This window comes from Saccharopolyspora thermophila, assembly GCF_014646075.1.
GTDB lineage: Bacteria > Actinomycetota > Actinomycetes > Mycobacteriales > Pseudonocardiaceae > Saccharopolyspora > Saccharopolyspora thermophila.
On the sequence record NZ_BMMT01000004.1, the window covers coordinates 1 to 57,049 of the forward strand.

53 protein-coding genes and 2 tRNA genes (1 of these 55 cut by a window edge) are annotated in these 57,049 nt (G+C 70.9%); 36 read left to right on the forward strand and 19 right to left on the reverse strand.

Annotation, left to right across the window (positions count from 1 at the left end; all coding sequences use genetic code 11):
- The 3 genes from IEY17_RS07730 to IEY17_RS07740 form a co-directional block, all read right to left on the reverse strand.
- Positions 1–232: type VII secretion target (locus IEY17_RS07730; RefSeq protein WP_188986630.1), on the reverse strand; the 232-nt coding region annotated here is incomplete at its 3' end.
- A 19-nt stretch (positions 233–251) separates the two neighbouring features.
- Entirely contained in the window at positions 252–830 is a 579-nt protein-coding gene (locus tag IEY17_RS07735) for a YbaB/EbfC family nucleoid-associated protein (RefSeq protein ID WP_188986631.1), read from the reverse strand.
- Between the two features lie 121 nt (positions 831–951).
- Positions 952–1,737 carry an MBL fold metallo-hydrolase gene (locus IEY17_RS07740; protein WP_188986632.1) on the reverse strand — a complete coding sequence of 262 codons (786 nt, stop codon included), beginning with the start codon at positions 1,735–1,737 and terminating at the stop codon, positions 952–954.
- Between the two features lie 132 nt (positions 1,738–1,869).
- Between IEY17_RS07740 and IEY17_RS07745 the strand changes: the two genes are divergently transcribed.
- The 3 genes from IEY17_RS07745 to IEY17_RS07755 all read left to right on the forward strand — a co-directional run bounded on the left by IEY17_RS07745 (position 1,870) and on the right by IEY17_RS07755 (position 3,569).
- The gene (locus IEY17_RS07745; protein WP_188986633.1) at positions 1,870–2,340 is read left to right on the forward strand and encodes a ribose-5-phosphate isomerase; all 471 of its coding nucleotides are present in this window, start codon (positions 1,870–1,872) and stop codon (positions 2,338–2,340) included.
- A gap of 3 nt (positions 2,341–2,343) precedes the next feature.
- On the forward strand, positions 2,344–2,667 hold the full coding sequence (locus IEY17_RS07750) for a hypothetical protein (RefSeq protein ID WP_188986634.1): 324 nt from the start codon (positions 2,344–2,346) through the stop codon (positions 2,665–2,667).
- 89 nt (positions 2,668–2,756) lie between these two features.
- The gene (locus tag IEY17_RS07755) at positions 2,757–3,569 is read left to right on the forward strand and encodes an Fpg/Nei family DNA glycosylase (protein WP_188986635.1); all 813 of its coding nucleotides are present in this window, start codon (positions 2,757–2,759) and stop codon (positions 3,567–3,569) included.
- A gap of 7 nt (positions 3,570–3,576) precedes the next feature.
- Here IEY17_RS07755 and IEY17_RS07760 read toward each other — a convergent pair whose 3' ends face one another.
- The 5 genes from IEY17_RS07760 to IEY17_RS07780 all read right to left on the reverse strand — a co-directional run bounded on the left by IEY17_RS07760 (position 3,577) and on the right by IEY17_RS07780 (position 7,225).
- Entirely contained in the window at positions 3,577–3,759 is a 183-nt protein-coding gene (locus IEY17_RS07760; RefSeq protein WP_188986636.1) for a DUF7455 domain-containing protein, read from the reverse strand.
- Between the two features lie 103 nt (positions 3,760–3,862).
- Positions 3,863–4,582, reverse strand: coding sequence for a hypothetical protein (locus IEY17_RS07765; RefSeq protein ID WP_188986637.1), 720 nt, complete (start codon positions 4,580–4,582; stop codon positions 3,863–3,865).
- A gap of 79 nt (positions 4,583–4,661) precedes the next feature.
- Positions 4,662–5,288 carry a 2'-5' RNA ligase family protein gene (locus IEY17_RS07770; RefSeq protein WP_188986638.1) on the reverse strand — a complete coding sequence of 209 codons (627 nt, stop codon included), beginning with the start codon at positions 5,286–5,288 and terminating at the stop codon, positions 4,662–4,664.
- Between the two features lie 55 nt (positions 5,289–5,343).
- Entirely contained in the window at positions 5,344–6,765 is a 1,422-nt protein-coding gene (locus IEY17_RS07775) for a DHA2 family efflux MFS transporter permease subunit (RefSeq protein ID WP_229679932.1), read from the reverse strand.
- Positions 6,766–7,154: 389 nt separating this feature from the next.
- A tRNA-Gly gene (locus IEY17_RS07780) sits at positions 7,155–7,225 on the reverse strand.
- A 140-nt stretch (positions 7,226–7,365) separates the two neighbouring features.
- Between IEY17_RS07780 and IEY17_RS07785 the strand changes: the two genes are divergently transcribed.
- Positions 7,366–7,439: transfer RNA gene (locus IEY17_RS07785), tRNA-Pro, on the forward strand.
- Between the two features lie 305 nt (positions 7,440–7,744).
- On the opposite strand, the gene IEY17_RS07790 is transcribed toward IEY17_RS07785, so the two are convergent.
- Positions 7,745–8,686: a ferredoxin family protein gene (locus IEY17_RS07790; RefSeq protein WP_188986640.1), complete on the reverse strand. Its 942-nt coding sequence runs from the start codon at positions 8,684–8,686 to the stop codon at positions 7,745–7,747.
- Positions 8,687–8,903: 217 nt separating this feature from the next.
- Here IEY17_RS07790 and tig point away from each other — a divergent pair, with 217 nt between their 5' ends.
- From tig to IEY17_RS07815, 5 genes are all read left to right on the forward strand, one after another.
- The gene (gene tig / locus IEY17_RS07795) at positions 8,904–10,280 is read left to right on the forward strand and encodes a trigger factor (RefSeq protein ID WP_188986641.1); all 1,377 of its coding nucleotides are present in this window, start codon (positions 8,904–8,906) and stop codon (positions 10,278–10,280) included.
- 278 nt (positions 10,281–10,558) lie between these two features.
- The gene (locus IEY17_RS07800; protein ID WP_188986861.1) at positions 10,559–11,137 is read left to right on the forward strand and encodes an ATP-dependent Clp protease proteolytic subunit; all 579 of its coding nucleotides are present in this window, start codon (positions 10,559–10,561) and stop codon (positions 11,135–11,137) included.
- Between the two features lie 38 nt (positions 11,138–11,175).
- On the forward strand, positions 11,176–11,808 hold the full coding sequence (locus IEY17_RS07805; protein ID WP_188986642.1) for an ATP-dependent Clp protease proteolytic subunit: 633 nt from the start codon (positions 11,176–11,178) through the stop codon (positions 11,806–11,808).
- Positions 11,809–12,069: 261 nt separating this feature from the next.
- Positions 12,070–13,350, forward strand: coding sequence for an ATP-dependent Clp protease ATP-binding subunit ClpX (gene clpX / locus IEY17_RS07810; RefSeq protein WP_188986643.1), 1,281 nt, complete (start codon positions 12,070–12,072; stop codon positions 13,348–13,350).
- A gap of 244 nt (positions 13,351–13,594) precedes the next feature.
- The gene (locus IEY17_RS07815) at positions 13,595–14,236 is read left to right on the forward strand and encodes an RBBP9/YdeN family alpha/beta hydrolase (RefSeq protein WP_188986644.1); all 642 of its coding nucleotides are present in this window, start codon (positions 13,595–13,597) and stop codon (positions 14,234–14,236) included.
- A 13-nt stretch (positions 14,237–14,249) separates the two neighbouring features.
- Here IEY17_RS07815 and IEY17_RS07820 read toward each other — a convergent pair whose 3' ends face one another.
- Positions 14,250–15,131 carry an alpha/beta hydrolase gene (locus IEY17_RS07820; RefSeq protein ID WP_188986645.1) on the reverse strand — a complete coding sequence of 294 codons (882 nt, stop codon included), beginning with the start codon at positions 15,129–15,131 and terminating at the stop codon, positions 14,250–14,252.
- A 74-nt stretch (positions 15,132–15,205) separates the two neighbouring features.
- Positions 15,206–16,042 (reverse strand): formate dehydrogenase accessory sulfurtransferase FdhD, encoded by an 837-nt coding sequence (gene fdhD / locus IEY17_RS07825; protein ID WP_188986646.1) that lies wholly within the window; start codon positions 16,040–16,042, stop codon positions 15,206–15,208.
- Between the two features lie 145 nt (positions 16,043–16,187).
- Here fdhD and IEY17_RS07830 point away from each other — a divergent pair, with 145 nt between their 5' ends.
- On the forward strand, positions 16,188–16,838 hold the full coding sequence (locus tag IEY17_RS07830) for a DNA-processing protein DprA (RefSeq protein WP_229679933.1): 651 nt from the start codon (positions 16,188–16,190) through the stop codon (positions 16,836–16,838).
- A 90-nt stretch (positions 16,839–16,928) separates the two neighbouring features.
- Here the strand turns inward: IEY17_RS07830 and IEY17_RS07835 are convergent, their stop codons facing one another.
- Entirely contained in the window at positions 16,929–19,244 is a 2,316-nt protein-coding gene (locus IEY17_RS07835; protein WP_188986648.1) for an FdhF/YdeP family oxidoreductase, read from the reverse strand.
- 125 nt (positions 19,245–19,369) lie between these two features.
- Between IEY17_RS07835 and IEY17_RS07840 the strand changes: the two genes are divergently transcribed.
- The gene (locus IEY17_RS07840) at positions 19,370–22,003 is read left to right on the forward strand and encodes a valine--tRNA ligase (protein WP_188986649.1); all 2,634 of its coding nucleotides are present in this window, start codon (positions 19,370–19,372) and stop codon (positions 22,001–22,003) included.
- Here the strand turns inward: IEY17_RS07840 and IEY17_RS07845 are convergent, their stop codons facing one another.
- Positions 22,004–22,810: a methyltransferase domain-containing protein gene (locus IEY17_RS07845; RefSeq protein WP_188986650.1), complete on the reverse strand. Its 807-nt coding sequence runs from the start codon at positions 22,808–22,810 to the stop codon at positions 22,004–22,006.
- Positions 22,811–22,850: 40 nt separating this feature from the next.
- Between IEY17_RS07845 and IEY17_RS07850 the strand changes: the two genes are divergently transcribed.
- From IEY17_RS07850 to IEY17_RS07860, 3 genes are read left to right on the forward strand one after another with little or no spacing between them, the layout of a single operon-like run.
- Positions 22,851–23,267 carry a MerR family transcriptional regulator gene (locus IEY17_RS07850; RefSeq protein WP_188986651.1) on the forward strand — a complete coding sequence of 139 codons (417 nt, stop codon included), beginning with the start codon at positions 22,851–22,853 and terminating at the stop codon, positions 23,265–23,267.
- A gap of 58 nt (positions 23,268–23,325) precedes the next feature.
- Complete coding sequence (folC, locus tag IEY17_RS07855; protein WP_188986652.1) at positions 23,326–24,693, forward strand: bifunctional tetrahydrofolate synthase/dihydrofolate synthase; 1,368 nt, start codon at positions 23,326–23,328, stop codon at positions 24,691–24,693.
- Positions 24,690–25,157 carry a DUF4233 domain-containing protein gene (locus IEY17_RS07860; protein WP_188986653.1) on the forward strand — a complete coding sequence of 156 codons (468 nt, stop codon included), beginning with the start codon at positions 24,690–24,692 and terminating at the stop codon, positions 25,155–25,157. Before folC ends, IEY17_RS07860 begins: the two co-directional genes overlap by 4 nt.
- Before the next feature lie 25 nt (positions 25,158–25,182).
- On the opposite strand, the gene IEY17_RS07865 is transcribed toward IEY17_RS07860, so the two are convergent.
- A complete protein-coding gene (locus tag IEY17_RS07865; RefSeq protein WP_188986654.1) occupies positions 25,183–26,283 on the reverse strand; it encodes a zinc-binding dehydrogenase in 1,101 nt (366 codons plus the stop codon).
- 381 nt (positions 26,284–26,664) lie between these two features.
- On the opposite strand from IEY17_RS07865, the gene IEY17_RS07870 reads away from it, so the two are divergent.
- The 6 genes from IEY17_RS07870 (at position 26,665) to IEY17_RS07895 (ending at position 35,569) form a co-directional block, all read left to right on the forward strand.
- Complete coding sequence (locus tag IEY17_RS07870) at positions 26,665–27,828, forward strand: hypothetical protein (protein WP_188986655.1); 1,164 nt, start codon at positions 26,665–26,667, stop codon at positions 27,826–27,828.
- A 327-nt stretch (positions 27,829–28,155) separates the two neighbouring features.
- Complete coding sequence (locus IEY17_RS07875; RefSeq protein ID WP_188986656.1) at positions 28,156–28,653, forward strand: nucleoside-diphosphate kinase; 498 nt, start codon at positions 28,156–28,158, stop codon at positions 28,651–28,653.
- 202 nt (positions 28,654–28,855) lie between these two features.
- On the forward strand, positions 28,856–29,452 hold the full coding sequence (locus IEY17_RS07880) for a GNAT family N-acetyltransferase (protein WP_229679934.1): 597 nt from the start codon (positions 28,856–28,858) through the stop codon (positions 29,450–29,452).
- A 79-nt stretch (positions 29,453–29,531) separates the two neighbouring features.
- Positions 29,532–31,496, forward strand: a complete 1,965-nt coding sequence (locus IEY17_RS07885; protein WP_188986658.1) for a TIGR03960 family B12-binding radical SAM protein — start codon at positions 29,532–29,534, stop codon at positions 31,494–31,496.
- A gap of 256 nt (positions 31,497–31,752) precedes the next feature.
- On the forward strand, positions 31,753–32,547 hold the full coding sequence (locus IEY17_RS07890) for a TIGR03936 family radical SAM-associated protein (protein WP_188986659.1): 795 nt from the start codon (positions 31,753–31,755) through the stop codon (positions 32,545–32,547).
- Between the two features lie 172 nt (positions 32,548–32,719).
- Complete coding sequence (locus IEY17_RS07895; RefSeq protein ID WP_188986660.1) at positions 32,720–35,569, forward strand: translation initiation factor IF-2 N-terminal domain-containing protein; 2,850 nt, start codon at positions 32,720–32,722, stop codon at positions 35,567–35,569.
- 169 nt (positions 35,570–35,738) lie between these two features.
- On the opposite strand, the gene IEY17_RS07900 is transcribed toward IEY17_RS07895, so the two are convergent.
- Positions 35,739–36,710 carry a glycosyltransferase family 2 protein gene (locus tag IEY17_RS07900; RefSeq protein WP_188986661.1) on the reverse strand — a complete coding sequence of 324 codons (972 nt, stop codon included), beginning with the start codon at positions 36,708–36,710 and terminating at the stop codon, positions 35,739–35,741.
- Positions 36,707–38,395 (reverse strand): hypothetical protein, encoded by a 1,689-nt coding sequence (locus IEY17_RS07905; protein WP_188986662.1) that lies wholly within the window; start codon positions 38,393–38,395, stop codon positions 36,707–36,709. The genes IEY17_RS07900 and IEY17_RS07905 overlap by 4 nt, the downstream gene beginning before the upstream one ends.
- A gap of 412 nt (positions 38,396–38,807) precedes the next feature.
- Here IEY17_RS07905 and rplU point away from each other — a divergent pair, with 412 nt between their 5' ends.
- The 4 genes from rplU to proB all read left to right on the forward strand — a co-directional run bounded on the left by rplU (position 38,808) and on the right by proB (position 42,137).
- Positions 38,808–39,116 (forward strand): 50S ribosomal protein L21, encoded by a 309-nt coding sequence (rplU, locus tag IEY17_RS07910; protein ID WP_188986663.1) that lies wholly within the window; start codon positions 38,808–38,810, stop codon positions 39,114–39,116.
- Positions 39,117–39,130: 14 nt separating this feature from the next.
- Positions 39,131–39,388 (forward strand): 50S ribosomal protein L27, encoded by a 258-nt coding sequence (gene rpmA, locus IEY17_RS07915; RefSeq protein WP_188986664.1) that lies wholly within the window; start codon positions 39,131–39,133, stop codon positions 39,386–39,388.
- Between the two features lie 140 nt (positions 39,389–39,528).
- A complete protein-coding gene (gene obgE / locus IEY17_RS07920) occupies positions 39,529–41,019 on the forward strand; it encodes a GTPase ObgE (RefSeq protein WP_188986862.1) in 1,491 nt (496 codons plus the stop codon).
- The gene (gene proB, locus IEY17_RS07925) at positions 41,016–42,137 is read left to right on the forward strand and encodes a glutamate 5-kinase (RefSeq protein WP_188986665.1); all 1,122 of its coding nucleotides are present in this window, start codon (positions 41,016–41,018) and stop codon (positions 42,135–42,137) included. Before obgE ends, proB begins: the two co-directional genes overlap by 4 nt.
- Positions 42,138–42,214: 77 nt before the next feature.
- Here proB and IEY17_RS07930 read toward each other — a convergent pair whose 3' ends face one another.
- Entirely contained in the window at positions 42,215–43,492 is a 1,278-nt protein-coding gene (locus IEY17_RS07930; protein WP_188986666.1) for an MFS transporter, read from the reverse strand.
- A gap of 97 nt (positions 43,493–43,589) precedes the next feature.
- Entirely contained in the window at positions 43,590–43,829 is a 240-nt protein-coding gene (locus IEY17_RS07935; protein ID WP_188986667.1) for an HC3 family zinc finger protein, read from the reverse strand.
- A gap of 274 nt (positions 43,830–44,103) precedes the next feature.
- Between IEY17_RS07935 and IEY17_RS07940 the strand changes: the two genes are divergently transcribed.
- Positions 44,104–44,955, forward strand: a complete 852-nt coding sequence (locus IEY17_RS07940) for a helix-turn-helix domain-containing protein (protein ID WP_188986668.1) — start codon at positions 44,104–44,106, stop codon at positions 44,953–44,955.
- On the forward strand, positions 44,952–45,149 hold the full coding sequence (locus tag IEY17_RS07945) for a DUF397 domain-containing protein (RefSeq protein WP_188986669.1): 198 nt from the start codon (positions 44,952–44,954) through the stop codon (positions 45,147–45,149). Before IEY17_RS07940 ends, IEY17_RS07945 begins: the two co-directional genes overlap by 4 nt.
- Positions 45,150–45,344: 195 nt before the next feature.
- Here IEY17_RS07945 and IEY17_RS07950 read toward each other — a convergent pair whose 3' ends face one another.
- Positions 45,345–47,465, reverse strand: coding sequence for a RecQ family ATP-dependent DNA helicase (locus IEY17_RS07950; RefSeq protein WP_188986670.1), 2,121 nt, complete (start codon positions 47,463–47,465; stop codon positions 45,345–45,347).
- Between the two features lie 126 nt (positions 47,466–47,591).
- Here IEY17_RS07950 and IEY17_RS07955 point away from each other — a divergent pair, with 126 nt between their 5' ends.
- The 10 genes from IEY17_RS07955 to IEY17_RS08000 form a co-directional block, all read left to right on the forward strand.
- On the forward strand, positions 47,592–48,932 hold the full coding sequence (locus IEY17_RS07955) for a glutamate-5-semialdehyde dehydrogenase (RefSeq protein WP_188986671.1): 1,341 nt from the start codon (positions 47,592–47,594) through the stop codon (positions 48,930–48,932).
- 1 nt (position 48,933) lies between these two features.
- A complete protein-coding gene (locus IEY17_RS07960) occupies positions 48,934–49,518 on the forward strand; it encodes a TetR/AcrR family transcriptional regulator (protein WP_188986672.1) in 585 nt (194 codons plus the stop codon).
- 80 nt (positions 49,519–49,598) lie between these two features.
- Positions 49,599–50,804, forward strand: a complete 1,206-nt coding sequence (locus IEY17_RS07965; protein WP_188986673.1) for a cytochrome P450 — start codon at positions 49,599–49,601, stop codon at positions 50,802–50,804.
- A gap of 28 nt (positions 50,805–50,832) precedes the next feature.
- Positions 50,833–51,054, forward strand: a complete 222-nt coding sequence (locus IEY17_RS07970; RefSeq protein WP_188986674.1) for a ferredoxin — start codon at positions 50,833–50,835, stop codon at positions 51,052–51,054.
- Positions 51,055–51,223: 169 nt separating this feature from the next.
- Positions 51,224–51,835 (forward strand): nicotinate-nucleotide adenylyltransferase, encoded by a 612-nt coding sequence (nadD, locus tag IEY17_RS07975; RefSeq protein ID WP_188986675.1) that lies wholly within the window; start codon positions 51,224–51,226, stop codon positions 51,833–51,835.
- 100 nt (positions 51,836–51,935) lie between these two features.
- A complete protein-coding gene (gene rsfS, locus IEY17_RS07980; RefSeq protein ID WP_188986676.1) occupies positions 51,936–52,334 on the forward strand; it encodes a ribosome silencing factor in 399 nt (132 codons plus the stop codon).
- Entirely contained in the window at positions 52,331–52,945 is a 615-nt protein-coding gene (locus tag IEY17_RS07985; RefSeq protein ID WP_188986677.1) for a histidine phosphatase family protein, read from the forward strand. Before rsfS ends, IEY17_RS07985 begins: the two co-directional genes overlap by 4 nt.
- 46 nt (positions 52,946–52,991) lie before the next feature.
- Entirely contained in the window at positions 52,992–53,852 is an 861-nt protein-coding gene (locus IEY17_RS07990) for a DegV family protein (protein WP_188986678.1), read from the forward strand.
- A 132-nt stretch (positions 53,853–53,984) separates the two neighbouring features.
- The gene (locus IEY17_RS07995) at positions 53,985–54,770 is read left to right on the forward strand and encodes a ComEA family DNA-binding protein (RefSeq protein WP_229679935.1); all 786 of its coding nucleotides are present in this window, start codon (positions 53,985–53,987) and stop codon (positions 54,768–54,770) included.
- Positions 54,767–57,049, forward strand: partial view of a ComEC/Rec2 family competence protein gene (locus tag IEY17_RS08000; RefSeq protein WP_188986679.1) — the 5' portion only. It continues 66 nt past the right edge of the window; only the first 2,283 of its 2,349 coding nucleotides appear in the window; it begins with the start codon at positions 54,767–54,769; the stop codon falls past the right edge of the window. The genes IEY17_RS07995 and IEY17_RS08000 overlap by 4 nt, the downstream gene beginning before the upstream one ends.

Sequence of the window (57,049 nt, forward strand, 5' to 3'; positions counted from 1 at the left end):
TGTCGGCGACCTCCCGCATGGCTTGCACGGCCGTGCGCAGGGTTTCGATGCCGTGCTGCTCCACCGGGTCGAGCATCCAGGCAAAGGGGCGGCACAGAATCCCGTACGCGTCGTTGTCCAGCGACACATGCTGGGCGGCATCCACCGCGGTGTTCAACTGGTCCACCACACCGTCCACTTTGGAGGCATGGGAACGCAGGTTCTCGATGACGACGTTCATCTCGCCGGCCATCGCGTGCTCCCCTCGGTGCTCAGCGCAGGAACGAACCGCTGCTGAAGTCCTCGTCGTCGAAGTCGTCCGGTCCGCGGCGGCGCGGCGGCGCCGGGGGTTGCTTCCGCTGCTGCGGCGCGGTGGGGCGAGGTCGCTGCTGCGGTTCCTCGTCGTCGTCGATCCCGAACCGCATCTCCTGCACGCCGGAGCCGGGCCGCCGCGGCTCGTCCTCGTCCTCCGGTGGATCCGGAAACTGCTCGCGGGCCCGGCCCACCACGTGCTGCGCGGCCGGGTCGTCCAGGCCGACGGTGTCGGCCACCGCCTGCTCCATCAGGTCGGGCAGCTTGGCCTGCGCCGCCTGCACCAGCCGCATGATCTCCGCGGAGAGCTTCGCCATCGGACGGTTCCCGGCCTTCTCCGACAGCTGGAGGTTCCGTAGGATGCCGTTCGAGCCGACGGTCACCTGGATGGCGTCGTCGCGGGACGACTCGGTGACCGAGATCTGTTCGATCCGCTGCTGCATGCGGCCGAACTTCTCCGCCTTTTCGGCGGCACGCTCCTGCCACTCACGGACCATCCGCTCGGCAGCACCGATGTCGGTGCCGAAGTCCTCGTGCACGGCGCCTCCTTCGGCGGAACCTTGTTGTTCGCCAAAGAATGACGTGTGCTATAAGGTTTCGGTGCCGCGTTGGCGGACAATGCGGCCGAACGGCAGGTCCTGTTGCGCCGAACGGACCAGGTCAGCGGCGCAGTGCGGCACGCGTGGTCTCGGGCGGGTACGGCGAGCGCGCCAGGGCTTCGGCAGTCGTCAGCCGGCCGGCGGTGACGTCGCGGCAGATCCCCGCGAGCTGGGCGATGTCAGTTCGTTGCGTCCGGACGAAGGCCGGTTCGACCGGATCGCCGTGCCCCGGGACGACGATCGCCGGGTTGAGCGCCAGCAGCGCGTCCAGTGTGGACGGCCAGTGTTGCGGGTGCGCGTCCTCGAAGTCCGGCGGAGCCCCCTGCTCGACCAGGTCGCCCGCGAACACCGCACCGCTGTCGGGCACCACGACGACCACGTCGTGGTCGGTGTGCCCGGGCCCGAGGTGGCGCAGCTGCGCGGTCCGCCCGCCGAGGTCGAGGTCGGCGGCGTCGGAAATCAGGTGGTCCGGCACGGTCGGGCTGGACGCGGCCAGCGCCTCGGCGGTCGCCGCGTCCCCCTGCTCGCGGTAGTGGCGGACCCACTGCTCCCGCTGGTCAGCCGCGGTGCGGGCCAGGTGCGCGGGGCAGCGCTCATGGGCCCACACCGGCGCGGGCAGGAAGGCGGCGGTGCCGAAGCAGTGGTCGAAGTGCCCGTGCGTGATCACGACCTGCCACGGCAGCGGCGTCACCCGGCGCACGGCGGCGGCGAGCTCCGCGCCCTGCGCGCGATCCCCGCGAGTGTCGATCACCAGCGCCGACTCGGCCCCCACCACGAGCCCGACCGACAGGTCCAGCTCGCCGTAGCGGCGCACGAACACGCCGTCCCCGACCTCCCGCCAGCTCATCCGGCCGCCAGCGCCCTGCCACGCTGCACCGGCGTGGTGCGGCTGGTCTTCACTTCGGCGTTCGTCCTGGTCACGGGGGTTAAGCCTAACCAGGGTGTGCGGGGCCGGTGGGCCGTTTGGCAGACTGCCCGCGTGCGCGTCTACATCGGCTCCGACCATGCTGGCTTCGAACTCAAGAACCACCTCGTCAAGTGGCTGACCGACAAGGGTCACGACGTGACCGACATCGGTCCGGCCGTCTACGACGCCCAGGACGACTACCCGCCGTTCTGCATCGAGACGGCTCGCCGCGTCGTCGCCGACGAGGGCAGCCTCGGCCTGGTGCTCGGTGGCTCGGGCAACGGCGAGCAGATCGCCGCGAACAAGGTGCCCGGCGCTCGCGCCGCGCTGACCTGGAGCGTCGAGACGGCGAAGCTCGCCCGCCAGCACAACAACGCGCTGCTGGCCGGGATCGGCGCCCGCATGCACACCGTCGAGGAAGCCGAGCAGATCGTCGAGGCGTTCCTCACCACCGAGTTCGAGGGCGGCCGCCACCAGCGGCGGATCGACCTGCTCAGCGACTTCGAGAAGACCGGCCAGCCGCCGGCCCTGCCGGGGAACTGACGGATGGGACGACCGGCCGCGGCACTCCTGACGCCTCTCGTGGCGCTCGGCGGGACCGCGGTCGGCGTCGTGGCGCTGTTCGCCGCGCAACGCGCGCTGGCGCCGGCACTCGTCGGCGGACCCGGCTCGACGTGCCCCCAGCCCGACTGCACGCTCGGCGTGGGGGTGTGGCTGATCGTCGGCGGTCTCGCGGCGCTGCTCGCGGCCCTGGTCGCCGGGCTGCTGCTGCGGCACCCGGACCGGCCCGTCCGGCGCGGCCTGGTCATCGCGCTGTGCTGCGCGGCGGCCTACCTGGTCGAATCGATCGTCCTGTGGGTCCTCGTCTAGCCAGCCGCTCACCAGAACCGAGTGACGTAGTGAAGGGCGCCTTCGATCGACCGAACGAAGGCGCCCGTCACCTCGTGAAAGGGTGGTAGATGCCTGAGGGGCACACGTTGCACCGGTTGGCCCGGTTGCACGGTGACCTGTTCGCCGGGACCGAGGTGCGGGTGCGCAGTCCGCAGGGGCGCTTCGCGGCGAGCGCCGAGCTGCTCGACGGCTTGGTGTTCGAGCGGGCCGAGGCCCACGGCAAGCACCTGTTCCACCACTACGGGCCGGACCGGATCGTGCACGTGCACCTCGGGTTGTACGGGACGTTCACCGAGGCTGAGCTGCCGTTGGCCGAACCGCGCGGCCAGGTGCGGATGCGGGTGATCGGCCGCACGCACTGGGCCGATCTGCGCGGACCGACGAAGTGCGAGCTGCTCACCGACGCCGAGGTGGCGGCGCTGCGCGGGCGGCTGGGGCCGGACCCGCTGCGCGCCGACGCCGAACCGGACCGCGCCTGGGAGCGGATCTCGCGGTCCCGCACCAGCATCGCCGCGCTGCTGATGGACCAGAAGGTGCTGGCGGGGGTGGGCAACGTCTACCGGGCCGAGGTGCTGTTCCGGCACGGCATCCCGCCCCTCACCCCCGGCCGCGCGCTCGGCCGCGAGCGGTGGGAGCTGATCTGGGCGGACCTGGTGGAGCTGATGGCCGACGGGGTGCGCGTCGGCCGCATCGACACCGTCCGGCCCGAACACCTGCCGGAGGTCACCGGCCGCGCCCCGCGGCGGGATCGGCACGGCGGCGAGGTCTACGTCTACCGGCGCGCCGGGATGCCGTGCCTGCTGTGCGGCACGCCGGTGGCGATGACGGACCTGGTCGGGCGCAAGCTCTACTGGTGCCCGACCTGCCAGGCCGAGGACTGAGCGGGCCCTAACCGACCCGGCGCACGTCGACGTCGAGTTCGCGGAGCCGGTCGACGTGCTCCAGTAGGTGGTCGCTGCAGAACAGCAGCTCGCCACCCGTCGGCAGGACCGCCCGGATGCGGGCGTCGTGCTCGCAGCGGTCGCAGGCGTCCACGGGTGTCCTCCGGGGGAGCTTCGGCTGGGTCAGCATGTCCGTCACCGTCCTTCGTGGCGTGTTGTTACCTCAGACGGTGTCAGCTGCGGCCTGGCCGATCGAGGGTGCGTGCCCGTGTTCTCAAGGTGGGGCGGACCCCTCAGAAGAAGCCGCCCATGTCGAACCCGCCCGCGTCCATGCCGTCGAAGCCACCCGCGTCGCCGTCGAAACCGCCCAGGTCGCCGTCGGCGTAGGCGGCTCCGGCAGGCACTCCGGCCATGCCGCTGAACAGGGCGCTGGTGAGCAGGAACGTGCCCACGCCCCAGGCACCGGCGACCAGCGCGGGCTTCCACCACGGTTCGCTGTACCAGCCCTGCGGTACCGGACGCCCCGCGACGGTGCCGCCGGGGTAGTAGTGCGGGGTGCGTTCGGTCGGCTCCGGGGAGGCGGCCTGCTGCCGCCCGTCGACGTCGACCTCGCGGAACTCGGTGACCCGGCCCGCGCCGCGCTGACCGGGCACCTCGGGCAGCTCCGGCCCGGGGTCCATGTCCATCGCGATGCGCGCCGCGCGCACGTAGTACAGGCCCTCCAGCGCCGACTCGGTGGTCATCCGCGCCTGGGCAGCGGTGGTGGCCCGTTCCAGCTGCGACACCGCCGAGTAGTGCCGTTCCGCGGCGTCGGCCAGGGCCTGCTTGGCGGCCTCGTTGGTGCCGGTCAGGTTGAGCACCTGGCCGCCCAGGCGTTCCACCCAGCGGCGCGCCTCCGCCTTGGCGTCCGCCAGCTGGCTCCGCTGGTGCGCGACTGCCTTCTGCCTGGACCACCAGATCGCGGCGATGATCACCACGAGTGCGACCACGATGATGACGACTGACGTGGACACCGCTGCCTCCCGCGTCCACCCGGGTGGTTGGTTGCTTCCGACGGTACCCGTCCGGCGGGCGAGGCAGGGGATCTCGCCGTCAGGAGCCGAGCGGCACTTCCGCGATGGTCTCCCACTCGGAGCTGGAATGGTCGCGGGTGAGCTTCACCAGCGACAGCGCGGGGATCTTGGCCGTGACCGGTTCGACGGGGGTGGCGCTGAGCGTGGCGATGGCGAAGATCGCGGGCCCGTCGGTGATCGAGTGCGCGAGGCTGACGTGCTTGTCGATGTCCTCGGGTTCGGGCGGCAGCGCCGCCTCGCCCAGCACCTCGGCGGTGGCCTCGCGCACCGCAGCCCGCAGTTCCAGCACCGTCGACCGGGGTTCGGCGGGCAGGGACAGCGACTCCGGCAGCACGACCGCGTGGTGGAAGGCCAGCGTCAGCGGCAGCACGGTGGACAACCGGGTGCGGGCCGCCGCCAGCAGCGGCTTGAGCTGGTCCTCGTCGACCTCGTCGGTGAACCCGATCTCCTGCACCAGGATGTGCATCCACTCGAGCGGAACGAGGTCGAAGCCCGGCAGGTCGCGCAGCGCGTACTGGTAGTCGTTCACCAGCTTGCGCAGCCCGGGCTGGTCGGACAGCGGCAGCAGCCACGCGTAGCCGGTGCGTCCGGCGTGCCAACCGGGGCGCCAGCGGGCGTGGTTGCGGACCTGATCGGCGTGCGGCATGTGGGTCACCCTTCACATAGTGCCCCGGGGCACCGACGAACGGGGTGAGCTTGACCTATCTCACGGTCCCGGAGCTCCGGCTCCCACCCGCCGGGGTCGCGGCGCGGTCCAGGCTGGCCGCCGCGTCGGAGTCGCGGACCCGCAGTCCCAGCAGCAGACCCGCGGTAGCGAACAGCACCGAGACCAGGAAAGCACCGTGGTAGGCGGACAACGGCGCGTGCCCCGGACCAGCGGGCTCCACTGTGGACGCTCCGCTGAGCGCGACCAGGACGGTGGCCACGACGGCGGTGCCGAACGCGGTGGCGACCTGTCGGCTGACGTTGAACATCGAGGTGGCCTGCCCCATGGCCGTGCTGGAGATGCGGGCGAAGGTGGCGGTCTGCACCGGGGTCATCAGCAGCCCCATGGCCACGCCCTGTACCGCCAGCAACGGCACGAGCAACCACAACGAGGTGTCGGTGCCCTGGAACTGCAGGCCCACCCCGATGAGCACCTGCACCGAGAACCCGGCCAGGATGAGCCGCTTCGGCCCGACCCGCCCGTAGACCCGGCTGATCACCTGGGTGGTCAGCAGCATGACCACGGCCTGCGGCATGAGCACCAGCCCGGCGGTGAACGCCGGCACGCCGCGGAGGTTCTGCAGGTAGAGCGGCACCAGGAAGAGAATCCCGAACATCGCTCCGGTCTGGCACAGCAGGAGTAGGTTGCCGGTACCGAACAGCCGGTCGGTGAGCAGCCGCAGGTCCAGCATGGGCGCCCGCGTGGTCAGCTCCCGCCGGATCAGCCCGCTGATGAGCGCGACGGCGGCGACCAGGCTGAGCCACACCTGGGGCTGGGTCCACCCCAGCTGCGCGCCCTGTTCGAGTCCGTAGAGCAGCGTCGCCAACCCGGCCCCGGCGAGCACGAACCCGGGCAGGTCGAACGGGCCGGGGGCGCGTCGCGGCTCCTCGCGCAGGAACAGCACGGCGCACAGCAGCGCGAGCGCACCGACCGGCACGTTGATGAAGAAGATCCAGCGCCAGCTGGCGTATTCGACGAGGAACCCGCCGAGCACCGGCCCGAGCATCGGCGCGATGGTGACCGGGATGGCCAGCACGGCCCCGGCCTTGGCCCGCTCGTGCGGTGGGAAGGCGCGGTACAGCATCGCCTGCCCGACGGGCACGAGCATTCCGCCGCCGACCCCCTGCAGCACCCGGGCCGCGACAAGCATCCACAGTGACCCGGAGACCCCGCACAGCACCGAGGCGAGTGTGAAGATGACCACGGCCAGCTGGAACGTCCGCTTGCTGCCGTACCGGTCGGCGATCCACCCGGACGACGGGATGAAGACGGCGAGACTGATCATGTAACCGGTCAGCACCCACTGCAGCGCGGCGGCGTCGACGCCGAACTCCCGCCCCAGCGTCGCCAACGCGACATTGAGGATCGTCACGTCCAGGATCTGCATGATCAGGGCGAGCACGAACGTGATGCCCACGAGCCACTTGTACTCAAGCCCACGCACGAGACCCCCAAGTCGAAGAGCGGAAGGAGGGCGACCCCCGACGTCTCCAGCTTCACCCATACCCCCGACAAACCCAACCGATTACCGAAACGCCACACCGGAACACCACCGCAGTTCCCACCGAGACCACGAACATCCCGAACCGGCCAAGGGGTGAGGAATCGGGCAACCAGGACGACGAGGAGCAACGAAGCCGCCAGCACGGCGACGACCGGACCGCCCACCACCGAACGCATCGATGACGTGACGTTGCGCGGGGACCCCAGACCCGAACGAGCTCGCAACTTTGGGCAGTACTCGGGCGAAGACGAAGAGTGGAGGCCGGGAGAGCGAACGCTCTCACCGGCCTCCACCCGACCCGGAGCGGGCGACGGGAATCGAACCCGCGTCGCCAGTTTGGAAGACTGGGGCTCTACCATTGAGCTACGCCCGCGTGCCGGTTTCGCCGCGCCCTTCCCGGCTGCCTGTTCCGGCTGCCGGGGCGGGTTTGACGACCTTGCGTGCCATAGCTTAGCGGGTCGCGATAGGCTCTTCGCAACGCACCGGGGGTCTCCGGGTGCGTCGCACGTCAGACGGGGTGTGGCGCAGTTTGGTAGCGCACTCGCTTTGGGTGCGAGGGGCCGTGGGTTCAAATCCCGCCACCCCGACGTTGCGACCGGTCGCCCGCATCGGCGGGCGGCCGGTTCTCTTTCCCGGTTCGCGGCTGGTTTGTCCTGGTGACGTGCGTCGCAGGCGGACGCGGCGGGTGGTAACGGGCGGTCGCGGGGTTCCGATTCCTCGGTCGTGCGTGGTTGGAGTGTGGTCGGGTTTCGCGTGCACCCACCGGCGGTGGCGGTGTGCGCGGTGCTCGGCGCCGTCATGGCCATGCTGGTCGCCGTGTCGTTGTGGGTTCCCGGGCCGCCCGCGCCGTTGATCCCGACTCCCGCGGACGGGATCTCCACGGCGGTGACGCCTACCGAGTTGGGGTCGGCGGCGGGCCCGGTGCGGCTCGAGCGGTGATGCCGACGACCTCGACGGCGGTGGGCCGCACGGCTGCCCTGCCGCAGCTGCTGGGGCGGGGCGGGTTGAGTTCGCGGTGGCGGACAGCCACCTGCCAGCGGCGTCCGTCGTGGTGGGTGATCTCGACTTCGCCGTCCTGCTCGCCGGTGACGCGCAACGCGTCGACGAGGTATTCGCCGATGTGCTCGCGGACGGCGAGTTCGGCGGCCTGCCCGGCGCGGGTCCAGGTGGAGCGGCCGCGGCAGTGCTCGAGCATGACCTTGCCCGCGGCGGCCGCGGAGAGCACCGCGTCGGTGGCGTGCGGCGTGAGCCGCCCGTAGGTGTAGCCGCTGGGCAGCAGCACCGCGGCGGGGGCGAAGCGGTGCCCGCCGGTGTGGCTCGATTCCCAGAGGACGCCGTCGTGCCGTCCGGCGAGCGAGGTGAGCAGGTCGCGGCCAAGGAGCGCGCAGCAGCGGTCGCGGCGCCCGTTGGTGCACACCAGCAGCAGCGGTTCGGCGACGGGTTCGCCCCAGCCGTCGTGGTGGCCGGCGGCGATCCGCGCGAAGTCGAGGTCCAGCAGTTCGGCCGGGTCGGTGAGCACCGCGCTGCGCAGCCAGCCGGTGTCCGGACCGGTGTGCGCGAGGAAGACCCGCCGAGGCTGCGGTGCGGCGGTGTCGGCGTGCCGTCCGGGTGGCCGGATCAGCTGCACCCGCACGCCGTGCTCGTCGCCCCGCGCGGCCAGCGTCCGGCCGATGCCGGGGTCCAGGTGGCTCTGCACGAGCGCGTTGTGGCCCCACGGGCCGCGTTGTTCCAGGCACAGCCAGCTGCCGGCGACGGCGGCGGTGCCGGCCAGCGGCTCGGCGTACGCCTCGGACAGTCCCGCGCAGGCGGCGGCCTCGGCTGCGGTGTGGTGCACGTTTCCACTGAAGCATGGATGGCCCGTTGATGTTAGGTGAGGCTGCCCAACGCGCGTCAGGTGCAACCCCGGGCCGTGGGCCCGCACGGGAAGCAATAGACTCGGAGGTCAGCCCGGCATCTCGGGCGTGGTGGCACTCGGTGGGCGAAGGGCACCGTGACGGGCACCGCGCCGCTGGCAGTGCCGGGAACCAAGCACGTTCGCACTAGGAGACCACGTGAAGAGCACCGTCGAGCACCTGAGCCCGACGCGCGTCCGGATCAACGTCGAGGTGCCGTTCGACGAGCTCAAGCCGAACTTCGACCGGGCGTACAAGACATTGGCCCAGCAGGTCCGCATCCCCGGCTTCCGCCCGGGCAAGGTCCCGGCGCGGGTCCTGGAGGCCCGCATCGGCCGGGGGCCCGTGCTCGACGAGGTCGTCAACGAGGCGATCCCGGCCAAGTACCTGGAGGCGGTCAACAGCAGTGAGGTGCGTACCCTCGGTCGCCCCGACATCGAGGTGACCAAGATCGAGGACGGCGCGGAACTCGCGTTCACCGCCGAGGTCGACGTCCGCCCCGAGATCACCGTGCCCGCGTTCGGCGAGCTGTCGGTCAGCGTGGACGACGTCGAGGTCACCGACGAGGAGGTGACCGAGCAGCTCGACGCGCTGCGCGCCCGCTTCGGCACCCTGACCGGCGTTGACCGGCCCGCGCAGCAGGGCGACTTCGTCAGCATTGACCTGTCGGCCACCGTCGACGGCGAGGAGGTCGAGGACGCCCGGACCAGCGGTCTGTCCTACGAGATCGGCTCCGGCCAGCTCGTGGAGGGCATCGACGACGCGCTGGTCGGCGCCGGTGAGGGCGAGACCAAGACGTTCACCACCAAGTTGGTGGCCGGTGAGCACGCCGGCAAGGACGCCGAGGTCACGGTCAAGCTGAACTCCGTCAAGGAGCGGCAGCTGCCCGAGGCCGACGACGAGTTCGCCCAGCTCGCCAGCGAGTTCGACACCATCGAGGAGCTCACCGCCGACCTGCGGGAGCGGCTGGGCCGGGTCAAGCGGATGCAGCAGGGCATGCAGGCCCGGGACAAGGTCCTGGACGCACTGCTGGAGACCGTCGAGGTGCCGCTGCCGGAGAAGATCGTCGAGGCGGAGATCGAGGCGCGCCAGCACGACGCGGTGCACCCGTTCGACCACGACGAGAAGCGCTTCGAAGAGTGGCTTGAGCAGGAGGGCAGGACCCGCGAGGAGTTCGACGCCGAGACCCGCGCCAACGCGGAGAAGGCGGTCAAGACCCAGCTGTTGCTGGACACGATCGCCGACGCCGAGGACGTCTCGGTCTCCGACGACGAGTTCACCCAGCGGGTCATGTACCAGGCCCAGCGCTTCGGGCTGAGCCCCGACCAGTTCATTCAGCAGGCCCAGCAGGCGGGCCAGCTCGGCGCGCTGTATGCCGACGTCCGGCGGAGCAAGGCGCTGTTCTCGGTGGTCCGGCAGGCCACGGTGAAGGACGCGTCGGGCAACACCCTGGACCTCGACGAGCTGTTCGGGCCGCAGGAGGCCGAGCAGGGCGAGGCGGCGCCGGAGGCGGCCGAGGCCGCGAAGGCGGAGTGATCCGGCTCTCGGTCGACAACTGAACACGCATGCTCTAAGCGAACGTGGGCGGTACTGGGAAGCTGGTGCCGCCCACGTTCGTTAGGGTCGGTTGTAGCGGATCATCCGAGAGGGAAGCAGACGTCATCGGGGTCGCCGACCTCGTCCGAAGCCCGGTCCACTGTGGAGGCGGACCGGGTCGGCGGCCCCGGTGCAGCAAAGGCCCAGTTGTGGGAGAAGGCAGGGGAGACGTGACGCAGCACCTGACTGTTCCGGCGTCCGACGCGCTGTCCCCGTCCATGCGGACGGGCACGAGCGGACTCTCGCTCAACGACTCGGTGTACGAGCGGCTGCTGCGGGAGCGCATCATCGTCCTCGGCTCCCAGGTCGAGGACTCGATCTCGAACCAGATCTGCTCGCAGCTGCTGCTGCTGGCGGCCGAGGACCCGGACCGCGACATTTCGCTCTACATCAATTCGCCGGGTGGTTCGGTGACGGCCGGCATGGCCATCTACGACACCATGCAGCTGATCAAGCCCGACGTGGTCACCGTGGCGATGGGCATGGCTGCCTCGATGGGGCAGTTCCTGCTGTCCGCCGGTGCCAAGGGCAAGCGCTTCGCCCTGCCGCACGCGCGGATCATGATGCACCAGCCTTCGGCGGGGCTCGGTGGCACCGCCGCCGACATCGCGATCCAGGCCAAGATGTTCTCCAGGCACAAGCAGGAGATGGCGGAGCTGATCGCCGGCCAGACCGGCAAGTCGGTGGAGACCATCATGGCCGACTTCGACCGTGACCGGTGGTTCACCGCCAGCGAGGCCCGCGACTACGGGTTCGTGGACCACGTGGCGACTGCGGCGAACCTGCCGAGCAGCTGATCATCCGCCCTGGATCTAGTTACGAGGAGTCACCTGTCGTGAACTCATTCCAGCCCCTCCAGTCCCGCTACGTGTTGCCCTCGTTCGTCGAGCGCACCGCGTACGGGGTCAAGGAGTCGAACCCGTACAACAAGCTGTTCGAGGAACGCATCGTGTTCCTCGGCGTCCAGGTTGACGACGCCTCCGCCAACGACGTGATGGCGCAGCTGCTGTTCCTGGAGTCCGACGACCCGGACCGCGAAATCTCGATCTACATCAACTCGCCCGGTGGCTCCTTCACCGCGTTGATGGCCATCTACGACACGATCCAGTACGTTCGTCCGGACGTTCGCACCATCTGCCTGGGGCAGGCGGCCTCGGCGGCGGCGGTGCTGCTGGCCGCGGGCACCAAGGGCAAGCGGCTGGCGCTGCCGAACTCGCGGATCCTGATCCACCAGCCGTCGGTGGAGGGCATCTACGGCCAGGTCTCCGACCTGGAGATCCAGGCCGCCGAGGTGCAGCGGATGCGGGAGCTGCTGGAGACCACACTGGCCAAGCACACCAGCCGGTCCCAGGAGCAGGTCCGTGAGGACATCGACCGGGACAAGATCCTCACCGCCGAGCAGGCCGTCGAGTACGGCATCATCGATGAGGTGCTGCCGTACCGGAAGCTGTCGGCGCAGAAGTCCTGACCGGCCCGCCGGTGCCCGGGGCCGTCCAGCAGCGGCCCCGGGCGGCGTTCCGGAAGGGCACTGGTGAGGCGACCGGGCGCGGTGCGCCACGCTCGGTCGCCGAAGGCGACACGCCGGACGCGGTGCTGGTGGTCACACCACGCTCGGCTATGGCGGACACTGTGAGTCTCCCCGAACCCGGGGAACGGCAGGTACCGTCGGAGGCACATACGTTCAGGCGCGCTACCGGACGGCGCGCCGGAGGGGACGGGGTCAGCGGTCATGGCACGTATCGGTGACGGCGGCGACCTGCTGAAGTGCTCCTTCTGCGGGAAGAGCCAGAAGCAGGTGAAGAAACTCATCGCCGGCCCCGGCGTGTACATCTGCGATGAGTGCATCGATCTCTGTAACGAGATCATCGAGGAGGAGCTCGCCGAGGCGGGCGACGTCAAGCTCGACGAGCTGCCCAAGCCGGCGGAGATCCACGAGTTCCTCGACCAGTACGTCATCGGACAGGACGCCGCAAAGCGCAACCTCTCGGTCGCGGTCTACAACCACTACAAGCGCATCCAGGCCAGCGAGCGCCGGGAGAGCCGGGGCGAGGAGCCGGTGGAGCTGGCGAAGTCCAACATCCTGATGCTGGGTCCGACGGGGTGCGGGAAGACGTATCTCGCGCAGACCCTGGCCAAGATGTTGAATGTGCCGTTCGCGATCGCGGATGCCACGGCGCTGACCGAGGCGGGGTATGTGGGCGAGGATGTGGAGAACATCCTGCTGAAGCTGATCCAGGCTGCGGACTACGACGTCAAGCGCGCCGAGACCGGGATCATCTACATCGACGAGGTGGACAAGATCGCTCGTAAGAGCGAGAACCCGTCGATCACCCGGGATGTGTCGGGTGAGGGTGTGCAGCAGGCGTTGCTGAAGATCCTGGAAGGCACGACGGCGAGCGTGCCGCCGCAGGGTGGGCGCAAGCATCCGCACCAGGAGTTCATCCAGATCGACACGACGAACGTGCTTTTCATCGTGGCGGGGGCGTTCGCGGGACTGGAGAAGATCGTCGAGGACCGCGTGGGCAAGCACAGCGTCGGTTTCGGTGCCGAGCTGCGGTCGAAGCGGGAGATCGACACGACGGATCACTTCGCGGACGTGATGCCGGAGGATCTGATCAAGTTCGGGTTGATCCCGGAGTTCATCGGTCGGTTGCCGACGGTGGCGAGCGTGACGAACCTGGACAAGCCGTCGTTGGTGCGGATCCTGACCGAGCCGCGGAACGCGCTGGTGAAGCAGTACAAGCGGTTGTTCGAGATGGACAACGTGGAGCTGGAGTTCACCAGGACGGCGCTGGAGGCGATCGCGGATCAGGCGATCCTGCGGGGCACGGGTGCCCGGGGGTTGCGGGCGATCCTGGAGGAGGTGCTGTTGCCGGTGATGTACGACATCCCGAGCCGGTCGGATGTCGCGAAGGTCGTCATCACCGAGCAGACCGTCCGTGAGAACGTCAACCCGACGATCGTCGCCCGCCAGGCCACTCGCCGCGAGCGTCGGGAGAAGTCCGCCTGACCCGCCGCGTCCGCTGTGACGATGGCCTCGACCCCGGTGGCACCCGCGTCACCGGGGTCTGGTGTTTCTGGAGTCCGGTCGATCTGCCGGTTGCCGGGTGCGAGCGCCCGGGCGGGACGGTTGGCCGCGCTCCGGTGCGGTCGAGATGACCGGAACCGGTGGGTACCGGTCGTACGCGCTGCGGACCCCGTCCGGTTGGATGATCATCGGTACGACCCAGACCACCGATTCCGGGAGCGGTGCCATGAGCGAGATGCATGTCCTGCTGGTCCACGGGATGACCGGCTCCGGCCCCTGGCACTGGCAGCAGTGGCTCGCCGGGCAACTCCGCGAGCAGGAGGGCGTCGTGGTGGACCTGCCAGCCCTCCCGGATGCGGACCGGCCGGTGCTGGAGCGGTGGCTGCCGGTGCTGCGGGAGCGCCTGGCCGCGGTGCCACCGGACGCGGAGCTGGTCGTGGCCGCGCACGCCTGCGGCGTGGCGCTGTGGCTGCACCACGCAACCACCATCGAGGGCCGCTTCCGGCGGGCGGACCGCGTGCTCCTGGTGGCGCCGCCCGCACCGGACTGGCAGTACCCGGACGCCCGGGGCATCACGCCGTACCCAACGGACGCGGCGGCGCTGCGCCGCGCGGCGGGCATCACGCGCCTGGTGGTGGGCACCGGCGACCCGTACCTGTCGATGTACCAGGCGCACGCGCTGGCGGAGGCGCTGCAGGTCGAGATGGACGTGATCCTCGACGGTGAGCACCTGAACACCGACGCGGGCTACGGCCCGTGGCCGTCAGTGCTGCGCTGGGCCCGCTACGGCACGGTCCCGCTGAACGACCGCTTCGACTCGGACCCGTACACGGCCGACCACTCCCGCCACCGCCTCCGCCTGGTCTGACCCGGGGGATTTCTCACCCCTCATCGGACAGTGCCAGTTGGGCGCCAACGAAGTCGACCAGCTCCGGCAGCGCCTTGCGGTAGTAGCGGCTGTTGTGGCCGCCCGGGGTCGTGGAGGCGTACTCGGGCTTCGCCTGCCGGATGAACCGGCGGGTGCCCTCGATGAACCGGTCCTCGGTGCCGCACCACACGCCCAGCGGCACGTCGCCCAGCGCGTCGATGTGGCGCAGCGGGTCGATCGCCGCCCACTCGGCCTCGTTGGCGAAGGCACGCCGCTTGCTCATCTCCCGCCAACTGGTGATCAGCGCCGGCGCGACCACGGCGGCGGCGCTGAGCGGGTCGCCCTGCTCGCGGCGGCGCCGGGCGTAGAGCAGCGCCCCGAAACCGCCCATCGAGATTCCCGCCGCCGCGAACGGCAGCCCGCCCTCGCCGCCCAGGTCCCGCGCGGCCAGCCAGCGGGGCACCTCGTCAAGCAACATCCACATCGGATCGTCGCCGGGCCGACGGTGCCAGTAGCTGTTGCCGCCGCCGTCCACCGCGAGGAACGCGTACGGCGGGACGCGGCCCGCGGCGACCGACCGCGACAACCACGTCGGCAGGCCGCTCGCCGATCTGCGCGCGTCGCCGAACCGCCCGTGCAGCATCAGGCACACCGGAAGTCCTTCGCGCGCAACGCCTTTCGGGAACATCGTCACCAGGTTCACGTGGCGATTGCGGGCGTGCGAGTAGACCTGTTCCACGAACACGTTCTGCTGGTTGGCCAGCGGCACGGCGTGGTGGACGCCACCGGTGCTCAGGCCGCTGGCCAACGCCACCCCGAGGGACGCGGCCCCGGTGATCCCGGCGGCCAGCACGCTGCGGCGGCGCAGCAGGCGGCGACCGCTCGCATCACCCATGCACCCTCCTGTCGCAGTTCCCCGCCGTCATCGTGCCAACGGCGCGCGAGGAGCTCCAAGCGGGTCCGCTCGTGTCAGGCGATGTTCTTGGTCACGATCCGCTCGGCCCCGGCGTAGACGTTCATGGACCGGCCGCGCAGGAAGCCGACCAGCGTCATGCCCTGCTCGGCGGCGAGGTCCACGGCGAGCGAGGACGGCGCGGAGACCGCGGCCAGCGCCGGGACGCCGGCCATCGCGGCCTTCTGCACGAGTTCGAACGACGCCCGCCCCGACACCATCAGCACGCAGCCCCGCAGCGGTACGCGTTCGGCAAGCAGCGCCCAGCCGAGGACCTTGTCGACCGCGTTGTGCCTGCCGACATCCTCGCGCACCACGAGCGGCTCGCCGTCCGCGGTGAACAGGCCTGCCGCATGCAGCCCGCCGGTGGTGTCGAAGACGCGCTGCGCGGCCCGCAGCCGGTCCGGCAGGTCGGCGAGGGTTCCGGCGTCCAGCACCAGCGGGTCCGCGGCGGGGGAGTGGCGGGTGGTGAGCCGGACCGAGTCCAGCGCGGCCTTGCCGCACACGCCGCAGGACGAGGTGGTGTAGAAGTTGCGGGTCACCGAGGAGTCCGGCGGCTGCACGCCCGGCGCGAGCAGGATGTCCAGCACGTTGTAGGTGTTGCGGCCATCGGGACCGGGGCTGTCGCAGTAGCGGGCCGTGGCCAGCTGGTTCTTGTCGTGGATGACGCCCTCGGTCAGCAGGAACCCGTGCGCGAGTTCGACGTCGTGGCCCGGGGTGCGCATGGTGACCGTGAGCGGGCTGCCGTTGACCCGGATCTCCAGGGGTTCCTCGGCGGCCAGCGTGTCCGGCCTGGTACGGCTGCCGTCAGCGGCGATCCTCAGCACCGGGCGGCGCACCGTTACGCGTCCCATCGCGTTCTCCCTCTGCGGAACATCGCCCTCGTACGGGCGGCTTGTACACCGTATGCACGGCCGCGTGATCGGCCCCATATTGCCGGGAGTCCCATGGTCGCAGACCTGCTCGCCGTTGCCCGCATCGTCGCACTCGCCGCACGTCATGACCGGCCTGCCGGTCGTCGGCTTCGTCGCCAACACTGTCTCCGTCGTGGGTTCGCGAGCAGCGTCCGAGCGCGGTATCAAGATTGCCGTCACCATTGCCAGGAACCTCGTGGAGCGGGACATCACAGTGATCTCGGGTCTGGCCAAGGGTATTGATACCGCAGCGCACACAGCCGCGCTGGAGGCGAACGGCCGTACCGTTGCCTGCATTGGCACTGGAGTCGCGAACTACTATCCGACGGAAAATCCTGCGCTGCAGGACAGGATTGCGACGGAAGGGCTCGTGCTGTCGCAGTTTTGGCCTGATACGCCGCCTCGCCCGCAGAATTTTCCGATGCGAAAAGCGGTGATGTCCGGTTATGGTCGAGCAACGATCATCGTGGAGGCGGGCGAGAAGAGTGGCGCGCGAATCCAGGCCCGGCAGGCTGTGGCGCACGGTCGTCAAGTGGTGCTCACCGATTTCGTGGTCGCCAGGAATGAGTGGGCAAAGAAGCTCGTCGGGCGCCCGGGAGTGCATGTGGCCGAAAGTAACCGCCACGTTATGGACCTGGTAGAGAACGAGATTTTCAGCGAACTCCCGGCGGATGATCTCATCGCGCAGTTGGTCGGGTTGGCGAAGCAGGTCGGCCGCCGTCCAGGATGGCGATGACTGGCGATCAGTCCGGGTGGAGCTGGCTTGGCGTGTTGGTGTCGATGAACGACATCACGCACTGTCCGGTGGCTGGCGACGGGTCCTGCTTCACCTGATGTCACGCCCGGTCGCGTGGGGTTCGAAGCGGACGATGACCGCCTTGGAGACCGGGGTGTTCGAGCCCTCCGCCACCGAGCCCAGCGGCACCAGCGGGTTGGCCTCCGGGTAGTACGCCGCCGCGCAGCCGCGGGCCGTCGGGTAGGCCACGAGGCGGAAGCGGTTCACGCGGCGTTCCTCCACCGAGCCGTCCGGGGCCGTCCACTCCGACACCACGTCCACCAGATCTCCCGCCGTGAAGCCGAGTTCCGCGATGTCCTCGGGGTGGGCCAGTACCACGCGGCGGCCGTCCTCGATGCCCCGGTAGCGGTCCGACAGGCCGTAGATCGTGGTGTTGTACTGGTCGTGGCTGCGCAGCGTCTGCAGCAGCAGCCGCCCGGTCGGGACCTGGATCGGCTCCGGCACGTTCACCGTGAAGTTCGCCTTGCCGGTCGCGGTCGGGAAGGTGCGGCTGTCGCGCGGCGGGTGCGGCAGCACGAACCCGTCCGGCTCCCGGACCCGGCGGTTGTAGTCCTCGCAGCCGGGCACCACCCGCGCGATGTGGTCCCGGATCACGTCGTAGTCCCGCTCGAACGACTCCCAGCGCACCGGGTGGTCCGGGCCCAGCAGCGTGCGGGCCAGGCGGCAGATGATCGCGACCTCCGACAGCAGGTGCTCCGAAACCGGGGCGAGCCGCCCGCGCGAGGCGTGCACCACCGACATCGAGTCCTCGACCGTCACGAACTGCGGACCACCGGCCTGCACGTCGCGCTCGGTGCGGCCCAGTGTCGGCAGAATCAGGGCGGTGCGGCCCGGCGTGACGTGCGAGCGGTTGAGCTTCGTCGACACCTGCACGGTCAGCTCGCAGCTGCGCAGCGCCGCCGCGGTGGCCTCCGTGTCCGGGGTGGCGGACACGAAGTTGCCACCCATGCCCACGAACGCCCGCACCCGGCCGTCCCGCATGGCCCGGATCGTGTCCACCGTGTCCAGGCCGGGGTGCCGCGGCACCGGCACCCCGAACTCGGCCTCCAGCGCGGCCAGGAACCTCTCCGGCATCTTCTCCCAGATGCCCATCGTCCGGTCGCCCTGCACGTTGGAGTGACCACGCACCGGGCACACCCCCGCGCCCGGCTTGCCGATCATGCCGCGCAACAGCAGCAGATTGACCACCTCGCGGATGGTCGCCACGCCCTGCCGGTGCTGCGTCAGGCCCATCGCCCAACAGGCGACCGTACGCTCCGAGGAGATCACCATCTCGGCGATCCGCTCGATCTGCTCCTGCGGCAACCCGGTGGCCTCGGTGGTGGCCTCCCAGTCGAGGTCGGCCTGGGCGGCGAACTCGGCGAAGCCGTGCGTGTGCGCCGCGACGAACTCCTTGTCCACCGCACCGGCCCTGAGCACCAGCGCGTTGAGCGCCTTGAACAGCGCCAGGTCGCCGCCGATGCGGATCTGGGCGAACTCGTCGGCCAGCGGCGTGCCGCCACCCAGCACCCCGCGCACGTTCTGCGGGTTGCGGAACCGCATCAGCCCGGTCTCCGGCAGCGGGTTCACCGCGACGATCCGGCCCCCGCGCCGCTTCATCTTCTCCAACGACGACAGCATCCGCGGGTGGTTGGTGCCCGGGTTCTGGCCCACCACCAGCACGAGATCGGCGTGCTCCACATCGGACAGCGACACCGATCCCTTGCCGACGCCGAGGGTCTCGGTCAACGCCGCCCCGGACGACTCGTGGCACATGTTGGAGCAGTCCGGCAGGTTGTTCGTGCCGAAGCAGCGCACCATCAGCTGGTAGAGGAACGCGGCCTCGTTGCTGGTGCGCCCGGAGGTGTAGAAGGCCGCCTGGTCCGGCGAGTCCAGGGCCCGCAGGCCCGCCGCGATCACCTCGAACGCCTCAGCCCAGCTGATCGGCCGGTAGTGGGTGTCGCCGTCGCGCAGCACCATCGGGTGCGTCAGGCGTCCCTGCTGGCCCAGCCAGTAGTCGGTCCGCTCGGCCAGCTCGGCCACCGGGTGGCGGGCGAAGAACTCCGGTCCGACCCGCCGCGTGGTGGCCTCCTCGGCGACCGCCTTCGCGCCGTTCTCGCAGAACTCGGCGATCTTGCGCCGGTCGCCCTCGGCCTCGCGCGGGTCCGGCCACGCGCAGCCCGGGCAGTCGAAGCCGTCCCGCTGGTTCAGCAGCGGCAGCGTTCGCGCGGTGCGGGCCAGGCCCATCTGCTCCCAGCTGCGCCGCAGGGAGACGAGCACGCCCTTCACCCCGGCCGCGGCATCGCCCGGCCGCCCTACCCGGAGGGCGCTCTCGTCGATGTCGTGTTCCGGTGCTCCACGTGACATGCGCCCAGCGTGCGGCACCGCCCATCGACCGGCACGGCAGAGTGTCATAGATCACATCTGGGCCGGTTGCGGGCCCGGCTGGAGCCCGGCAAAGGCGCAGCACCGCCACTCGTAGAATTCGGCCTGTGACACAGACCCATGCCGCCCAGCACCGTGCACTTCCGTCGACCTGGAATCCGGCCGACCACGAGGCCGAGCTCTACCAGCGCTGGGTAGCTGCCGGGTACTTCACCGCGGACGTCAACAGTGACAAACCGCCGTTCTCCATCGTCATCCCGCCGCCGAACGTCACCGGCAGCCTGCACATCGGGCACGCCTACGAGCACACCCAGATGGACATCCTCAGCCGGCGCCGCCGGATGCAGGGGTACGAGGTTCTGTGGCTGCCGGGCATGGACCACGCCAGCATCGCCGTGCAGGCCCTGGTCGAGCGGCAGCTCCGCGAGGAGGGCATCGACCACCGCGAGCTGGGCCGCGAGGCGTTCCTGGAACGCGTGTGGCAGTGGAAGGAGCAGCACGGCGGGGCCATCCTGTCCCAGATGTGCCGTCTCGGTGACAGCGTCGACTGGAGCCGCGAGCGCTTCACCATGGACGCCGGGCTGTCCCGCGCCGTGCAGACGATCTTCAAGAAGCTCTACGACGACGGGCTGATCTACCGCGCCGAGCGGCTGGTGAACTGGTCGCCCGAGATGCGCTCGGCGATCAGCGACATCGAGGTGGAGCACAAGGAGGTCGAGGGCGAGCTCGTCTCCATGCGCTACGGCGACGGGGACCGTTCGATCGTGGTCGCCACGACCCGGGTCGAGACCATGCTCGGCGACACCGCCGTCGCGGTGCACCCCGACGACGACCGGTACCGGCACCTGGTCGGCACCGAGGTCGAGCTGCCGCTGACCGGGCGCAAGATCCCGATCATCGCCGACGAGCATGTCGACCCGGAGTTCGGCACCGGCGCGGTCAAGGTGACGCCGGCGCACGACCCGAACGACTTCGAGATCGGCAGGCGGCACGACCTGCCGATGCTCACGATCATGGACGAGGCGGGCCGCATCGCCCACACCGGCACCCGCTTCGACGGCATGGACCGCTTCGAGGCGCGGGTCGCGGTGCGTGAGGCGCTGCGCGAGCAGGGCCGGATCGTCGCCGAGAAGCGCCCGTACCTGCACAGCGTCGGGCACAGCTCGCGGTCGAAGGAGCCGATCGAGCCGCGCCTGTCGCTGCAGTGGTTCGTCAAGGTCGGCCCGCTGGCCAAGGCCGCCGGGGACGCGGTGCGCGACGGCCGGGTGATGATCCACCCGCCGGAGATGACCAAGCGCTACTTCGACTGGGTCGACAACCTGCACGACTGGGCCATCTCGCGGCAGCTGTGGTGGGGCCACCGAATCCCGATCTGGTACGGCCCGAACGGTGAGGTGGTGTGCGTCGGCCCGGACGAGGAGCCTCCGTCGGGCGAGGGGTGGCACCAGGACGAGGACGTGCTGGACACCTGGTTCTCCTCGGGGCTGTGGCCGTTCTCCACGATGGGCTGGCCGGAGGACACCGCGGACCTGCGGAAGTTCTACCCGACCAGCGTGCTGGTCACCGGCTACGACATCCTGTTCTTCTGGGTCGCCCGGATGATGATGTTCGGGCTGTACGCGATGGACGGGCAGCCGCCCTTCAGGATCGTCGCGCTGCACGGCATGGTCCGTGACGCGCACGGCAAGAAGATGTCGAAGTCGGCGGGCAACACCGTGGACCCGCTGGTGTGGATGGACACCTACGGCACCGACGCGCTGCGGTTCACGCTGGCGCGCGGCGCGAACCCGGGCACCGACTCGCCGATCAGCGAGGAGTGGGTCGCCGGGTCGCGCAGCTTCTGTACGAAGCTGTTCAACGCCACCAAGTTCGCGCTGATGAACGGCGCGCGGGTGCCGGAGCGGCTGCCGGAGCGGGGCGAGCTGACCGACGCCGACCGGTGGATCCTGGGCCGCATCGACCAGCTGGTGTCCGATGTGGACGATCTGCTGGAGGACTTCCAGTTCGCCAAGGCCACCGAGGCGCTGTACCACTTCACCTGGGACGAGTTCTGCGACTGGTACCTGGAGCTGTCCAAGGTCCAGTTGGACGGCGAAGGGGAGCGGGCGGAGCGCACCCGCGAGGTGCTCGGGTACGTGCTCGACGTGCTGCTGCGGCTGCTGCACCCGACGATCCCGTTCATCACCGAGGCGCTGTGGACCGCGCTGACCGGCCGCGAGTCGGTGGTGGTCGCGGAGTGGCCGAAACCGTCCGGCGAGGCGGTCGACGAGGCCGCCGCGGAGCGCGTCGCCGCGCTGCAGAAGCTGGTCACCGAGATCCGGCGGTTCCGGTCGGACCAGGGGCTCAAGCCGGGGCAGCGGGTGGCCGCGAAGCTCAGCGGGGTGGCCGAGCTGGGGCTGGCCGACCACGTCCCGGCGGTGCGGGCGCTGGCGCGCGTCACCGAGCCCGAGGACGGCTTCACGTCGTCGGCGTCGATCGAGGTGGGCCTGACCGGCGGCACCGTCCTGGTGGAGCTGGACCTGTCCGGGGCGGTGGACGTCGAGGCCGAGCGCAAGCGGCTGGCCAAGGACCTCGCCGCGGCGGAGAAGGAGCTGTCGGGTACCGAGAAGAAGCTGAACAACCCGGCGTTCCTGGACAAGGCCCCGGCCGAGGTGGTGGAGAAGATCCGGGCGCGCCGCGAGACCGCCCGGGCGGACATCGAGCGGATCAACGCCCGCCTGGCGGCCCTGCCGCAGGGCTGATCACCTGATCGTGTGGTGAGTGGAGGGCACCTCCGGTTTGATCGGCCGGAGGTGTCCTCCACCGCGTTCTGCCTCGCTCTGGCGGACGGCGGCGACGACGACCGGGAGGGCGAAGAACAGGCGGTCGTTCTCGGCCCGGTGCCGTTGCTCGGCGATCCAGGCGTCGGCTTGCTCGGGGGTCACCGCCGCGGTGGCGCGGGCTGATTCCGCGAGGCCCACCAGCACCGGCAGCACCAGGTCGCCGGTGAGCACACTGGTGTGGACCTCCACGGAGACGTCGTGGAAACCACCGTCCAGCAACAGGTTCCGGTAGCGGCGGGCGGAGTGCGGGTGCCGCACGGTGGACAGCCGCGCCTGCACCACGGCGCGGGTCAGCGCCATGTCCGCAGCATCGACCAGGATCGCCTCCCAGTCCTGGCCGAGCAGGACGATGCGGCCGCCGGGCGCGAGCACCCGGCGGGCCTCCGCGAGGGCGGCCGCCGGGTCCGCCACCGCGTGGTACACCTTCTCGGCCCGGTAGCCGGTCAGCTCGCCGTCGGCGAACGGCAGCGCGGCGGCGTCCGCCACCCGGAACTCGGCGTCCGGGTAGCGCGCGGCGGCGACCGCCACCACCTCCGCGTCGACGTCCACCCCGATGGTCGGCACCCCGCGTCGGCGCAGCTCGGCGACAGCCAGCCCGGTACCGCAGCCCACGTCGACGGCGGCCGTGGTGGGGCCGAGGAGTTCGTAGGAGCGCTCCCGCAGGCGGGCGGCCTCCGGCTGGGCGTCGAAGCGGTCGAGGATCTCGATCAGGTTTGTCGTTGACATGCCGGACAGCCTGCGACTTCATGTCGACGTGAAGTCAACGATGAGCATCGGCGACCTTGCCGGACGGTTCGGGCTGGCCACCCACGTGCTGCGGCACTGGGAGTCGGTGGGGCTGCTGAGCCCGGAGCGCGTCGCCGGCCGCCGCCGGTACGGCCCGGACGACCTGTACCGGGTCGCGATCATCCTGCGGGCGAAGGAAGCCGGGCTGGGTCTCGACGCGATCCGCGAGATGTTCGCCACCAAGGACCCGATCGCCCGGCGCGGCGTCATGCGGCAGCACCGCGACGACCTGCGGCGGCGGATTGACGCGCTGCGTGCCTCGCTGGAGCTCGTCGAATGCGCCCTGGAATGCGAGCACGTCGACGTCGCGACCTGCCCGCACTTCCGAGCCGTGCTCGACGCCCGGATCGAGGACGCCGCCCGCACCGCCACGCACCCCGGTCCGGGCGGTATCTAGACTTCGAACTGAGGCCGTCGTCCTCGTCGTGCCCAGCCTGAACCAGGGGAGTGAGCTTGTGACCGGCACCGATGCCGCCGCGCTGCACGAACTGCGCGTGGTGGAGGCCGAGCTCAACGAACGCTGGCCGGAGACCAAGATCGAGCCGTCGCTCGACCGCATCCGGGCGTTGACCGATCTGCTCGCCGAGCCGCAGCGCAGCTACCCGGTCGTGCACGTCGCGGGCACCAACGGCAAGTCGTCGACCACGCGGATGGTGGACGCGCTGCTGAGCGGTCTCGGGCTGCGCACCGGCCGCTACACCAGCCCACACCTGCAGCTGGCCACCGAACGCATCAGCATCGACGGTCGGCCGATCAGCCCGGCGGCCTACGTCGAGGCATACCGCGACATCGCCCCGTACGTCTCCATCGTGGACGCGCAGAGCGACGTGCGGATGAGCAAGTTCGAGGTGCTGACCGGCATGGCGTTCGCCGCCTTCGCCGACGCCCCGGTGGAGGCCGCGGTGCTCGAGGTCGGCCTGGGCGGCAGCTGGGACGCCACCAACGTGGCCGACGCGAAGGTCGCGGTGATCACGCCGGTCGCCCTGGACCACGCCGAGTACCTGGGCAGCGAGCTGTCCGGCATCGCCCGTGAGAAGGCCGGGATCATCAAGCCCGGCTCCATCGTGGTGCTGGCCGCGCAGGCCGCCGAGGCGCAGCGGGCGATCATGGAGCGCATCGCGGAGATCGACGCGACGGTGGCCCGCGAGGGCCAGGAGTTCGGCGTGCTGTCGCGGACGGTCGCCGTGGGTGGCCAGATGCTCCGGCTGCAGGGCCTCGGCGGGGTCTACGACGAGATCTTTCTGCCCCTGCACGGCGAGCACCAGGCGCGCAACGCCGCGGTGGCGCTGGCCGCGGCGGAGGCGTTCTTCGGGGCCGGCGCGCAGCGGCAGCTCGACGTCGAACGGGTCCGCGAGGCGTTCGCGAGCGTCATCACACCCGGGCGGCTGGAGCGGGTCCGCTCCGCGCCGGCGGTGCTCGTCGACGCCGCCCACAACCCGCACGGGGCGAAGGCCCTCGCCGACGCACTCAGCTCGGAGTTCTCCTTCCGCCGTCTGGTCGCGGTGGTCGGCGTGCTCGGTGACAAGGACGCCCGGGGCATCCTGGAGGAGCTGGAGCCGGTCGTCGAGGAGGTCGTGCTGACCCGGAACTCCTCGCCGCGCGCCTTGGACCCCGACCAGCTGGCGGGCATGGCCAGGGACATCTTCGGCGCGGACCGGATCGTCGTGGAGCCGCGACTGGACGACGCGGTCGAGGCGGCCATCGGCCTGGCGGAGGAGACGTCGGATCCCGGCGAGTCGATGTCCGGCGGCGGCGTGGTGATCACCGGTTCCGTGGTGACCGCGGGGGAGGCCCGCGCCCTGTTCGGCAAGGAACCGGCATGAGTGAGGCGGGATCCGTCGTGACCGATCAGCCCGAATCCGAATCCGGCCTGCCCGAGGCGCCGCCCGGGGTGCGCGACCCGTGGAAGGGCCTGCGCGGCATCATGGCGGGCACCCTGGTGCTGGAGTTCATCGCGTTCCTGCTCGCGCTGCCGGTGGTGTGGAAGTTCGGCGGCGGGGTGTCCAGCGTCGGTTTCGTGGTCGTCGCAACGCTGTCGGTGCTGATGCTGCTGGCGGCTTTCGTGCAGCGGCGCCGGTGGGGGCTCGGTGTCGCGCTCGCCCTGCAGGTGGCGATCATTTTGTGCGCTTTCGTGCACCCGGCAATCGGCATCATGGGTGTGGTGTTCGCCCTGGTCTGGGGCTACATCCTGCACCTGCGCCGCGACGTGGCGAACCGGATGCGCGCGGGCCTGCTCTACGACCAGCTCGGCCACCCGCCCGGCTACCCCCCGGAGAAGACCGACTGATCGGGCTGGCAGTCGGGCTCGCTGCCTAGCCGATGTCGATGACCGCTCGGCCGACGATCTCACCGCGCCCGAGGGCGTCGTAGGCATCCTGGACCTGCTCGAACGGGTAGTGGCGGCTGATCGCGTTCTGCGGGCGCAGCAGACCGCGGGCCACCAGGTCCAGCAGCACCGGCATGTCGCGGCGCGGTTTCGCACCGTAGGAGCCCTTGATCTGCAGCTTGCGCCGGGCGATCGTGGCCAGGTCGAACTCCCCGGTGGTGCCGCGGGGCGCGATACCGACGACCACGATCTGCCCGCCCTCCACGACCGCGTCCCGCGCGATGGTGAACGTGGGCACCGCGCCGAGCGCCTCGAAGGCCACGTCCACACCACGACCACCGGTGAGCTCCCGGATCACCGCCGGGGCGTCCGCCTCGGCGGAGTTCACGGTGTGCGTGGCGCCGAGCTCCCGAGCCCTGGCCAGCTTCTCCTCGCTGATGTCCACCGCGATGATCATCGCCGCGCCGAACACCGCGGCGAGCTGGATCAGCGCCGAACCGACACCCCCGGCCGCGACCACCGCCACGGTGTCGCCCACGCGCACGTCCGCCGCGTGGCGCAGCGCGCCGTAGGCGGTCATCGTCGAGCAGCCCACCGAGGCCACGTCGGTCAGCCCCACCCCGTCCGGCACCCGGAACACCGCGGTGGCGGGCGTGACGCAGCGTTCCGCGAGCCCGCCCATCGAGTACATCCACACCGGTTCGCCGTCCGGCCGGAACAGCCGGGTCTCGTCGTCGTAGAGGCGACCCCGGCCCCGGTTGAACTCGAAGAACCGCTGGCAGATCTCCTCGTTGCCGCGGCGGCACTGCTCGCACTGGCCGCACGGCATGATGAAGCTGGTCACCACCCGATCGCCGACCGCAAGGTCGGTGACGCCGGACCCGATCTCGGCGACCACACCCGCCACCTCGTGCCCGAGGACGGTCGGCGTGGGGAACGGCAGCTCGCCCCTGAGCACGTGCAGGTCGGTGTGGCAGACCCCGCAGGACCGCACGTCGATGGCGACCTCACCGGCCTTCGGGCGGGGATCGGCGAGCTGCTCGATCCGCATCGGCTGGTTGGCGGCGGTGTGCACGGCGGCGCGCATCCTGACCTCCTCGTCAGACCGGCCAGTCGGTTCGACCGAGAAGCTATCGCGTCGCCCCGCCCGGTACCAGGTCACGAAAGCGAGCGCCGCGCTTGACGTCCCGGCCCCCGGGAGCGGCGGACCCGCCGGCTGCCGCGGTGGGAGGCACCCCGGCCTGAACCGCCGATCGCATGGCGACGCAATGGTGGGCGAGCACCCGCCGCGAAAGGCGTGCTTTCCCCACCTGCCAAGCAGGGACGTCCCCATCGATTTCCCGCTCGGCCACACCGCACACTTTTGTCCAGTGCGGCGACGAGTCAGGGCACGCAGCTGCTGATCCGCACTCCGCACACAACCGAAAGGCAGCACAGATCAATGAGAATGACATCACGGGTCCTTGGTGTGACCCTGGCGCTTTCCACCTGCGCGTTGGCCCCAGCCACCGCTTTTGCCGAAACGAATCTGGCGCCGACATCGAACACCCGAAACGATGTGCACACGATGCAGCGGCCTGATAACGTCGAATCCGATTCGGGCAGCAGCACGGGAACGCAGTCGACGACCAGCGGAACAAGTGCACGCTCCGCCACCGGCGGTAAGACCACTTCGCAGTCCCCCACTGATGATGTCGAGTCTCCGTCCACGTCAAGCGGAAAGAGTTCTTCATCGACCACCGGTGGCGCCGGTGCACACACGACGCCCGACGGCGGCACGTCCCAGCCCGCCACCGGAAGCACGAGCCCGAAGTCCACCAGCAGCGACCAGCCCTCGCAGCCCACTACGGGGGCGAACGGTTCGCAACCGACCACCAAGGGGACGGACTCGTCCACCAACGACCAGTCCAAGGCGGCACCGACCCCGACTGGCAAGAACCCCGGCTCGCGCACGGACCAGCGCGATCCCTCCGCCGACCGGAGCGGGCCCGACGTCGACCCGGGCTACAAGCGGCCCAACGCCGGACCAACCGGCAACGACGACGGTGCTGCCCCGGGCGACCGCCCGGACGCGCCTGCCCGGGGCAAGGAGCCGCCGAAGCCATCCACGACGGACTACTTCCGGCCGGAACTCGCACCCAGGCCGCCGGACGTGATGTACCCGCCGCCTCCGCCGCCGGTGAAGCTGCCGGATCGGCTGGATCTCCGCGTCACGGAAAAGGGCCCTGACGGAAACCACGTTCCGCGAGACGGCCAGCAGGCAGACATGCCTTCGGGGAAGTCGACGCTGGTCGGCGATTTCTCTTTTGGTGATCTGTACGAAGATCTGGCCGACGATATCGGTGGGGGGCCGGCAGGTCTGGTTACGGGTCTCTACATCGACGCCTACGTTGCAGGATACGGTGTTGTGACGATCGTGGACAATTTCGTCGTTCAGCCTGTCGAAAATGTCTGGAACTGGCTCAGTGATGGCTTCGGTGGCCTCTTCGGAGGCAGCTATGTTCCCACTGGCGGCGTCGGCGCTGCGATGACTGGACTCGGTGATGGAGTCACGGACGCCGGTTCGGCAATCGTGGACGGTATCGGCGACGCCGTGGACGCGGTCGAGGACTATGCGCCCTGGAACTGGTGATCACCCCTCGACTCCTGACTGAATCGACCGTGGAAAGCCGGACCGCGGGTGGGAAGCACCGTCACGGGCCGAAGAGAACCCGGATGCTCCAGACCGACATCGACGCCGTCAAGAACGGCAAGACCCGACCACGTCTGCGCAGACCGCCGTGCTGTGGAGCCAGATGCTTCTGGGCTCTGGTTCGACTCAGTGGGCTGTGGTGTGGGAGCAGAGTGGCCAGTTTCGTAGCCGCGAGCGAGGCGGGCTGGGACCGTCGGACCCCGCCAGGTGGAACCGCCGGATCAGCGACACGGCATCATTACGTCGTAATCCGACGAAAGGAATGCCATGTCTGTCGATGTGCAACGCACGCTCGTGCTGCTCAAGCCGGACGCTGTCGCCCGCGGGCTCGCCGGTCGCATTCTGGGGCGGTTCGAGGACGCGCTGCTGAAGATCGTCGGCGTGAAAATGGTTCAGATGGACGCCGAGTTCACGCGCAAGCACTACTTCGACCTCGAAGAGCGGCGCGGCGCTGAGGCGTACAACAGTACCGCCGAGTTCATGCAGTCCGGCCCGGTGATCGCGGTGGTGCTCGAAGGCGTCGACGCGGTGACCAAGGTCCGCGGCATCGTCGGCTCCACCTTCCCGGAGGAAGCTGCTCCGGGCACCATCCGCGGCGACTTCGCGCACCAGACGAAGGCATCCTCGAACGCGTCCGGCAAGGCGATCATGAACCTCATCCACGCCTCCGGCAACGCCGAGGAGGCCAAGTACGAGGTTGAGCTGTGGTTCAGCCCCAACGAGCTCTTCGAGTACAGAGGCGTTTCGGACGCGTTCGCGTACTGACCGAAACGAGACGGGAAAGCCAGATGATCGCCGACGCAGGGCCAACCTGGTGGGGTTGCCGCTGCGTCCGCGCTGTGCCGTAGCCGCGATGTCTTGGTCGCGCCCGGAACGTGGGCGCGACCAAGATCGCTGGCCGGATAGAGTGCTGCCGGTGGGGGCACGGGAGCGGAAGGCTGCGGTCCCGCAGTGTCCACGTGAACACGTGACCAAGCCGTCCTTCGGCAGCCTGATCGAGTTCAAGGGAGCTCTGAGCATCGTGGCCGACGACATCGACCCGGCGGGCTTCGTCACCGGTCCGCACCGCGTCGACACGCCGCACCCGGACCTGGCCCAGGCTCTGGCCGACCTGTGGGGTCGGGTCACCGTCGCCGGAGGTGCGGTGGGCTTCAGCCCGACCGACCCGGTGGACCGGCTGCGCGAGGCGGCCACCGCGCTCGTCGAGGACGTCCGCCACCGCAGGGCGCACCTGATCACCCTCGGCCAGCAGCACGTGCTGGTCGGCATGGCGGCGCTGCGGGCCCGGCAGCTGCCCGTCCGCCAACACACCGGCGAGCTGGTCTGGCTGGCCGTGGACCCGCAGCTGCAGGGCAAGGGCTGGGGCAAGCAGTTGCATGACGCGGTCGTGGCGCAGGCGCAGGCGCTCGGCCTGGAAAAGCTGGACCTGGTCACCCGCAGCGGCCACGGCCTGGAGCGCTTCTACACGAACCTGGGCTGGGTCGAGCGGGGCCGCTGGCCCGGTGCGGTGCGGGTCGCTCCGGGCGACGACCGCGACGAGATCTGGCTCACCCGCGACGTCTGAGCCTCCGAGGTCCTGTCCCGCTCCGCTCGGTCACGCCACCGCTTCCCTCCGGTGCGGGGCGGGCCTTTACCCTGGTCGGGTGCGTGTGGAGTCCGTTTTTGACAGGTTGGAACCGCTGCTGCCGCGCGTCTCCAAACCCGTGCAGTACGTGGGTGGGGAGCTCAACGCGACGGTGAAGGCGTGGGACGACGCCGCCGTCCGCTGGTGCCTGATGTACCCGGACGCGTACGAGGTCGGGCTGCCCAACCAGGGCATCCAGATCCTCTACGAGATCCTCAACGAGCAGCCGGACGTGCTGGCCGAGCGCACCTACGCGGTGTGGCCGGACCTCGAGGCGCTGATGCGCGAGCACGGCATCCCGCAGTTCACCGTCGATGCCCACCGGCCGGTGGGCGCCTTCGACGTGCTCGGCGTCAGCTTCGCCACCGAGCTGGGCTACACGAACCTGCTCGGCGCACTCGACCTGGCCGGCATCCCGCTGCACGCGACCGACCGCACCGACGACCACCCGATCGTGCTAGCCGGCGGCCACGCCGCGTTCAACCCGGAGCCGATCGCCGACTTCCTCGACGCCGCGGTCCTGGGGGACGGCGAGGAAGCCGTCCTGGAGATCACCGACGCCATCCGGCGCTGGAAGGCCGAGGGCCGCCCGGGCGGCCGGGACGAGCTGCTGCTGCGGCTGGCCGAGTCCGGCGGCGTGTACGTGCCGAAGTTCTACGACGTCACCTACCGGGCCGACGGGGCGATCGAGCAGGTCGTGCCCAACCACGAGCGGGTGCCGTACCGGGTGTTCAAGCGCACCACCATGGAGCTCGACGACTGGCCGTACCCGAAGAAGCCGCTGGTGCCGCTCGCGGAGAGCGTGCACGAGCGGATGAGCGTGGAGATCTTCCGTGGCTGCACCCGGGGCTGCCGGTTCTGCCAGGCCGGGATGATCACCCGTCCGGTGCGGGAGCGCTCCATCGAGGGAATCGGCCAGATGGTGCAGCGCGGGCTGGAGGCCACCGGCTTCGAGGAGGTCGGGCTGCTGTCGCTGAGCTCGGCGGACCACTCCGAGATCGCCGAGATCACCAAGGGCCTCGCGGACCGCTACGAGGGCACCAACACCGGGCTGTCGCTGCCGTCCACGCGGGTGGACGCGTTCAACATCGACCTGGCCAACGAGCTGTCCCGCAACGGCCGTCGTTCCGGGCTGACCTTCGCCCCCGAGGGCGGCAGCGAGCGCATTCGCCGGGTGATCAACAAGATGGTGTCGGAGGAGGACCTGATCCGCACCGTCTCGGCGGCCTTCGCCAACGGCTGGCGGCAGGTCAAGCTGTACTTCATGTGCGGTCTGCCCACCGAGACCGACGAGGACGTGCTGCAGATCGCCCAGATGGCCAAGGAGGTCGTCCGCGTCGGCCGCGAGGTCTCCGGGCGCAAGGACATCCGCTGCACGATCTCCATCGGCGGGTTCGTGCCCAAGCCGCACACCCCGTTCCAGTGGGCGTCGCAGGCCGACCCGGACACCATCGACGACCGGCTGCGCAAGCTGCGGCAGGCGATCAACGCCGACCGCAGCCTGGGCCGCAACATCGGCATGCGCTACCACGACGGCAAGCCGTCGCTGATCGAGGGCCTGCTGTCCCGCGGCGACCGCCGGATCGGCCGGGTCATCGAGCGGGTGTGGCGCGAGGGCGGCCGGTTCGACGGCTGGAACGAGCACTTCTCCTTCGAGCGCTGGGTCTCCTGCGCGGCCGCTGAGCTGGAGCCGCTCGGAGTGGACCTGGACTGGTTCACCACCCGCGAGCGCACCGAGGACGAGGTCCTGCCGTGGGACCACCTCGACTCCGGGCTGGACAAGGAGTGGCTGTGGGCGGACTGGCAGGACGCGCTGGCCGCCCGGGAGCAGGACGACTGCCGCTGGACGCCGTGCTTCGACTGCGGCGTGTGCCCGACGATGGGCACCGACATCGAGGTGGGCCCGTCCGGTCGCACGCTGCTGCCGATCTCCCCGGTCGGGCAGGGCTCCCCGGTGCGCAACCCGGCGTTCCACCGGGGTTGATCACCGGCCCCGCTCTCGCCGCTCACGGGCGTCCTTGCGGCTGGGAGTTGCGGTTCGGTCGCCGGACCGCGTCCCCCGGTGCGGGGGAGGTCAGCAGAGGTACGGTCCATCGAAAGATGAGCCGCAGGTGTTGTCACACTGCGGTTGAGCAAGCAAGCATCGGCATCGGAACAGGTCGGCGACGACCACCGATGACGATCATGGTCGGGAGGGCATCCTGAGTCGGCGAGATCACCCCAACCCCTCGGCGCCTCCGGTGCAGAAGGTGCGGCTGCGCTACGCCAAGCGTGGGCGGCTGCGGTTCACCTCGCACCGCGACGTGGCGCGCGTCTTCGAGCGGGCGCTGCGCCGGGCCGGGGTACCGATGGCGTATTCCCAGGGCTTCAGCCCGCATCCGAAGGTGTCCTGGGCGGGTGCGGTGCCCACCGGCGTGGCCAGCGAGGCCGAGTACGTCGAGCTCCAACTGGTCGAGCGGGTCGACCCGGCGGTGCTGCGAGCCGAACTCGACGCCGCGCTGCCCGACGGCATCGACGTGCTCGACGCGGTGGAGGCCGGGTCGGGCCCGCTGGCCGACCGGCTGGAGGTCAGCCGGTGGCGGATCGATCTCCCCGGCACCGGGGTCGAGGAGCTGCGGCGCGCGGTGGACGCGCTGCTCGCCGAGGACTCCGTGCTGGTGGAGCGTATGACCAAGGACGGCCGCCGGACGATCGACGCCCGCGCGGCCCTGCTGAGCGCGGAGGTGCTGGACAGTCGCCAGGTGGTCGCGCTGCGTGATCGAAAACCGGGTTCGACCGCCCGAGTGGACGATTGGCCGGAGGCCCCGGCACCGTATGGGATACTTGTAACGGTCGTGCGGCAGACAACACCGGTCGTACGACCCGACGACGTACTGAGCGCCCTGCGTGTCGTCGCCGGTTTGGCACCGTCGGCCGCCGTGAGCGCGACCCGGCTGGAACAGGGTCGGCTCGACGACGGGGGAGGGATAGCCGACCCGTTGGCCCGGGACTCAGGCGGCGACCGGACTCCGGCGGGAGAGCATACGGCCGGGTGACGGAAGGCGCGGACGTCGTCGACCCGCCGTATGAGCTTCCCGGCCGCAGGCGGCCCGGGGCGGAGGGGCCACCAGAAGAATTGCCGTCGCCTGCGGGTGGCGGAGACCGAAGAACGCACATGCCTCTGTGCGGCCGCGTCCACCAGGACGCGCCCGGGGGCGGAGGAGCTGGATGTTGAACATGGACACGCCCGCTGGGAGCGCCAGCGGGCAATCGCCCACACCCGCCCGAGAAGAGCAGGGCACGATCGAGCTGCCCGCCAAGCTCCGGGTGCACGCACTGGCCAAGCTGCTGGGATCCAGCAGCCGCGAGATCATCACCACGCTGGAGTCGCTCGGCGAGCCGGTCCGCAGCGCGCAGTCGAACATCACCCGCGACGTCGCGTTGCAGGTGGTGCAGTCCCTGCACCCCGAACTGCTGACCGAGGCGGAGGCCGACGAAGCCACCGCGGAGGAGACCGCTGACCAGCCGGCGGCCACCGACCAGCCGGCCTCCACCGACCAGCCCGCCGGGGCCCCGTCGGTGCCCGCTGCGGACTTCACGCCCGCTCCGGTGGAGCGGGAGCCGGAACCGGGACCGAGCGCGCCAGCCACCACAGGGCTGACCCCGGTGTTCGCCGCGCCGGAGGCGATGTTCCTCGCACCGCAGCCGCAGCAGGTTCGGCCCGCGCCGAAGGCCGAGCCGGAAGCCGAGGCCCAGCCGGAGCCCGCCGAGGCCGAGCCCGCCGAGCAGGCGGCCGGTGAGGACGAGTCCGAGCCCAGCGGCCGACGTCGGCGCCGGCGTGGCCGCCGCGGACGCGGCCGGGGCCGTGGCGCCGAAGCCGAGCAGCAGGGCGGCGAGGAGCAGCCCGCCGAGGAGACCACCGAGGAGCGCGCCGAGGCCGCCACCGAGGAGGCCGCGGAGCAGGCCGCCGAGGAGACCACCGACGAGCAGCCCGCCGCCGCGGAGGTCGAGGTCACGAGCACCCGCCGTCGGCGTCGGCGCCGCCGCCGTAAGGGTGCGGCCGACGACGACAGCGGAGCCCGCGAGGACGACCCGCCGAACACCGTCGTGCACGTCCGCGAGCCCGCGGAGACCCGGCAGGACAGCAGCGACGACGAGGTCCGCGCGGTCAAGGGCTCGACCCGCCTGGAAGCCAAGCGGCAGCGCCGCCGGGACGGCCGGGAGGCCGGTCGCCGCCGCGCCCCGGTGCTGTCCGAGGCCGAGTTCCTGGCCCGCCGCGAATCCGTCGACCGCAAGATGGTGGTCCGGCAGAACGGCGACCAGACCCAGATCGCGGTCCTCGAGGACAACGTCCTCGTCGAGAACTTCGTGACCACCTCGGGTTCCGGCTCGCTGGTCGGCAACGTCTACCTGGGGCGCGTGCAGAACGTGCTGCCCAGCATGGAAGCCGCGTTCGTCGACATCGGCCGGGGCCGCAACGCGGTGCTCTACGCCGGTGAGGTCGACTGGGACGCCGCCGGCCTGGCGGGCAAGGCGCGCCGCATCGAGCAGGCCCTGCAGACCGGCGACAGCGTGCTGGTGCAGGTCACCAAGGACCCGGTCGGCCACAAGGGCGCGCGCCTGACCACCCAGATCAGCCTGCCCGGCCGCTTCCTGGTCTACGTGCCGGGCGGCGGCGCCACCGGCATCAGCCGGAAGCTGCCGGACACCGAGCGCAAGCGGCTCAAGGAGATCCTCAAGCGGATCGTCCCGGACAACGCCGGGGTGATCATCCGCACCGCGTCGGAGGGCACCAGCGAAGAGGCGCTGGACCGCGACGTGCGGCGGTTGCAGGCCCAGTGGGAGGTCATCAAGGAGAAGGCCGAGGCCCCGGGCGCGCAGGCCCCGCAGCTGCTCTACGAGGAGCCGGACCTGCTGATCAAGGTCGTCCGCGACCTGTTCACCGAGGACTTCTCGGCCATGACGGTGCAGGGCGACGACGCCTGGGACACCATCGAGGCATACGTCCAGCACGTGGCGCCCGACCTGGTGTCGCGCCTGCACAAGCACGTCGGCAAGAACGACGTGTTCACCGAGTGGCGGATCAACGAGCAGATCGCCAAGGCACTGGACCGCAAGGTCTGGCTGCCCTCGGGCGGCTACCTGGTCATCGACCGCACCGAGGCGATGACGGTGATCGACGTCAACACCGGCAAGTTCACCGGCTCCGGGGGCAACCTGGAGGAGACGGTCACCCGCAACAACCTGGAGGCGGCCGAGGAGATCGTCCGCCAGCTCCGGTTGCGTGACATCGGCGGCATCATCGTCATCGACTTCATCGACATGGTGCTGGAGTCCAACCGCGACCTGGTGCTGCGCCGCCTCACCGAGTGCCTCGGCCGCGACCGCACCCGCCACCAGGTCGCCGAGGTCACCTCGCTCGGCCTCGTGCAGATGACCCGCAAGCGGGTCGGCACCGGGCTGCTGGAGGCATACAGCAGCACCTGCGAGCACTGCCGGGGCCGCGGCCTGATCGTCTCCACCGACCCGGTCACGCACGCCAACGGTCAGGGCGGCAACGGCCGCCGCAACCGCCACCGCGGCAAGACCCACGACCACGTGGAGCAGCCCGCGCCGGAGCCGCGCACCGAGGCGAAGCCGGAGGCGGTGGAGGAGAAGACCGAACCGGCCGCCGAGACGCCGAAGGCCGAGCCGAAGCCGGAGGCAGTAAAGGCGAAGCCGATCGAGCAGCCCGCGCCGAAGCCGGTCCCGCCGCCGAAGGCGGAACCCGAAGCGGTCGCGAAGCCGGAGCCCGCGGTACCGGCCGTCGAGGGCGCTCCGGAGACGGCGCCCGCCGCGGCGGAGCAGCCGGAGCCGGAGTCGGCGGCGGCCCGCAACGGTCGCCCGCGGCGCAAGGCGACGCGCGCCGCGGGCAGCGCGGGCGCGCCGGTGACGCCGCTGGTGCTGCCCAAGCCCGAACCGAAGCAGTCGACCGAGGACGTGCTGTCCGCCGTCGCCCCGGCGGCTCCGGTGCGTCGGGCGCGTCGGGCCGCGTCACGCCCGGCCGGTCCGCCGGTCGGCCGGTCCGCCGAGGACTGAGCCTCGAGGTGGCCGATCCGTCCCTGGGACGGGTCGGCCACCTGCTTCTTCGCCGCTCCTGGGTGCACACGGAGACCCTTCGGGCGTTGCTCGCGCACACCGCGCGTGACCGGGTGGTCGCCATCGGTGATCGCGTAACCGGTCGGTCACCTGGACTCAAGAACGTGCGTCACGGGGCGTGGCCGGCACGGCTGGTGCCCGCGGTGCGGTCGGCGACCAGCACGGCGACGTCGTCATCCCGACCGGTGCGGTGCAGCACCAGCTCGGCGAGCAGGCCCAGCGAGATCATCTGCACCGCGAAGATCTCCAGCAGGATGCCCAGCGTCAGCAGCGGCCGGGTGCCGATCGACTGGTCGGTGAACAGCCAGACACCGCTCAGGTAGAGCAGGATCAGCGTCCCGATCGAGCCCGCCAGCAACCCGAGCCCGCCGAACAGGTGCGCCGGACGCCGCCCGTAGCGGGTCAGCGCGACCACCGTGAGCAGGTCCAGCGCGCCGCGCACATAGCGCTCCAGGCCGTACTTGGACCTGCCGTGCAGCCGCGGCCGGTGGTGGACGGCCAGCTCGCGCACCCGGTAGCCGAGCTGGTGCGCCAGCGCCGGGATGTAGCGGTGCAGCTCACCGTACAGCGGAACGCGCCGGTACACCTCGGTCCGCGCCGCCTTCAACCCGCAGTTGTGGTCGGACAGCTTCAGCCCGGTGATCAGACCGGTGACCCAGTTGAACACCTTCGACGGCAGCCGCTTGCCCAACGGGTCCTGCCGCTGGGCCTTGTGCCCGCTGACCAGGTCGGCGCCCCCGTCGAGCTCGGCCAGCAGCCGCGGGATCTCGGCCGGGTCGTCCTGCAGGTCGGCGTCCAGCGTGACCAGCAGCTCGCCGCGAACCTCGGCGACCCCGGCGGCCAGCGCGGCGGCCTTGCCGAAGTTGCGCCGCAACCGGATGCCGCGGATGCGCGGGTCCGCCGCGGCGTGCTCGGCGATCACCTCCCAACTGCCGTCGGTGCTGCCGTCGTCGATGACCAGCAGCTCCCAGGATCGGGGCTGCTGCTGCATGGCCTCGCGGATCTCGGCGAACAGCCGGGGCAGGTTGTCGCGCTCGTTCTTCGCCGGGGCCAGCAGCGAGACCTGCGGTGCTTCTGTCATGGCAGGACCTGCGGACTTTCGGTCAGAGGCCGGATCCACCAGCCGTCGGGGAACTGGAAGGCGATGCGCAGCGGGCCCGGCTGGGCGGGAGCGACGGCCTGGAAGCCGAGCCCGATCTCGATACCCGGGGTCTGGGTCTCGGCGTCGGAGCGCGGGATGTCCACCACACCGCCGCCGACCACGGTCCCGGTCTGGTCGAGCACCGCGATGCATCGGGCCCGTTCGATGCCGGAGATCGCCCAGCCCTCCAGCATCCGGGCCCCGCCCTGCACCTGGTCGGTCTCGACGTTGAGCACCACGTCCCGGCCGTCCGGGCGGGGTTCGCGCAGGTTGCCGACGCTGGGCGTGCGCCAGGTCGCGGTGTCCACCCGGTCGCCGATCTCCAGCCCGTCGGGGCAGCCGAGGGTGAACTCGGGGGAGAACGGATAGTGGCCGAGCGCCCGCAGCCGCGGCAGCAGCCGCTCGGGTTCCGGGAAGCGGTCGGCGAAGCCGTCGGGGTGGCCGATCCGCGCGGCGATGGCCAGTAGGTTCTGGTTCGGCGCGTCGGCCCGCACGGCCTGCGCCATCGGCGCGCCCAGCGCGACGGTCGCCAGCACCGTGCCCGCCACCGCGACGGTGCGGAACCTGGGCCAGCGGGCCCAGGCGACCGCGATCACCAGCACGGCGATCCACAGCGCGGCGCTCATGCTGTTGTAGCGGCTCTGGAGCCCCGCGGACTCGCCGAACGCCGCCCGCGAGCCGGAGATCATCACCGCGCAGCCGACGGCGTAGAGCACCAGCCCCCACCACGGTGCCGCGCTGCTGCGCTCCTCGGACGTCTGCCGGCCGTGCAGCGCCAGCACGGCCAGCCCGGCGACCCCGGCGATCAGCGCGATCGACGGCTCGGTGCCGGTCCACACCATGCCGAGCATGCTCAGCCCCGCCAGCAACGCCTGCGCCGGGTCGTCGGTCGGCGTACTGCCACCACCGCCCTGCGGGCCGCGCAGCACGAACCACGCGGCGACCACGACCACCCCGACCACCGCGGGCGTCGCGACCCACCGGCGGCGCTCCCCGCGCAGCCACGCGACCAGCGCCAGGGCGGGCCAGACCGCGAAGGACGTGCCGTAGCTGATCGAGGCGAGCAGGCCGAAGACGATCGCGGAGATCCGGTGCTGCCGCTGCATCGCCAGCAACGCCGCCAGCACCAGCAGCAGGGCGAGGAGCCACGACGCGCCGCTCATCGAGCGCACGTAGTTGTGGATGCCGTGCGGGTTGAACACCAGCGTCGACGCCGCCGCGACCAGTCCCGCCCGCTGCCAGCGGTTCAGCGTCCGCGGCAGCAGCGCCCACACCAGCAGCACGCAGCCGACCCCGAAGGCGACGATCAGCAGCCCGAGCGGCTGGTTCAGCCCGTGCCCGTAGCGGGCGCTGAGCCAGAACAGCAGGCTCGGCAGCACGAACGGGTGCTCGTTGCGGAAGCCGAGCAGCGCCTCGGGGCGCAGCGACCCGTCGTCGCGGGTGATGTCCAGCAGCACCCACCAGTAGTCGTAGAAGTGCATCTGCGGGTAACGCAGCACTTCCCGCAACATCATCAACGGCGGCACGATCGCCGACAGGCCGAGCAGCACGGGGCCGAACCGCTGCACGGGGCTCGGGGCTTCGGGGGCTGCGCGCTCGTCGGCGGCGGATGCGATGTCAGTCACGCTGTGTGTCCCCAGATCCAGTCGAACGGCGACTTACGGTAGCAAGATCGGTGTACACGCGGCACGTTCCGACGTAGATGCTTGTGGCGTGATTTGACCTCTGGGCGGCGCGGCCGTAGTCTTGCGCGGCCGCTCGCCGCAAGCCGATCGCGGCGGCGGAGCACCCCCATGGACCGCCCCGGCCGATCGGGTCGGCGAACGCGGTCTGTATGATGGGTGAGAACTTCTCGCCGCCGGACGGGCGGAGAGGCTAAACGCCTGTTTCGGGTGCGATTGCCGGTGCGGCCTTCAGCTGCCGGAACAGGAACCCACCGAGACGCTGCACCGCGGCGTGGTAGGAATCCCCGATCCACGCGGTCGGGGTGGGCGTCCGCCGCAGACGTAGAACCGAGCAGCAGGAGACTTCCGACTCATGTACGCGATCGTCAAGACCGGCGGCAAGCAGTACAAAGTGGCTGTCGGGGACGTCGTCGAGGTCGAGAAGCTCGATGGCGAGCTGGGCTCCGAGGTCACTTTCCCGGCGCTTCTGGTCGTCGACGGCTCCGAGGTCACGACCGACGCCGACGCGCTGGCCAAGGTGTCGGTGACCGGCAAGCTCGTCGAGCACACCAAGGGCCCCAAGATCCGCATCCACAAGTTCAAGAACAAGACCGGCTACCACAAGCGGCAGGGTCACCGGCAGAAGCTGACCCGCGTCGAGGTCACCGGCATCACGAAGTGAGGACCTGAGTAGTCATGGCACACAAGAAGGGCGCATCCAGCTCTCGGAACGGCCGCGACTCGAACCCCAAGTACCTCGGGGTGAAGCGCTACGGCGGTCAGGTCGTCAAGGCCGGTGAGATCCTGGTCCGGCAGCGGGGCACGAAGTTCCACCCCGGGCTGAACGTCGGGCGCGGCAACGACGACACCCTGTTCGCGCTGTCCGCTGGCACCGTCCAGTTCGGACGCTACCGCGGCCGCAAGGCCGTCAGCGTGCTGCCGGCCGAGGTCTGACCCGGCTCTCGGCTGCGAGTACTTCCCGACGAGGGGCGGGTCCGGTTTGTCCGGCCCGCCCCTCGTCGTCTGCTTCGCGCAGGGCGGGCACGCCCCGCGCAGGACAGCTCTTCCCGCCGGGCGCGGCTCGGCTGATCTTCCTGGAGGCATTCGTGTCGCGGTTCGTTGACCGCGTGACCATCCACGTCGCGGCAGGCGATGGCGGGCATGGCTGCGCCTCGGTGCACCGGGAGAAGTTCAAGCCGCTCGGCGGCCCGGACGGCGGCAACGGCGGCAAGGGCGGTGACGTCCGGCTGGTCGTGGACCGCGGTGTGCACACGCTGCTGGACTTTCACTACCGGCCGAACGCGCGCGCGGCCAACGGCAAGCCGGGCAAGGGCAGCCTGCGCAACGGCGCCGCCGGCGAGGACCTGGTGCTGGCTGTGCCGGACGGCACCGTGGTGCTCACCCCGGACGGCGAGGTCCTGGCCGACCTGGTCGGCGAGGGCACGACGTTCGTCGCCGCCGCCGGCGGTCGCGGCGGCCTGGGCAACGCGGCGCTGGCGTCGAAGGCCCGCAAGGCGCCGGGTTTCGCCCTGCTCGGCGAGCCGGGCGAGGAGCTCGACCTGGTGCTGGAGCTGAAGTCGGTCGCCGACGTGGGCCTGGTCGGGTTCCCGTCGGCCGGGAAGTCGTCGCTGGTCTCCGTGCTGTCCGCGGCCCGCCCGAAGATCGCCGATTACCCGTTCACCACCCTGGTCCCGAACCTGGGCGTGGTGACCGCGGGCGACACCGTGTTCACCATGGCGGACGTGCCGGGGCTCATTCCGGGCGCGAGCGAGGGGCGCGGACTGGGCCTGGACTTCCTGCGCCACATCGAGCGCTGCGCGGTGCTGGTGCACGTGGTCGACTGCGCCACCCTGGAGCCCGGGCGCGACCCGGTGTCCGATGTGGACGCCCTGGAAACCGAGCTCGCCCAGTACACGCCCGCGCTGCAGACCGAGCAGGGCGGCGTCGACCTCGGCTCGCGCCCGCGCATGGTGGTGCTCAACAAGGTGGACGTGCCGGAGGCGCGCGAACTGGCCGAGCTGGTTCGGCCGGACCTGGAGGCACGCGGGTGGCCGGTGTTCGAGGTGTCCACCGCGACCCGCGAGGGACTGCGCGAGTTGAGCTACGCGATGGCCGCCGAGGTGGAGCGGTACCGGGCGCAGCTACCGCCGCCGGAACCGGCGCGCGTGGTGGTGCGGCCGACCGCGGTGGACCGCGGCGACTTCACCATCGAACCGGACCCGGAGGTCGAGGACGCGTTCGTGGTGCGCGGCGAGAAGCCCGAGCGCTGGGTGCGGCAGACCGACTTCAACAACGACGAGGCCGTCGGGTATCTGGCCGACCGGCTGGCCAAGCTGGGTGTGGAGGAAGCGCTGGCCAAGCACGGCGCGCGAGCCGGCAGCCAGGTCACCATCGGCACCATGACCTTCGACTGGGAGCCGTCCACCCCCGCCGGGGTGGCGGGCGTGATGGGCCGCCGCGGCACGGACCTACGGATCGACCAGAGCAACCGCACCTCCGCGTCCGAACGCAAGGCCGCGAAGAAGGCGCGCCGCAGTTCGCTGGACGAGTTCGGCCGGTACGTCGAGGAGGACGAGGAGGAGTGACCGAGCAGCTCTCCGCGACCCGGCAGGCGGTCGCGGCGGCGCAGCGTGTCGTGGTGAAGGTCGGCTCGTCGTCGCTCACCACGACCGAAGGCGGGCTGGACGCCGAACGGCTGGCGGCGCTGGTGGACACCGTGGCGCGCCGGGTGGCCGCGGGCGGCCAGGTGGTGCTGGTCTCGTCCGGCGCGATCGCGGCCGGCATCGCGCCGCTCGGTCTGCGCCGCCGTCCGAAGGACCTGGCCACCCAGCAGGCCGCCGCCAGCGTCGGCCAGCAGGCTCTCGCGCACGCCTACGCCGAGTCGTTCTCGCGCTACGGCCTGACGGTCGGTCAGGTGCTGCTCACCGCCGACGACGTGGTGCGCCGCGGGCACTACCGCAACGCGCAGCGCACGCTGAACCGCCTGCTCGGTCTGGGCGCGGTGCCGGTGGTCAACGAGAACGACACGGTCGCCACCACCGAGATCCGGTTCGGTGACAACGACCGCCTGGCGGCGCTGGTGTCCCACCTCGTCGGCGCGGACGCGCTCATCCTGCTGTCCGATGTGGATGCCCTGTACGACGGCGATCCGCGCCACGGCGGGGCGACGGCGATCCGCGAGGTCAACGGCGAGGCGGACATGGCCGGGGTGCGGGCGGGTGGCACGGGTGCGTCCGGGCTCGGCACGGGCGGCATGGCCTCGAAGGTGCAGGCGGCGAAGATCGCGTGCTCCTCGGGAATCCCGGTGCTGCTGACGTCCGCGGCGCTGGCCGAGCGGGCGCTCGGACCGGCTGATGTCGGCACCGCGTTCGCCGTCACCGGCAGCCGCCTGTCGGCCCGCCGCTTCTGGCTGGCGCACGCGGCCGACGCCAACGGCCGACTGTGGCTGGACGACGGCGCGGTCGCGGCGGTGGTCCGGCGTCGCCGCTCCCTGCTGGCGGCCGGGATCACCGCGGTGGAAGGCGCGTTCGACGGTGGTGACGTGGTCGAACTGGTCGACCCGACCGGAGCGGTGGTGGCGCGCGGCGTGGTCGCCTACGACGCGGCGGAGCTTCCGGAGCTCATCGGCCGCTCCAGCCACCAGCTACCGCCGGAACAACGCCGCGAGGTGGTCCACGCCGACGACCTCGTCCCGCTGCGCTGACCAGTGACCTTCGCCACAGGCGTTCGTGCACCCGCGTTGGTAATCGACGGACCGATCTCCAGGAATCTCGACCAGGGTCAGCGCAGTTCGGTGCCGCGGGTCTCCGGGAGGGTCCGGATCACGAAGAACGCAACCGCCGCACCGACCGCCAGGTACCAGAAGAACGCCGTCGACAGCTCGTAACGGGCCAGCGTCTGGATCACCAGCGGGGCCGTGCCGCCGAACACCGCGACGGTCAGGTTGTACCAGGCGCCGATGCCCAGCCCCCGCAGCTCGGTGGGGAAGAGCTCCGACATGATCGCCGGAGCGATCGAGGTCATCGCCGTGTACAGCGCGATGCCGACGCAGAACACCACCAGCAGGTTGATCAGTCCAGGCCGCACCAGCGTGGACAGCGGCACGATCAGCACCGCCGTCGCCGCCGACCAGACCAGCAGCTGCGGCTTGCGGCCGATGCGGTCCGACAGCGCGCCCATCGGGTACTGCAGCGCGACGAACAAGGCGGTCGCGATCGACAGTGCCAGGAAGACGTCGGTGGCGTCGGCGTGCCGGTTCTTCACCGCGAACGGCGTCAGCGCGCTGAAGAACGTGTAGTAGCACAGCGTGGACAGCATACTGAAGCCCACCAGCTGGCCGACCGCCTTCGGGTGATGCCGCAACGTCATCCACAGTGGATTCTTCAGCGCCTTCGCCTTGGCGCGGTTGTCCTCGAACTGCTCGGTCTCCTCCAGCGTGCGGCGCAACCAGATGCCGAGCAGGCCGAGCACGCCGCCGATCAGGAACGGGATGCGCCAGCCAAAGTCGGTCAACTCCTCCTCGGTGAGCAGCGCGGTCAGCGCATAACCCAGCAGCGATGCGACCAGCAGGGCCGAGCCGGTGGAGATGTAGAAGAACGCCGAATAGCGGCCGCGCCTGGCGGGCGGGGCGATCTCGGCCAGGTACGCGGAGGCGTTGGACACCTCACCGCCGAGCGACAGGCCCTGCCCGACCCGGGCCAGCACCAGCAGAACCGACGCGGCCCACCCGATGGTGTGGAAGGTGGGCAGCAGACCGATGATCAGCGATCCGCCGGCCATCAGCGAGATCGTCACCAGCATCGCGGTCCTGCGGCCGCGCAGGTCGGCGAACCGGCCCAGCAGCCAGCCGCCCAGCGGCCGGAAGAAGAACGCCAGCGCGAACGTCGCCAGGGTGTTGATCAGCGCGAGTTCGCCCGGGAAGAACGCGGACGCGAAGTAGACGCTGAAGGCGGTGTAGATCGTCCAGTCGTACCACTCGACGGCGTTGCCGATGCTCGCGGCGACCAGCTTGCGCAGGGGAAGGCGGGATCGCTCGGTCGCAGCCGTGTCGTGAGCCATCGCATCCTCCGGTGTCGTGCGCCCGGGAGGCAGGAGTGCGCGCCCCGGACGGTGACGACACAGTACGGTCTGCGCCGCGCGGGTGGAAGATCCGGATTCAGCCAGTGGGAAGGCCCGGACCACCGGGAGCGAGGTGGGTACCGGCCAGCTCGTGCGCGGCCCTGTTGCACTCCGGGCAGGTGTTCCACAACCACGCCACGTCGGAGTTGTCCACAGTGATCTGGGCGCCGCACAACGTCTCGATCGTCGTGTCGGCCGGGAAACCGCCGCGCGGCCGGGGTTTCAACGTCGCGTGCCGCTGACCTTCACCGGGTTGCCAGCGAAACGGGTAAGGCATGCACGATCACCGCCTGTTCCAAGTCGGTTGAAGGCGACTGCCGCGCGCCGCCGCGGGGTGCGTCGCGTCCGGGGCAGCCGGTTCGGGCCACGATGTCCACGGGAACCGGATCGGCCGGAGCCGTCCGCAGAGGTGCGGCCGCCGCCGATCATCCGCATGGTCGACTCCTCGGTAGGTTGTCGTGGCCCGTACCATTCTGGTGGTACGGAAACGGCTGGCCAATTACCTGAACAGGTAGTAGTTACCAGAGTCGAATTCTGTTTCTCTAGACTTCATGACCCGTACCACTGGGGGCACGCCGAAGGCCCGCGCCCTCGGCGCTGAGCTGCGCGAAGCCAGGGTGTCGGCGGGGAAGAGCCTGCGTGCCCTCGCGCAGGAGCTCGACACCAACCACGTTCGCCTGATGCGGTACGAAACCGGCCGATCGGTGCCCGCGCCGGAGGTCGTGGCCGCTCTGCTCACCGCGCTGGGCGTTCCGGAGGTCGAACGCGACCGCCTGGTCGAGATGGCGCGCGACGCGGACGCGCCGAACTGGCTCACCGCCGACCGGGCCGGCGTGCGGCAGGAGCTGACCGCGCTCATCGAGTTCGAACGCACGGCCACCCGGATCACCAACGTTGCCACCGGGCTGATCCCCGGTCTGCTGCAGACCTCCGACTATGCGCGCGCGGTGATGCGCGGCAAACCGGTCGGTGAGGTCGAGAAGCTGGTGCTGATGCGTCTCGGTCGGCGGGAGATCCTCTCCGCCCGCAACGGGCCCCAGCTGACCGCGATCATCAGCGAGAACGCGCTGCGGGAACCGATCGGCGGCCACGAGGTGATGGCCGAGCAGCTGCGCAAGGTGGCGGAACTGGCCACCTGGCCCAACATCTCGGTGCGCGTGGTGGCGAGCGGTTCGACGACGTGGCATCCCGGGCACGTCGGACCGTTCGTGGTCTTCGAGTTCCCGAAGGCGCAGCCGATCGTCCACTTGGAGCACTACCGCTCCTCCGCCTTCCTCTACAACCCCGGTCTCGCGCAGGAATACCTCGACGCGATCACTACCCTGCTCTCGTTCGCGATGGACGAAACCGATTCCCTCGAGTTCATCGCCAAGTGTGCGAACGAGATGGAGGCTTTTGCGTGAACACGGCACAGCCTGTCGGATGGCGGAAGTCGAGCCGGTCTGCCCAGGAAACCGACTGCGTCGAAATCGCCCGCTTGGGTGGCGGTGTGGCGGTCCGCGACTCGAAGTGCCGGGAAGCCGGCTACTTCACGGTGTCCGGGGTGCAGTGGCGGGCGTTCGTGGCCGGCATCCAGGCCGGTCGGTTCGATGGCTGACGCTGGATCGACGTGGTGCCCTCGCCGGGCCGGTCGGGGGCACCATTGTGCAATTCCTTTCACCTTCATGATCCATTTCGGGTGAATTCCCACCGGGCCTGGATCGCAGCTGATCGAGGAGCGCGCCGAAGGGCACTCGGGTTTCCACGTTTGTTTGCCCAAATCTGGGTGCCGTCGACACCGCCGGACACCTGATCAAGCGGTCGTGGCGAGCGTGAACGGCAGCACCGCGGGGGCGCCCGCCCGTCGCAGCAGGCGGCTGACCACCGTGATCGTCCAGCCCGTGTCGGCGTAGTCGTCCATCAGCAGCACCGGCCCGTCCAATGCGGCCAGCATCGCGGCGAGGTCGTCGGTCACCTCGAACCGCGGCCACAGTGACGCGACCCGCTGGGCGCTGTTGGTGGCCCGCCGCGATGTGGTGTCCGAGTTGGTCGCCACCTCGCCCAGCAGCGGCAACCGGCCGATCTCGGCGATCCGTCGGGCCAGGCTGCGGACCAGCTGCGGTCGGGTGCGTGAGCCAACCGCCACCACGCCGACCGGCCGCTGCTGCCAGTCCCACGCGGCCAGCACCTTGATCGCCGCCTGGAACAGGTCGTCGGGCAGGTCCTGGTCGGGGGCTGTCCCGCCGAGCAGTTCGCGCAGCCGGTTGCCCCAGCCGATGTCGGTCAGCCGCCCGATCGCGCGACCTTCCACGGCCTGCTCGGCAGCCGGGATCCTGCCCGATACCGGCACTCCGAGGGCGGCCATGCCACTTGGCCACATCGTGCGCGGGGACACCTCGATCCCCGGCCGCCGCAGCCGTTCCTCGGCCTGCCGCACCGCTTCCGGGTCGACCTCACCGGAGTACCGCACGCCCGTGCAGTTGTCGCAGCGCCCGCACGGTTCGGCGTACGGGTCGTCGAGCTGGCGGCGCAGGAACTCCATGCGACACCCGGCGGTGCCAAGGTAGTCAACCATGGCCTGCTGCTCGGCCCGGCGCTCCGCGGCGATGCGCTGGTAGCGCTCGGCGTCGTAGTGCCACGGCTCGCCGGTGGCCTCCCAGCCGCCCTTGACGCGGCGCACGGCACCGTCGACGTCGAGCACCTTGAGGACCATCTCCAGCCGGGACCGCCCCAGGTCCACGTGCGGTTCCAGCGCCGCCGTGGACATCCGGCCCTCGCGGGCGAGAGCGTCGAGGACCGCGCGCACCACGGGTTCCGGCGGGAAGGCCAGGGACGCGAAGTAGTTCCAGATGTCGCGGTCCTCCGGGCCGGGCAGCAGCAGTACCTCAGCGCGCTGCACGCCGCGTCCGGCCCGGCCGATCTGCTGGTAGTAGGCGATCGGCGAGGACGGTGCCCCGAGGTGGACGACGAACCCCAGGTCGGGTTTGTCGAAGCCCATGCCCAGCGCGGAGGTGGCCACCAGTGCCTTCACGCGGTTGTTCAGCAGGTCCGACTCCGCCTGCTGTCGCTCGGCCGGGTCGGTGCGGCCCGAGTAGGAGGCCACCTGGAAGCCCCGCTCCCGCAGGTACGCCGAGACCTCCTCGGTCGCGGCCACGGTGAGCGTGTAGATGATCCCGGACCCCGGCAGCTCCGCCAGGTGACTGGCCAGCCACCCCAGGCGGGCCTGCGCCGTGGGCAGCCGCACCACGCCGAGCCGCAGGCTCTCCCGGTCCAGGCTGCCCCGCAGCACCAGCGTCGCCTGCGGGTCGGTGTGCTGACCGCCCACGCCGAGCTGGTCGGCGACGTCCTGCACCACACGGTCGTTGGCGGTGGCCGTGGTCGCCAGCACCGGCACGCCCTCGGGAAGTTCGGTGAGCAGCGTCCGCAGCCGCCGGTAGTCGGGGCGGAAGTCGTGGCCCCAGTCCGAGATGCAGTGCGCCTCGTCCACCACGAGCATCCCGGCGCTGCGCGTGAGCTCGGGCAGGATCGTGTCCCGGAAGTCGGGGTTGTTCAGTCGTTCCGGGCTGACCAGCAGCACGTCCACCTCACCGGCGGCGACCTGCTCCTCGATGCCGGCCCACTCGTCCGGGTTCGCGGAGTTGATCGTCGCCGCGTGCACGCCCGCGGCCGCGGCCGCGTCGACCTGGTTGCGCATGAGCGCCAGCAGCGGCGAGATGATCACCGTGGGGCCTTCGCCGAGTTCCCGCAGCAGCGCGGTGGCGATGAAGTAGACGGCGGACTTGCCCCACCCGGTGCGCTGCACGACCAGCACCCGGCGGCGTTGCAGCACCAGCGCGCGGATTGCGTTCCACTGGTCCTCGCGCAGCGAGGCGTCCGGGCCCGCCAACGCGCGGAGACGGTCGTCGGCGAGTTCGCGCAGCGCGTGTTCGTCCATCTCCCGATTCCTACCGGATGCCGCTGTTCGCCCTCGTCCGGGGCCCTCTGGGCGGGCCGGTCCGGGTGGCGGGACGGGCCGCGAATCCCGTGTCGGCGGGCTGCAGGAACCGACTACTCTGAACTGGTGACCACCACCGAGTCCACGACCACGAGCAAGGTGTCCGGCGACGAGCTGCGCGAGCAGGTTCGCGACGCGGCGCGGCGGGCCAGGCGGGCAGCGGCCGAGCTGGCGCTGGCCAACCGGGGAACCAAGGATGCGTTGCTGCACGCCATGGCGGACGCGCTGGTGCGGCGTTCCGCGGAGATCCTCGCCGCCAACGAGCGCGACGTCGAGGCGGCCCGCGAGGCGGGCATGTCGGAGGCGCTGATCGACCGGCTGGCGCTGAGCGAGCCGCGCATCGACGCGATGGCCGACGGCCTGCGCACGGTGGCCGGGCTGCCGGATCCGGTGGGCGAGGTGGTGCGCGGCAGCGTACTGCCGAACGGGCTCCAGCTCCAGCAGGTGCGGGTGCCGCTGGGCGTGGTGGGCATCGTCTACGAGGGGCGTCCCAACGTCACGGTCGACGCCGCGGGCCTGACGCTCAAGGCGGGCAACGCCGTGCTGCTGCGGGGTTCGTCGTCGGCCGAGAACTCCAACACCGCGCTGGTCGAGATCCTCGCCGACGTGGTGCGCGAGCGCGGCCTCCCAGCCGACGCCGTGCAGCTCCTGCCGTGCCACGACCGGGCCTCCGTGCAGCACCTGATCACCGCGCGTGGGCTGGTGGACGTCGTGATCCCGCGCGGCGGGGCGGGGCTGATCTCGGCGGTCGTGGAGCAGGCGACGGTCCCGGCCATCGAGACCGGCGTCGGCAACTGCCACGTCTACGTCGACGCCGCCGCGGACATCGACACCGCACTGCGCATCCTGCTCAACTCCAAGGCGCGTCGCCCCAGCGTGTGCAACGCGGCGGAAACCCTCCTGGTGCACAAGGACATCGCCGGGGAGTTCCTGCCGCGCGCGCTGGCCGAGCTGCAGAACGCGGGCGTGACCGTGCACGGCGACGAGCGGGTCGTGGCCGTGGGCGGCTCCAACGTGGTCGCGGCGACCGAGGAGGACTGGGGGACCGAGTACCTGTCGCTGGACATCGCCGCGGCGGTGGTGGATTCGCTGACCGACGCCGTCGAGCACATCCGCACCCACGGCTCGGGGCACACGGAGGCGATCGTGACCAGCGACGTGCGCGCCGCCCGCCAGTTCACCGCACGGGTGGACGCCGCGGCGGTGATGGTCAACGCCTCAACGGCGTTCACCGACGGCGGCGAGTTCGGGATGGGCGCGGAGATCGGCATCTCCACGCAGAAGCTGCACGCCCGGGGCCCGATGGGGCTGCCCGAGCTGACCTCCACGAAGTGGCTGGCCTTCGGCGACGGGCACGTGCGGCCGGGCAGCGCCCCGGCCACTCCCGGTTCCTGCCCGGGGAGCTGAGTTGCCGCAGGCGCCGCGCCGCAGGAGGGACTCGGCTGCCACCAAGGAAGCGCTGTTGCAGGCCGCGTCGGAGTTGTTCGCCGAACGCGGCTTCACCGCGACCACGGTGCGCGACGTGGCGGCGAGGGCAGGGGTCAACCAGGCCCTGCTGTTCCGGTACTTCGGATCCAAGCAGGAGCTGTTCGCAGCGGTCCTGAGCCACAACAGCAGCCGAGTGCTCGACGAGCAGCCGCTCGAGCAGTTGCCCCGGCGGATCCTCGACAACCTTCTGTCCCCCGAGCTGCGCAGCGGGCAGGAGCACCCGATAGCGGCGATGCTGCGGTCCTACAGCGACGAGCGCGCCGCGCACGTCCTGCGCACCGAACTGGGGGCGCGCTACACCGCCCGGCTCGCGGAGCTCAGCGACGCAGCGGACGCCGAGCTGCGCGCCGATCTGGTCCTGGCGTGGTTTTTCGGCATCGGCATGGTCCGGTCGGTGCTGGGCAAGTCGCCGTTGGCGGAGGCCGATCCGGAGACGCTGACGAGTCACGTGGTGCGGGCGATTTCCGTGCTGCTGGAGCGAACGGACCTTCCGGGCGAAACGTGACGGTGGCGTGCGCGCGTCTGCGGGGGCGCGTACGGTGATGTTGTAAGCGACTGCTTACATCAAGTCACCGGGAGCTGTGCATGACCACCACGGAGCCGAGGACCTACCCGTTCAGCGAACCCGACCGGCTGAACCTCGACCCCCTCTACGCGCACCTGCGCAAGCAGGAACCGCTGACCAGAATCCGGTTGCCCTACGGTGAGGAGTCGTGGCTGGCGACCCGCTACGCCGACGTCAGGATCGTGCTTGGCGATCCCCGCTTCAGCCGGGCGGCCGCCGTGGGGCGGGACGAACCGCGCCTGCGTCCCCGGCGCACCGACGAGGGACTGCTGGCCATGGATCCACCGGACCACACGCGGCTGCGCAAGCTGGTCGCGAAGGCGTTCACCTCGCGCCGCGTCGAGCAGTTGCGGCCCCGCACCCAGGAGATCGCCGACGGCCTGGTCGACGCGATCGTGGCTCGCGGCGAACCGTTCGATCTGGTTGAGGAGTTCGCCCTGCCGCTGCCGATCACGGTCATCTGCGAACTGCTCGGCGTGCCCTACGACGACCGCGCCGACTTCCGGAAGTGGTCGGACGCCTTCCTGTCCACCACCAAGCTGACGCCGGAGCAGATCGACGACTACATCGAGCGGATGCTGGACTACATGGCGGGGCTGATCGCCGAACGTCGGAAGGCCCCGGCCGACGACCTGATCACCGGCCTGATCGCGGCCCGCGATGAGCAGGACCGGCTCACCGAGGACGAGATGGTCCGGCTGGCGGCCGGGATCCTCGTCGCCGGGCACGAGACCACCGCCAGCCAGATTCCGAACTTCGTCTACGTGCTGCTGACCCACCCCGACCAGCTCGCCCAGCTGCGCGCGGACCTGGACCTCGTGCCCTCGGCGGTCGAGGAGCTGATGCGCTACGTGCCGCTCGGCGCCGGCGTGGCCTTCGCCCGCTACGCGACCGAGGACGTCGAGCTGGGCGGGGTGCTGGTCCGTGCCGGTGAGCCGGTGCTGGTCAGCGCCGCCGCGGCGAACCGGGACGAGTCGGTGTTCAGCGAACCCGAGCAGCTCGACCTGACCCGCAACGAGGCCACCCATCTCGGCTTCGGGCACGGCCCGCACCACTGCCTCGGCGCGCAGCTGGCGCGGATGGAGCTGCAGGTCGCGCTGCGGACCCTGCTGACCCGGCTGCCCGGGCTGGACTTCGCCACCTCGGCCGAGGACGTGGTCTGGAAGGCGGGGATGCTCGTCCGCGGACCCCAGCGGATGGTCCTGTCGTGGCACGGTGTCAAGTGATCTCGCTCATCACGGGAAGAGGTGGCGCATGAGCTGGTCGGTCGAGGTCGACGCGGGCACCTGCATCGGGTCGGGCATGTGTGCGGGCGTCGCGCCGGACCACTTCGAGCTGGTCGACGGGTACTCGCGGGCGAAGCGGGCGGAGGTGGAGCCGGCCGACGAGGTCGTCGACGCGGCCGAGTCCTGCCCGGTCGAGGCGATCCTGGTCAAGGAGACCGGGAGCGGGAAGGTGATCGCGCCGGAGGAGTGACGCGGAGACCCCGGTTTTGCGTCATGGCGCGCACGGGTGGGGGTGTCCCACCCGTGCGCGCCTGCAAGACGTCGAGAGTCGCGCGAGCGGTCCACCGGATGCGATCCGCGACACGTCCGCCGCTCCCCGGCGATCGCCGCGGGGAGGCGGCTTTCTAGGCTTGTCAGCTATGTCGCGTCGGCGTCGGATCGGGGTCATGGGCGGCACCTTTGATCCCATTCATCACGGACACCTGGTGGCCGCCAGCGAGGTCCAGGCCCAGTTCGGCCTGGAGCAGGTGGTCTTCGTGCCCACCGGGCAGCCGTGGCAGAAGAGCCACGAGGCGGTCAGCCCCGCCGAGGACCGCTACCTGATGACGGTGATCGCCACCGCCTCCAACCCGCGGTTCCTGGTCAGCCGGGTGGACATCGACCGCGGCGGCCCCACCTACACGGCCGACACCCTGACCGATCTGCGCGAGCAGTACCCGGACGCGGACCTGTACTTCATCACGGGCGCCGACGCGCTGGAGCAGATCCTGTCCTGGCACCGGGTGGACGAGCTGTTCGACCTGGCCCACTTCATCGGGGTGACGCGGCCCGGCTACTCGCTCAACGGCGCCCACCTGCCGGCCGGTGCGGTGTCCCTGGTGGAGATCCCGGCGATGGCGATCTCCTCCACGGGCTGCCGGGACCGCGTCCGGGCGGGCCTGCCGGTCTGGTACCTGGTCCCCGACGGAATCGTCCAGTACATCACCAAACGCGGCCTCTACCGGGAAGTCACCCCCGAGTGGGGCCCGTAGCGGCCGGTGCTGGTGGAGACGGGTTCGGGCTGGTCGGGTGGAGGCTGGCTATCCTCGTACCCGGCGTGAACCGCACCCGGGTCCGCCCGAGAGGAGTGACGTGGCAGCCACCGAGAACGCCCGCCGGCTGGCCCTGATCGCCGCGCAGGCCGCGGCCGACAAGAAGGCCACCGACGTGGTCCTGCTCGACGTGTCCGAACAGCTGGTCATCACCGACTGCTTCATGATCGCCTCCGCGCCGAACGAGCGGCAGGTCGAGGCGATCGTCGACGCCGTGGAGGAGAAGCTGCGCGCGGCCGGCACCAAGCCCGTGCGCCGCGAGGGCGCCCGCGAGGGCCGGTGGGTCCTGCTGGACTTCGTCGACCTCGTGGTGCACGTCCAGCACTCCGAGGAGCGCGCCTTCTACCAGCTGGAACGGTTGTGGAAGGACTGCCCGCGGATCGAGTTCGAGGACGCCCACGGCCCCGCCGGGACCGAATCCCCGGACGCTGACGCGTGAGCCTCGACCGATTAGTGCTCTGGCGGCACGGCGAGACCGACTACAACGCCGCCGGCCGCATCCAGGGGCACCTCGACAGTTCGCTGACCGAGACCGGTCGGCTCCAGGCGCGGCGCGCCGCGCCGACGATCGCACGGTTCGAACCGGCGGTCGCGGTCAGCTCGGACCTGACCCGGGCGCGCTCGACTGCGGCGGCGTTCACCGAGGTCAGCGGGACTGCGGTGCGCTTGGACAAGCGCCTGCGCGAGACGCACCTGGGGCAGTGGCAGGGACTGAGCGGAGCCGAGGTCGAGCACGGCTGGCCGGGCGCGATGACCATGTGGCGGTCCAACCCGACCTGGGCTCCGCCGGGCGGCGAGTCGCGGGTGGAGGTCTCCGAGCGCGCCTTCGAGGTGGTCGAGGAACTGGACCACCAACACCAGGGCACCGCGCTGCTGTGCGCCCACGGAGGTCTGATCACCGCGTTGACGGCGAAGCTGCTGTGCCTGCCGCTCGACCTGTGGCCGGGCCTGGGCGGGGTGGCCAACTGCCACTGGGTGGTGTTGCAGCGCCGCGGCGGCGGCGACCACCGCTGGCGGCTGATGGCCTACAACGCCGGGGTGGCCGACTGACCGCTCTCGCCGATCATCCCGGCGCGTGACGTCGTAGGGTTGCGGCGTGCCCATTGCAGTCGTCACCGACTCGACGGCGTACCTGCCGGCGGGATACGCCGACCGCTTCCAGGTCCGCACCGTGCCGCTGCACGTCAGCGTGGACGGTGCCGCTCCGGTCGCCGAGTCCGATTTCGGTCCTGCCGACCTCGCGCGCGCCTTCGACCGCAAGCACCGGGTGACCACGTCCGGAGCGACCCCGCAGGAGTTGGCGAAGGCGTACCGGGCGGCGTTGGACGCGGGCGCGGACGGGGTGGTCGCGGTGCATCTGTCCCGGCAGCTCTCGGGCACCTGGGACGCGGCGAGGCTGGCTGCGCGGGAGGTGGACGCCGAACGCGTCCGCGTGGTGGATTCCCGCTCCACCGCAATGGGATTGGGTTTTTCGGTGCTCGCCGCCGCCGAGGCGGCGCAGGCGGGGGCCGGGCTGGCGGAGGTGGAGCGCATCGCGGAGCTGACCGCTGGCCGCACCACCACGTTGTTCTCCGTGCAGACGTTGGAGCACCTGCGCCGGGGTGGGCGGATCGGGACGGCTGCGGCGGTGCTCGGCACGGCGTTGGCGATCAAGCCGCTGCTGCACGTCCACGACGGACGCATCGACGCTCTCGAGAAGGTGCGCACGACCACCCGCGCCATGGCTCGTCTGCTGGAGATCTCGTCGTCCGCGGCCGGTTCGGGCACCGCTTCGATCGCGGTGCATCACCTGGCCGCGCCGGAGCGGGCGGAGCAGTTGGCGGGGCGGTTGCGCGCGGAACTCGGGAGCGCGGCCGAGTGCGTCGTCTCGGAGGTCGGGGCGGTGATCGGGGCGCATATCGGTCCGGGCGCAGTGGGGGTCGTGGTGCTTCCGGACGGGTGGCGCACGCGGAACTGAATACCTTTCGAGGGACGGATTTCATTCGATCCGGCTGAATCCGGACACAAGTTATCCACAGTGGCCCGGTTTGTCCACAGGTTCGAAAAATGGTGCTGCGCAACGTGTTTCGGTTGCTCTACCGTCGAGCGCATGTTCGACGTCCGAGGTTTCCGCGCTGACGCAGATGAATTTGACGAGGAACTCGATCCGCGCACCAGGCTGCGGATGTTGCGCCGGAGCGCCGCGCGCGATGATCCCGAGGAGCGCGCCGGGCCGAACTACTCCGTCGCGCCGCCGAATCCCGCTGTGCGGTCGCGGCTGGGCAAGTTCGCCGCCAGGTGGCTCCCAGAGCCGTTGTTGCGGTCCAGAGTGGACCCCGGCCGGGCCGGGGTGCTCGCGCTCGCATTGGTGGCCTCGGCTGTTCTGCTCGGGGTGCTGGCGCTGGCGTGGGCTGGGAGGCCGACGGCCGAACCCGCGCCTCCGCCCGTCCTGCCACCGCCCCCACCGGCCACGACCACGGCTCCGCCGGAGCTGGTGGTCAGCGTCGTGGGCAAGGTGCACCGACCCGGACTGGTCACCGTCGCACCGGGAGCCCGGGCCGCCGACGCGGTCGCGGCGGCCGGTGGTCCGCTGCCGGATGCCGACCTGTCCGGGCTCAACCTGGCGCGGCGGCTGGTCGACGGCGAGCAGCTGCACGTCGGGGTGCCGGTGCCACCGCAGGCCCAGTCGGGCCAGGCAGGGGACAGCAAGGTTGATCTCAACACCGCAACGGAGGATGAGCTCGATGAACTGCCCGGAATCGGCGAGGTCACCGCCCGGCGGATCGTCCGGTGGCGCGCGGAACATGGCCGCTTCGAGTCCGTGGAGCAGCTGCGCGAGGTGGGTGGGATCGGTGAGGCGCGGTTCGCCAGGCTGCGGGAGCTGGTGCGGGTATGAACGCCGGGCTGGATCTGCGGTTGGTGCCTGCTGCCTTGGCGGTGTGGGCGGTGACCGTGGTGGGGCTGCTCGCCGGGTGGCTGGTCGCCGCTGCGGTGGCAGCGCTCGCGGTGCTCGCCCTGCCCGTGGTGCTGTCGGCAGCGCGATTCCGGGTGTGGGCCCGGGGCGTGCTGGGGGTGCTGCTGCTGGGCGGGGTTGCCGCGACCGGCATCGCGGTCCGCGGCCACGGCGTTGCGCACCACCCGCTGCGCATCGCCGCCGAGCACGGCCAACGCGTGATGGTCGAGGTGGAGCTGACCAGTTCGCCAAGGCCGTTGCGCGGGGCGGCCTTCGGGGCGCGGCGGGTGCAGGACCGCTCGGTCGTCCACGCCGATCTCGAGTCCGTGGACGTCGGCGGGCGGCGGCTGCGGGCCGGTGGTTCGGTCGTGCTGCTGGTGCCCACCGACGGGTGGCGGGATCTCGTTGCGGGGCAACGAGTCACGGCCGTCGGCAAGGCGGCCCCGCCCCGTGACGGGGAGCTCGTGGTCGCCGCACTCCAGGTCTTCCGGCCACCGGGTGAGATCACTCCCGCGCCGGGGTGGCGGTACGCGGTGGACGACCTGCGCACCGGGTTGCGGGAGGTCTCCGCCGCTGTGCTGAGCCCGGCTGCCGCCGGGCTGCTGCCGGGCTTGGTCGTGGGTGACACCAGTGGACTGCCGCCGGAGGTGGAGCAGGACTTCGACACCGCCGGTCTGGCCCATCTGACGGCGGTGTCCGGCGCCAACCTGGCGATCGTGTGCGGGGCCGTGCTGGTGTTGTTGCACCTCGTCGGCGTGGGGCCGTGGGTGTCGGCGATCGGAGCGGGCGCGGTGCTGGTGGGGTTCGTGCTGCTCACCGGACCGGAACCCAGCGTGCTGCGCGCCGCGGTGATGGGTGCGGTCGCGCTGCTCGCGCTGGTGCTGGGCAGACAGCGGTCGGCGTTGCCGGTCCTGGCGGCGAGCGTGATCGGACTGCTGCTCGTGTTGCCGGAACTGGCGACCAGCCCCGGCTTCGCGCTGTCGGTGGCGGCCACGGCGGGGCTGGTGCTGCTCGCCCCGCGCTGGTCCGCAGCGTTTCACGTCAGGGGAGTCCCCGTCGGTGCGGCGGAGGCGATCGCGGTCCCGATGGCCGCCCACGTCGCCACCGCTCCGCTGGTCGCCGCGCTGTCCGGCGAGGTGAGCCTGGTGGCGGTGCTGGCAAACCTGCTGGCCGGGCCGGTGGTGGCGCCCGCGACGGTGCTCGGGGTGCTGGCCACCGCCACCGCGCCCGCTTCGACCTGGCTGGCCGAGCTGTGGGTCCGGCTCGCCGCGCCCGAGGTGGAGTGGATCCTGCTCGTGGCCGATCAGGCTGCGGCGATTCCCGGTGCCGCCGTCGAGTGGCCCGCGGGCGCGGTCGGTGGGTTGCTGCTCGCCGGGGCCGTCCTCGTCGGCCTGATCGCCTTGCGCGGCAAGCGGGTTCGCTGGGTGCTGGTGATCGCCGTGCTGCTGGTGGCCTTCGTGCTGGTGCCGGTGCGCGCAGTGCTGCCGGGCTGGCCGGTGCCGGGCTGGAGCGCGGTGGTGTGCGACGTCGGCCAGGGCGACGCCCTGGTGCTGGCCACCGGACATCCGGGCGAGGCGGTCGTGGTCGACACCGGACCGGAGCCGCGCCGGGCGGCGCAATGCCTGCGGCGGCTGGGGATCGAGCGGGTTCCGCTGGCGGTTCTGACCCACCTGCATGCCGACCACATCAGCGGACTCGCCGTGCTGCTGGCGGACATCCCCGTCGGTGCGGTCGGAATCGGTCCGCTGCGGGAGCCCGCGTGGGCGATGGACGACGTCGCCCGCGACGCCCGCGCGCACCGCGTCCCGGTGGTGCCGCTGCTGGCCGGGCAGCGGGCGAGCTGGCCCGGTCTCGTGCTGGACGTGCTCGGGCCGGACAACGTCTGGGCGAGAACGCAGTCCGAGGACGACGCCAACGACGCATCCGTCGTGCTGATGGCCACCACACCCGCCGGTCGGGTCCTGCTCACCGGCGATATCGAGCTGGCGGCGCAGGGCAGGCTGGTGTCGTCAGGGCTGGACCTGCGGGCCGACGTGCTCAAGGTCCCGCACCACGGTTCCCGGTACACCACACCGCGTTTCCTGCACGCAGTCAGCCCACGACTGGCGTTGATCAGCGTCGGCGACGGCAACAGCTACGGGCACCCCAGCCCGTTCGTGGTCGACGCGCTCACCCGGGCCGGCGCGAGAGTGCTGCGCACCGACCAGGAAGGAGATATCGCG

What these genes read in the sequence shown, in the direction of transcription:
- IEY17_RS07950 (WP_188986670.1), bottom strand. Translation starts at nt 47,465, where the DNA reads ATGGACGAACACGCGCTGCGCGAACTCGCCGACGACCGTCTCCGCGCG.
- rpmA (WP_188986664.1), top strand. Translation starts at nt 39,131, where the DNA reads ATGGCACACAAGAAGGGCGCATCCAGCTCTCGGAACGGCCGCGACTCG.
- IEY17_RS07750 (WP_188986634.1), top strand. Translation starts at nt 2,344, where the DNA reads ATGGGACGACCGGCCGCGGCACTCCTGACGCCTCTCGTGGCGCTCGGC.
- IEY17_RS07970 (WP_188986674.1), top strand. Translation starts at nt 50,833, where the DNA reads ATGAGCTGGTCGGTCGAGGTCGACGCGGGCACCTGCATCGGGTCGGGC.
- clpX (WP_188986643.1), top strand. Translation starts at nt 12,070, where the DNA reads ATGGCACGTATCGGTGACGGCGGCGACCTGCTGAAGTGCTCCTTCTGC.
- IEY17_RS07835 (WP_188986648.1), bottom strand. Translation starts at nt 19,244, where the DNA reads ATGTCACGTGGAGCACCGGAACACGACATCGACGAGAGCGCCCTCCGG.
- IEY17_RS07895 (WP_188986660.1), top strand. Translation starts at nt 32,720, where the DNA reads ATGTTGAACATGGACACGCCCGCTGGGAGCGCCAGCGGGCAATCGCCC.
- IEY17_RS07900 (WP_188986661.1), bottom strand. Translation starts at nt 36,710, where the DNA reads ATGACAGAAGCACCGCAGGTCTCGCTGCTGGCCCCGGCGAAGAACGAG.
- IEY17_RS07800 (WP_188986861.1), top strand. Translation starts at nt 10,559, where the DNA reads ATGCGGACGGGCACGAGCGGACTCTCGCTCAACGACTCGGTGTACGAG.
- IEY17_RS07770 (WP_188986638.1), bottom strand. Translation starts at nt 5,288, where the DNA reads ATGCCGCACGCCGATCAGGTCCGCAACCACGCCCGCTGGCGCCCCGGT.
- IEY17_RS07850 (WP_188986651.1), top strand. Translation starts at nt 22,851, where the DNA reads ATGAGCATCGGCGACCTTGCCGGACGGTTCGGGCTGGCCACCCACGTG.
- IEY17_RS07995 (WP_229679935.1), top strand. Translation starts at nt 53,985, where the DNA reads ATGTTCGACGTCCGAGGTTTCCGCGCTGACGCAGATGAATTTGACGAG.
- IEY17_RS07820 (WP_188986645.1), bottom strand. Translation starts at nt 15,131, where the DNA reads ATGGGTGATGCGAGCGGTCGCCGCCTGCTGCGCCGCCGCAGCGTGCTG.
- IEY17_RS07830 (WP_229679933.1), top strand. Translation starts at nt 16,188, where the DNA reads ATGACCGGCCTGCCGGTCGTCGGCTTCGTCGCCAACACTGTCTCCGTC.
- nadD (WP_188986675.1), top strand. Translation starts at nt 51,224, where the DNA reads ATGTCGCGTCGGCGTCGGATCGGGGTCATGGGCGGCACCTTTGATCCC.
- IEY17_RS07875 (WP_188986656.1), top strand. Translation starts at nt 28,156, where the DNA reads ATGTCTGTCGATGTGCAACGCACGCTCGTGCTGCTCAAGCCGGACGCT.
- rplU (WP_188986663.1), top strand. Translation starts at nt 38,808, where the DNA reads ATGTACGCGATCGTCAAGACCGGCGGCAAGCAGTACAAAGTGGCTGTC.
- IEY17_RS07860 (WP_188986653.1), top strand. Translation starts at nt 24,690, where the DNA reads ATGAGTGAGGCGGGATCCGTCGTGACCGATCAGCCCGAATCCGAATCC.
- fdhD (WP_188986646.1), bottom strand. Translation starts at nt 16,042, where the DNA reads ATGGGACGCGTAACGGTGCGCCGCCCGGTGCTGAGGATCGCCGCTGAC.
- IEY17_RS07845 (WP_188986650.1), bottom strand. Translation starts at nt 22,810, where the DNA reads ATGTCAACGACAAACCTGATCGAGATCCTCGACCGCTTCGACGCCCAG.
- IEY17_RS07865 (WP_188986654.1), bottom strand. Translation starts at nt 26,283, where the DNA reads ATGCGCGCCGCCGTGCACACCGCCGCCAACCAGCCGATGCGGATCGAG.
- IEY17_RS07930 (WP_188986666.1), bottom strand. Translation starts at nt 43,492, where the DNA reads ATGGCTCACGACACGGCTGCGACCGAGCGATCCCGCCTTCCCCTGCGC.
- IEY17_RS07815 (WP_188986644.1), top strand. Translation starts at nt 13,595, where the DNA reads ATGAGCGAGATGCATGTCCTGCTGGTCCACGGGATGACCGGCTCCGGC.
- IEY17_RS07740 (WP_188986632.1), bottom strand. Translation starts at nt 1,737, where the DNA reads ATGAGCTGGCGGGAGGTCGGGGACGGCGTGTTCGTGCGCCGCTACGGC.
- IEY17_RS07935 (WP_188986667.1), bottom strand. Translation starts at nt 43,829, where the DNA reads ATGCCTTACCCGTTTCGCTGGCAACCCGGTGAAGGTCAGCGGCACGCG.
- IEY17_RS07755 (WP_188986635.1), top strand. Translation starts at nt 2,757, where the DNA reads ATGCCTGAGGGGCACACGTTGCACCGGTTGGCCCGGTTGCACGGTGAC.
- IEY17_RS07940 (WP_188986668.1), top strand. Translation starts at nt 44,104, where the DNA reads ATGACCCGTACCACTGGGGGCACGCCGAAGGCCCGCGCCCTCGGCGCT.
- IEY17_RS07965 (WP_188986673.1), top strand. Translation starts at nt 49,599, where the DNA reads ATGACCACCACGGAGCCGAGGACCTACCCGTTCAGCGAACCCGACCGG.
- IEY17_RS07760 (WP_188986636.1), bottom strand. Translation starts at nt 3,759, where the DNA reads ATGCTGACCCAGCCGAAGCTCCCCCGGAGGACACCCGTGGACGCCTGC.